The sequence below is a fragment of the Kocuria sp. WN036 genome (assembly GCF_002287015.1).
Lineage (GTDB): Bacteria > Actinomycetota > Actinomycetes > Actinomycetales > Micrococcaceae > Kocuria > Kocuria rosea.
Genome location: NZ_NSKF01000028.1, coordinates 1 through 43,142, shown reverse-complemented (window position 1 = coordinate 43,142; position 43,142 = coordinate 1). Strand labels below are relative to the sequence as shown.

Sequence of the window (43,142 nt, the reverse complement as noted above, 5' to 3'; positions counted from 1 at the left end):
GAGCACGAGCCGGGTGCCGTCCGCCGGCCAGGCGCGGCGCACCCGCAGCGGCCGCCCGTCGGCGTCCGGCACGGTCTCCGGCACGCGCACGGGGCGGGTCCGCGGGACGTGCCCACTGCCGGAGTCCACGACGTGCACCGGATCCCCGCCGGCGGGCACAGGGTCGGCAGGCACGGGGCCGGCGGGCACACGGTCGGCGGGCACGGCGCCGCGCGGCACGGACGGCGGGGCGCCCGGCGCGGACGGCACGGGCTCCGGCGCGAGTGTGGGGGTCACCGGCGCCCGCTGCGCCTGATCCACCAGCCGCTGCGCGAGCTCGATCCGCCGGTCCGTGCGCTCCCGCCAGTCGGCGGCGGCCGAGCGGAAGGGCTCCATGCTCCGGGCGAGGACGTGGAACGCGGCCCAGGCCAGGATCTCGGACCATGGCGGCAGCGCCGCCCCGGACCCGTACCCGCGCAGCAGGGCGCCCGTCAGGGACAGCTCCTCGGCTGCGGCGGGGGGCTGTTCGGCGCCCGGGCCGAGGAGCTCCACGGCGAGGAAGCTGCCGAGGTCGTCGGCCGCCGTGCCGGTGCGGACCCGGTCGAGGTCGGCGAGCCGGAGCTCCGGCGCCCCCGGGCCCCCGTCGCCGCGCACGAGCACCTGGTCCGCGGAGAAGTCCCCGTGCAGCATCCGCACGGGGGCCCCGGTGCGGTCCGCCAGGGCCTCGGCCACGACCCGGCCGGTCCGGGCGCAGCGGACGCCCGACCGCCGGTCGAGGGCGGACAGGTCGGCGGCCAGCGAGCGCAGCTTCCGGCCCGCGTCCAGGGGGGCGCCGACCCGTGCGGGGCCGAGGAGCGCCGGTCCGCGCTCGTGCAGCTGCGCCAGTGCCGTGCCCGCGGCGGCGGCGGCCTGGAGCACGGGCCCTCCGGGTCCGGTGCCGGGGCCTGGGCCGTCCGGGGCCGCGGCGCGGGCTGCGAGGTCGCCGTCCCCGAACCAGGGGTAGTGCAGCACGTGCGGTGACACGGAGAGGCCGGGGACGGGCACCGGGGCGAGCACCGGGATCCCGGCGGCGGCGAGCCGGGTCAGCAGCACCGGGTCCGCGGGGGCGGGGCCGGCGGTGAGCTTCGTGACCCGGCCGGCCCCGCCGCTGTCGGCGCCCGTGAGGACCGCGCGGCGGCGGGGGTTGTAGCGCAGCAGCCGGGCGGGGTCCCCCGGCTGCCCGAGCCGCCGGGCCCGGTCCGGCCCGAGCACGGCGAGCGCGCGCCGCAGCTCGGGGTCCGTGCTGATCGTCCCCACGGCCAGACGGTGACCGGGGCGTCCCGGCACGTCCGCGACCAGCACGGGCGCCGGCCGGCCGTCCCGCGCGGCGCGGGCCAGGACCTTCTCGAGCTTGTCCCCCCCGTCCCCGGCGGGGGCGTAGGCGGCGACCCAGTGCACCGCGCCCGTGGTCCCGGCGTCCACGCGGGCCACGACCGAGACGCCGGGCTTGTAGCGCAGGTGGCTGGTGCGCAGCGGGCCGCCGAGCTGGTGGCCGAAGAGCTCGGTGAGCCGGCCGGGGTCGAGGACCGCGGCGAGCGCGGGCAGGCTCTCCCAGGAGTCGGGCAGGTGCAGCGTCACGAGCGGACCTCCCGGCGGTCCTGCGCCCGCTGCTGCTCGACCCACGCGGCGAACACGCCGTCCGGCCGGGCGAGCAGCTCCTCGGGGGCGCCGTCGAGCAGGATGCGCCCGTCCTGGACCCACAGCACGCGGTCGGCGGCGAGCGCGAGGGCGGCGTCGTGGGTCACCGCCAGGGACGTGCGGCCGCGGACCAGGCGCCCGAGGGCGTCCAGCACGTCCCGGGCGGACCGGGGGTCGAGTCCGGTGGTGGCCTCGTCGAGCAGCACGACGGGTGCGTCGCGCAGCAGGGCGCGCGCGATGGCCAGCCGCTGGCGCTGCCCGCCCGAGACGGTCGAGCCGCGCTCCCCCACCGGGGTGTCGTAGCCCTGCGGGAACGCCGTCACGAACTCGTGGGCCTGGGCGGCGGACGCGGCGGCCTCGACCTCGGCGTCGGTGGCCCCCGGGCGGCCGAGCCGGATGTTCTCCCGCACGGTGCCGTGGAAGAGGACGGAGTCCTGCAGCAGCAGGGCGGTGCTGCCGCGCACCGTGCCGAGGCTCAGGGCGCGCAGGTCGTGGCCGTCGAGGGTCACGGACCCGGCGACCGGGTCCATCATCCGCACCAGCAGGGAGACGAGGGTCGACTTCCCGGAGCCGGACGGGCCGACGACGGCGACGTGCTGGCCCGCCGGGATCACGAGGTCGACGTCGCGCAGCACGGTGCGCCCGCCGTGCTCCGGGTCCCCGTACGCGGCGTCCACGTGGTGGAGGGCGATCTCCCCGCGCACCCCGGGCAGGACCAGGGCGCCCGAGGCCTCCCGCACGTCCACGGGCTCCGCCACGAGGTCGGCCACCCGCTCCCCGGAGGCCGCGGCGCGGGCGATGCGCCCGGTGTACTTGGCCATGTCCCGCAGGGGCTTCATGCACGTCTTGAGATAGGTCGTGAACAGGACCAGGTCGCCCAGGCTCATGGCGCCCTCGAGCACCCGCAGGCCGCCGCCGAAGATCACGGCCGCGGTGGCCACGCCCACGATCACGTCCGTGGCCCGCTCGAGCGCGGCGGCCAGACGGCGGGACTGCACGCCCTGGGTGAGAGCCTGCCGGTTGGCGCGGCCGAAGGAGCCGGCCATGTGCTCCTCCAGCCCGTAGGCCTGGACGGTGCGGATCGCGCCGAGGGACTCGTGGGCGGTGTTCGCCAGCGCGCCCTCCCCCTGCCGGGTCCGGCGCGAGGCCTCGGTGATCCGCCCGGAGGACCCTCGGCCCACCAGCAGGAAGGCCAGGATCGCCACGACCACCACGAGGGCCAGGAGCCAGTCGAGGAAGAGCATCACCGTGCACATGACCACGAGGGTGATGACGTTGGCCAGCAGCGGCAGGCCCGCGGTGACGGCCACCTCCTGGAGCTTGCCGATGTCCGAGACGAGGCGCTGGACCGTGTCCCCGGCCCGGGAGACCGAGTGGTAGCGGTCCGAGAGCGCCTGGACGTGCGCGAACACCCGTTCGCGCAGGGCGGTGGAGACCCGGGAGCCGACGAGGGCGAACGCGACCGTGGCGAGGTAGTTGGCGAGCGCGCGGAACCCCACCACCGCGACCGTGGCCAGCCCGGCGGCCGCGAGCAGCTGCCACGAGGCCTCCGGGATCCACGGGTCGACGTTGTCGGCGCCGAGGGAGAGGGACACGGCGTCGACGACGATCTTCAGCGGCCACGGCTCGAGCACGCGGAAGGCCACCTCGGCCAGGAGCACCACGACGCCGCCCGCGGCGAGCAGCCGGTGCTCGCGCAGGTGCGGGGTGAGCAGCCCGAGGGTGCGCCGGAGGGCCCTGCGGTCGAGCCGCCTGCCCCCGCTCACCGCGGCGCTCCCTGCAGTGCTCCCGGTGCGGCCGGGCGCGGTGCGGCGCCGCTGCGGGGTCGCGTGCCGGTGGGATCCGGAGGGGCGAGGTCCGTGCCGGCGAGGATGCCGTCGAGCACCGCGGTCCAGGAGCGCCGGGCGACCGCGTCGCGGCGGCCGGCGCGTCCCAGGGCACGCCGCCGGCCGGGATCGGCCACCAGCGCGTCGACGGCGCCGGCCAGCGCGGTGGGGTCCGAGGGCGCCACGAGCAGCCCGGTCACCCCGTCCTCGACCGCGGCCGGCACCTGGCCCACGCGGGACGCGACGACCGGCAGGGCCGCGGCGGCGTACTCGTAGATCTTCAGCGGCGAGAAGTACTGGTCCGCGGCGTCCTCCGTGGCGGGATAGGGCGCGACGGCCACGGCGCAGTCGGCCAGCAGCCCGGGCACCGCGGCGGGGGGCACCGCGCCGGTGAACTCGGCGTCGACGCCCAGCTCGGCGGCCAGCTCCTCGAGGGACGCCCGCTGGGGGCCGTCCCCCACCACGCGCAGGCGCCAGTCGGCGGCGGCCTCCGCGCGGGCCCGGATCAGGTGCTCCACGCCGTGCCAGGGCTTGAGCGTGCCGACGAACACGACGACCGGCGACACGGGGTCCGGTCCCCGGGCGGCGGAGTCGCGGCACGGACGGATGCGCTCCACGTTCACCCCGTTGGGGGCGACCAGGACCCGGCCGGCCGGCCCGCCGGTGTCGGCCACGGTCCGCTCCACCCAGCGGGCGACCGGCTCGGAGACGCAGGCCGTGCGCTCGGCGGCGGCGACCTGCGCGGCGAGCGCGGCGCGGGCGGCCGCCCCGTCCACGAGGTCGCGGTGGGTCCGCTGCTCGTCGATCAGCGGCGAGTTCACCTCGAGGACGCCCGGGACGCCGAGCGCGCCGGTGATCCCGGCCAGGGCGGTCGAGAACAGGGAGTGCCGCTCGTGCACCGCGTCGGCGCCGTCGGCGACGACCCGCTCCGTGATCCGGCGGGCGGCGTCCGCCTGGGCCCGCTCCCGGGCCGCGACGCGCGCGGCGCGGCCGGGAGCGGCGGACGCGGGGGCCGCCGGAACCGGGACGTGGACGACCGGGACGTCGGCGAGGTCGGCGGGGACGTCGTCGCCGACCCGGGTGGCGTAGAGGCGGACCTCGGCGCCGCGGGCGCGCCAGGCGCGCAGGATCTCCTGGACGTGGACGGAGGCGCCCTTGGTGCCGAACACGGGGACGCCGGGGTCGGCGCAGACGTAGGCGAGACGCATCAGCGGTCGGCTCCTTCGCGGAGGGGGACGGGTCCTGGGACGGGGTCGGCGGCTCGGGCAGGAGCCGGGGCGGGCTCTCGGGTCCGGCCCCGGGGCGGCAGCAGGCTCGGGGCCTCCGGGGGGCGTGCGGCGTGCCGGACAGGGCCCCGGGCCGGGTCGGGCTCCGCCCGGTCCGGGACCGGCGGGGGCAGCAGCGCCTGCAGGGCGGCGGCCTGGCCGGTCGAGTCGTAGTCCCGGGTCACGAGGGCGCGGGCGGCCCGGGCGGCGCCCACCCGGTCGAATCCGGGGTCGGCGACCGCGGCGAGCGCGCCGAGCAGGGCGTCGTCGTCGTCGGCGGGGACGAGGACCCCGGTGCGCGGGGCCGCGTTGCGGACCACCTCGGGGATGCCGGTGACGTCGCTCGCGATCACGGGCACGCCCATGGCCATCGCCTCGAGCAGCACGGTGGGCAGGCCGTCGGCGTTGCCGTCGGCGCCCACCGTGCACGGGGCCGCGAAGACGTCCGCGGCGCGCAGCAGCCGGCCGACCTCGGCCTGGGTGCGGGGCCCGACGAGGTCGACGACGTCCCCGGCGCCGAGCTCCGCGACCAGGGCGCGCAGCGGCCCCTCCAGCTCGCCGCCGCCGGCGACGGTGACGGACAGCCGCCCGCCCTGCTCCCGGTACCGGGCGGCCGCCCGCACGAGGCGGTCGAAGCCCTTCTTCTCCACGAGCCGCCCCACGGCCACGACCCGCAGGGTCTCCCCCACGGGCGCGGGGTCCCGGTAGGGGAAGCGGGCGAGCTCCAGGCCGTTGCGCACGAGCCGCAGCCGGTGCGCGTGCGCGGGGAACGCGGAGGCCAGGTGCCGCCGGTTGTACTCGGAGATCGCCACCACGTGCTCCGCCCGCTCGAGGGTGCGGCGCAGCCGGGCGGGGTCCACGGACTCGTGGAAGATGTCCTTCGCGTGGGTCGTCACGGAGAACGGCACCCCCGTGAGCCGGGAGGCGATCTCGGCGACGTGCGCGGCGAGGGTCGCGAAGTGCGCGTGCAGGTGCGTGATGCCCTGCTCCACGACCCGGGTGGCCAGCGCCACCCCCTGGTGGACCTCGGAGGCCTCCGTGCCGGCCAGCTCCGGGAGCAGGGCGGCGAAGCGGGGGCCGAAGCCGGGGACCACCTCCGCCGCGCGGGCCAGGACGGCCCAGCCGGCGGAGGCCCGCTCGGGGCGCTCCACGTGGTGGACCGGTGCCTGGACGCGGGCCGGCTCGGGGTGGAAGCGCGGGTCGGTGCTGTGCCGGAGGGCGAAGATCGTGAGGTCCTCGCCCTGGGCCTCCCGGGCCAGGACCTCGGTGACCACGAAGGTCTCCGAGAAGCGGGGGTAGACCTTCAGCACGTAGCCGATGCGGTGGCCGCTCACCGGAGGCCTCCGGCACGGGCCGGCACGGCCTGCGCGGGCACCGGCGGCGGGCCCGCGGGCAGGAGCCGCGCCGCGAGGACGGGCACGGCGTGCAGCCCGTCGAGCGCCAGGTGCCGGCGCAGCCGCACGGTGCCGACCACGCGGTGCAGCCAGCCGCTGAGCGCGGCGCCGGTGAGGGCGTCGGCGGTCAGCACGTCCACCGCGCCGTGGGCCTGGAGGGCGCGGGCCCGGATCAGCTGCTCCTGCCGGGGCCGGTCGCGCGGGACCAGGAGCGCGGGGGTGTTCGTGGTGAGGATCTCGGCGACCGAGTTGTAGCCGCCCATCGACACCACCGCGCTCGCGTCCACCACCTCCGCGAGCGCGTCGGGCACGGACGGCAGGACGAGGGCGCCCGGCACGGCGGCGGCGCGCACCTGCTCGGCGTGCTCCTCCGGCATCTGCGGACCCGTGATCACCACGTGCCGGTGGCCGTGGGGCACCCGGGCGCGCGCCGCCGCGAGGGTGAGGCGGTGGCCGTCGGAGCCCCCGCCGGCCATGGTGAGGACGTAGGGGCGGTCCACGCCGCTCGTGCGCCGTCCGGCGGCCCGGCCGGTGGCGAGGTAGCCGGTGTGGCGGACCAGGTCGGCGAGCTCGGCGGGGATCTCGCCGGAGGCCACCGGGTCGTGCACCGCGCGGTCGCCGTACACCCAGATCTGGTCGTAAACCTCCCGCACGGGGTCCAGGTCCCCGAGCGCGGCCCACTCGCGGGCCGCGGCCGCGGGCTCGTCGAGGACCTCGCGCAGGCCGAGGACCACCGCCGTGCCGGGGCTCCGGTCCCGGAGCCTGCGCAGCGGCTCCAGCAGCTCCCGGTCCACCCCCCAGGCGTGGCGGTCGACGACGACGAGGTGCGGGCGGAAGGCAGTGAGCGCGGCGTCCACCATCCCGGAGCGCAGGGCGGTCAGGTGGCGCATGTCCACGGAGAGGTTGCGGGGCGCGTAGCCGCCCGCGCCCTTGCGGATCCCGGGCAGCACCACCCAGTCGAAGCCGTCGGGGCGCCCGTAGGACGTGGCGGCGTCGATGCCGGTCAGCAGCATGCCCGTCACCGGGCGCCCCGTCAGCGCCGGCAGGTGCTGGGCGAGGGACCGGGCGAGGGCCAGGTTCCGGCGGGTGTGGCCCAGGCCCTGGGAGTCGTGGGAGTACAGCACCACCCGCAGCTCGTCGTCGCTCATCGTGTCCTCCTCGGGGGATCAGCGCCGGTGGGTCCGGCGCCGGTGCGGCTGCCGCCCACTGTGGCCGAGGGACATGATGAGAACATGAGCCGTCGATGAAAAGGTTCTCATCTGCGGACGCCCGGCCCGCCGGGACCGGCCCGGAGGCCCCGGCGGGCCGGTCCGCCCGGGTGGACCGGCCGCGGGCCGGCTCAGCCGCCGAAGACCGGCGCGACCGCCTTGACCAGCTGCTGGCCGCCCAGGACGGCGAAGAGCAGGGCCGTGATGCCCAGGGCGATGTTGGTGTGGAGCTTGTTGGCCCACTCCTTCGGGATCCGGCTGCCGTTGAGCAGGCCCAGCAGCGTGAGGGCGAGGAACGGCATGAACAGCGAGCCGAGGACGCCGTAGGCCAGGATCAGGCCGATCGGCTGCCCCAGGGCGAAGAGGACCATGGGCGGGAACGTCAGCCACAGCACGTAGAAGCGGAAGTACTTGCCGCCCACCCGGGTGTCGGGGTGGCCGGACTCCTTGCCGCGGATGTTGCCCCAGAAGTCCGCGAACATGAGGGAGACGCCGTTCCAGACGCCGATGATCGAGGAGAAGGACGCGGCCCAGAAGCCGATGAGGAAGCCGGTGCCGACCACGTCGCCGTACTCCGCGCGCAGCACGGCGTAGAGGTCGAGCAGGCCCTCGTCACCGGAGCTGAGCGCCACCCCGGCGGAGCGGACCACCTCGGCGCCCACCACGAGCATGGCGATGACGAAGACCCCGGTCACGACGTAGGCCATGGAGTTGTCGATCCGCATGACACGCATCCACTTGGGCGTGTACCACCCCTTCTCGCGCAGCCAGTAGCCGTAGGCCGCGAGCGTGATGGTGCCGCCCACGCCCCCGGCGAGCGCCAGCGTGTAGAGCACGCCGCCCTCCGGGATGACGGGCACCAGGCCCGTCAGCATCTCGGGGATGTTGGGGGCGGCGATGACCGCCAGCCCCACCACGGTGACGAACATCAGGCCGACCAGGGCGGCGGTGACCTTCTCGAAGAAGGAGTACTTCCCGAACCACACCATGACGAAGCCGAGCAGCCCCATGATGATCGCCCAGGCCCACAGGGGCAGGACGGGGAACACCGCCGCGAGGGGCAGCGCCGCCGAGGACATCGCGGTGGCGCCGTAGACGAAGCCCCAGATCATGATGTACGGGCCGAAGTACCAGGTGGTCCAGCGGCCCAGTGACCGCCAGCCCTCGAAGATCGTCCTGCCGGTGGCCAGGGTGAAGCGCCCGGCGCCCTCCACGAGGATGATCTTGAGGATCACGCCGAGGATCACCGCCCACAGCAGTCCGTACCCGTACCGGGACCCGGCGACCAGGGTGGCGACCATGTCGGCGGCGCCGACGCCCGTGGCGGCGACCACCAGGCCGGGGCCGACGATCTTCCACTTGGCGGGCGCCCCGCCGTCGTCGTCCGTGCGGGCGCGGTGGGCCGCGAAAGACTTCTCGTTCGCTTCGCTCATGTTGGTTCCTCGTCAGATCGGTCCGTCGGGTGGCCGGGGCCGTGCCCCGGATCACCCTACCGGGCCGGTGCCGATCAGAGCTTGGCGAGGCGGTAGCCGGCTCCGCGCACGGTGACGATGCGCTCCGCGCCGAGCTTGTTGCGCAGGTAGCGGACGTAGACGTCCACCACGTTGGACGAGCCGTCGAAGTCGTAGCCCCAGACCTTGTTCAGCAGCTGCTCGCGCGTGAGCACCTGACCGGGGCTCTCGAGGAACGCCCTGGCCATGGCGAACTCCCGGGCGGAGAGCTCGACCTGCCGGTCCTCGAGCACCGCGCACCGGGTCCCGACGTCGAGGGCGAGCCCGCCGTAGCGCAGCCCGTCGTCGGTCTGCTCGGCCACCGCGCGGTCCCGGAGCCGGGCCCGGACGCGCGCCAGCAGCTCCTGGAACCGGAACGGCTTCGCGAGGTAGTCGTCGGCCCCCTGCTCCAGCCCCGCGACGGTGTCCTCGACCGAGTCGCGGGCGGTGCACATGATCACGGGGATCGAGAAGCCCAGGGACCGCAGCACCGAGAGCACCTGGAAGCCGTCCATGCCCGGCAGACCCACGTCGAGGACGAGCAGGTCGAACTCCCCGGTGCTCGCGTAGTCGAGGGCGCTCGTGCCGTCCTCGACCACGGTGGTCGTGTAGCCCGCGGCGCGCAGGCCCTTCTGGATGAAGCGCGCGATGCGCTCCTCGTCCTCGGCGATGAGGATGCTGGCCATGAGGTGCCTCTACTTCCTGGAGGGTGCGGGGCTGAGGTCGGGACCGGGCACGGGGGCCGGAGGCACCGCTGCACCGGACCCGGCGGCACCGGACGGGGGGACCGGGGCCGCGGCGGGCGGGGACTCGGGCAGACGGAGCGTGAACGTGGCGCCGCGGCCGGGGCTCGACCGCAGCCCCACGGTCCCGCCGTGCCCGTGGGCGATGGCGGCCACGATCGCGAGGCCGAGCCCGGAGCCCTCCACGGTGCGCCCGGTCTCGGCCCGGCCGAAGCGCTCGAAGATCCGCTGCTGGTCCTCCGGGGCCACGCCCACGCCGGTGTCCCGGACCCACACCTCGAGGCTGCGCGCGGGGGTGTCCTCGCCGGGCGCGGCGGGCCCGGTGGCCCAGGCGGCGCCGAGGGCCACGAGGTCCCCGGGGGCGGAGAACTTCACCGCGTTGGCGGCGAGCTGCACGACCGCCTGGGTGAGCCGCTGCGCGTCGGCCACGACCTGCCCCTCGGCCCGCGCCTCGAGCTCCCAGCGCCGGTCCCCCAGCGCGCGCAGCCGGTCCATCGTGTCGTCGAGCCAGGCGGGGACGTCCACGGGGCCGGGGCGGATGAAGTCGGCGCGCTGGGCCTTGGCGAGCAGCAGCAGGTCCTCCACGAGGCGGTTCATCCGCTCGATCTCGTCGAGGAGCATCGCCCGGGTCTCCTCGACGTCGGCGGGGTCGTGCTCGTCCATCAGCTCGAGGTTGCCGTGCAGGATGGTCAGGGGGGTGCGCAGCTCGTGCGCGGCGTCGTCGAGGAACTGGCGCTGCTGGACGAAGGCCGCCTCGATCCGGCTGAGCATGCCGTTGAAGTTCACGGCGAGCTGGCCCACGTCCGAGTCGTCCTGCGTGACGGGAACGCGTCGCCCCAGGTCGTCCGGGCTGATCTGCTCCGTGGCCCGGCGCAGGCGGGTGATCGGGGCAGTGACCCGGCCCACCAGGACGTAGGCCACCAGCCCCGCCACGACCGTCGTGAGGGCGGCGATGCCGAGGTAGCGCCACAGCGAGTCCAGCACGATCCGGCGCTGGGCGCTCATGTCGAAGCCGACCACGAGGTAGCCCTGGCGCGGGTCCTCGTCCAGGACCACCGAGATGACGCCGAGACGGAGCGTCCGGCCGTCCTGCTCGAGGTCGAAGACGACGGTCTGCCCGGGCCGGGCCCGCTCCACGGCCGCGGCGAGCGTGGCGGGGGCGTCGAGCTGGAACCGTGACCGGTCGGCGTGCTCGAACGCCGGCTCGCCGCCGACGAGCGCGAGGATGCTCTCGTGCTCCCCGGGCACCGTGGTGGTCATGAAGGTGTAGAAGAGCTGCGGCAGGTCCGTGAACGGCTCCTCGGCCGTGGCGTCCAGGTCCTCCGAGAGGGAGGCGTCCGGGCCGAGCGGTCCGCGCTGCGCGAGCCGCTGCAGCTCCCCCGCCTCCTGGACGATGTCCTGGCGCACGGACTCGTCGAGGTCCACCAGGCGCAGGTAGTGGGTGATCCCGCCCACGGCGAGGAGGGCGACCGCCAGGAAGGCGATGGTCGTGGCGAGCACCCGGCTGCGCACGGACCGCAGCTCCGTCCGCACCCTCTCCCACCGCGCGCCCGACATGCGCCCCAGCCTATCGACGGCACGTGAGAGGCAGATGAAGGAGGGACGGGCCGTGCGGCCCGTCCCTCCTCCCGGTCCGGGGTCCTGCCCCCGGGCTCAGTACTTCTTGCTGCGCGGCTTGCGGAACGGCTTCTCGCCGTCCCGGTCGCCCGCGGAGTACCCGGAGCGCTTGCCCTGGTAGCCGCCGCGGGAGTCGTCGCCCCGGGCGCCGCCGCCGCGGCGGGGGCGGTCCTGGTAGGAGGACGACGTGCTGCGGGGCCGGGTCCGGCCGCCGGCACCCGGGCCGCGGTCGGCCTCGAGCTGGATGAGCTCACCGTTGATGCGCGTGCGGGAGAGCCGGTCCAGGGTGGAGGCGGGCAGGTTCTCGGGCAGGCCCACGAGGGTGTGGGTCGAGCGGATGTCGATCGCCCCGATCTGCTCGCCGCTCAGCCCGCCCTCGTTGGTGAGGGCCCCCACCACGGAGCCCGGCGAGACGCGGTGCCGGTGGCCGACGGACATCCGGTAGGTGGCCATGCCCTTCTCGGTGCGCGGCTCGCGGCGCGGACGGTCGTCGCCGTCCCGCCCCGGACGGTCCCGGTCGCGGGTGCGCTGCACCGGCTCGGGCAGCTCCTCCACGAAGAAGGGCCGCCCGTCCTGGGCCATCACGGCGATCGCGGCGGCGATCTCCACGGCGTCGACGTCGTGCTCCGCCTGGTACTGCTCGACGAGCTCGCGGAACTGGCCGAGGTCCTCGGACTCCATGGTGTCCGTGATCTGCTGGGCGAACTTGTCCTTGCGGGTCTGGTTCACGTCCTCCGTGGAGGGCATGCGCATGAGCTCCACCGGCTGGCGGGTGGCCTTCTCGATCGCCCGCAGCAGGTACTTCTCCCGCGGGGTCATGAACAGGATCGCCTCGCCGGAGCGCCCGGCGCGGCCGGTGCGCCCGATCCGGTGCACGTAGGACTCGGTGTCGTGCGGGATGTCGTAGTTGACCACGAGCGAGATGCGCTCGACGTCGAGCCCGCGGGCCGCGACGTCCGTGGCCACGAGGACGTCGATCTTGCCCTCGCGCAGGGCCTCGACCGTGCGCTCGCGCATGTTCTGCGGGATGTCGCCGTTGATCGCGGCGGCCGCGTAGCCGCGGGCCTTGAGCCGGTCGGCGACCTCCTCGGTGGCGGCCTTGGTGCGCACGAAGACGATGACGCCGTCGTAGTCCCCGACCTCGAGGATGCGGGTCATGGCCTCCATCTTGTGGGAGCCCATGACCTGCAGGTACCGCTGGCGGGTGTTGGTGCCCGTGGTGGTCTTGCCCTTGACGGCGATCTCCTGCGGGTCCCGCAGGTACTGCTTGGCGATCTTGCGGATCGCGGGGGGCATGGTCGCGGAGAACAGGGCGACCTGCTTCTCGACGGGCGTCTGCGAGAGGATCTGCTCGACGTCCTCGGCGAAGCCCATGCGCAGCATCTCGTCGGCCTCGTCGAGGACCACGTACTGCAGGTGGGACAGGTCCAGGGACCCCTTCTTGAGGTGGTCGATCACGCGGCCGGGCGTGCCGACGACCACCTGGGCGCCGCGGCGCAGCCCGGCCAGCTGCGGACCGTAGGGGGAGCCGCCGTAGACCGGCAGGACGGTGAAGTCCTCGAGGTGGGTGGCGTAGGAGGAGAACGCCTCGCCGACCTGGAGGGCGAGCTCGCGGGTCGGGGCGAGCACCAGGACCTGGGTATCGCGGGAGACGCCGTTGACGTCGGAGAGCTCGGCGAGCCGGGACAGCGCGGGCACGGCGAAGGCCGCGGTCTTGCCGGTGCCGGTCTGGGCCAGGCCCACCACGTCCTTGCCCTGCAGCAGCACCGGGATGGTGGCGGCCTGGATGGGCGTGGGGTTCTCGTAGCCGACCTCGTCCAGGGTGGCGAGCACCCGGGAGTCGATGCCGAGCTCGGCGAAGGTGATGGTGCGCTCCTCGGCGGTGCCGGGGGTGCTGGGGGTGTCGACGGTCATGGAGAAGTGCCTCGTTATCTGTGCGGGTGGCGGCCCGGGAGCATGCCCAGGGGCGTCGGCCACGGTCGTGGTGTCCGGACGTCCCTGCCAACCACTTGGAGCCCCGCACGGGGCGGGAGCGTCGGACTCGGCGCGGCACGGGCCGCGGCCGAACACGATGCACGGACGGCATCGCGTTGCACGAGAAAGTGAGGGAGTGACCGGATTCGGTCCGTCCAGTCTAGCGCACGCGACGGCGCGGTCAGCCCCGGCGGCGCACCAGCACGAGGTGCTTCTCGTCACGCACCTCGGTGTAGCCGGCGCCGTAGCGCTGCCGGGCCCAGCCGGCCACGTCCCCCGGCGGGTTCCCGCCCCACGCGGCCCCGAGCCGGTCGACCACCACGTAGTCGGGGGCGGGATCGCCCTCCGACCCCAGCCAGTGCACCTGCGCGCCGGGCACGAGGTGGTGCAGGAGGGTCAGGTCCGTGGCCACGCTCGCCCCCTCGGGGACGGCCGCGACGACCGCGGCCTTGGCGCCCGCCCGGGGGTCCGGACGGTAGGCGGCGGGGTCCACGAGGTCGGCCAGCGGGCGCCCCGGGACCAGCAGGAGCGCGACGACGAGCGCCAGTGCCGGCGCGGCCCGGGCGAGCCGCCGGAGGCGTCCGCCGCGCAGCCGCAGCACGGCGTCGAGCAGGGCGACGAAGACAATGGGCATGAGGACGGCGCTGTAGTGCCAGCCCGTGCCCCAGTAGCCGTGGTTCGGCGAGAGCATCCGCCAGAGCAGCGTGGGCAGCGCCACGAGCGCCAGCGGCGAGCGCACGGCGACCACCACGCCCACCGCCAGCACGGCCAGCCAGGTGAGCGCCTTCTGGCCCGGCAGCACCAGGGAGACCAGGGCCCCGGCGGGGTCGGCCGCCACCGCCGCGAGGTCCAGCCGGTCCGCGTACGCGAACCGGCCGTCCGGGCTCAGGGCGGGCAGCACCACGGTCACCGCGAGCGCCGACCAGGCCGCGCCCCACGCGGCGAGGGCGAGCCCGAGCGCCACCGGGCGCCGGTCCCCGTCCGCCTCGCGGTGCGCCCGCCAGGCGAGCACCAGGCCGAGCACCGCGACCGTGACGCCCAGGTCCTCCTTGACGAACGCGACGGGGGCGGCCCACAGCGCGGCCGCCGTCCACCGCCGCTCCACCAGGCAGCCGAGGGCGAGGACCAGCAGCGGCAGGGCGAAGGCCACCTCGTGGAACTGCACCGCGACGGCGGCCTGCAGCCCGAAGCTGATCCCGTAGGCGAGCCCCAGGGCCGCGCCCGGGCCCGGGCCCAGCGCCCGGACCGCGAAGCCCGTCAGTGCCCCCGCGGAGACGGCCACGAGGACGTCCTGGACCACGAGGAGGGTCAGCGCGGACGGGAACAGCGCGTAGACCGGCCCCAGCAGCACCAGGATCGGGTGGAAGTGGTCGCCCAGCAGGTTCGCGCCGTGGCCCTTGATGTGCACGACCGGGCCGTCCCCGGCGGCGTAGGACTTGGCGAGCTGGGTGAAGATCCCCAGGTCCCAGGACGGGACCTCCCAGCGGTGCCACTGGAGCAGGGACCACCACACGTACAGGACGAGCACGAGGAGCCCCACGCCCAGCGGCACCAGCCGCGCCCGCCCGGTCAGCGGCGCGGGACGGGCCGGCGGGGCGGCGCGGCGGAGCGCGGTGGCGGGCATGGCCTCCTCGGTGGCGGGGGGGGCGCCGTCGGACAGGACTGCCATCATGGTCTCATGGCCGTCACCGCTCCCCCGCCCGCCCGCCGGCTCCCGGTGGCCCCGGACGCCGAGCTCGTGTGGGACCCCGAGGGCGCGCTGCACCTGGGCCAGACGCTCGGCGTGCTGGGCCGCGGCAGCGCCGATCCCCTGGTCCGGGTCGCGGCGCCCGACGCCGTGTGGGTCACCGCCCGGACGCCGGCGGGCCCGGTCACGGCGCTGTTCTCCCGCACCGGCGCCGGCCGGCCCCTGCAGCGGCCCGTGCGCGTGCGCGCGTGGGGACCGGGCGCCGAGCAGTTCCTGCTGGAGGCCCCGCGCTGGGCGGGCGCGGAGGACGCGTGGGAGCGGTTCGAGGCCTCGGACGCCTTCGGCGCGCTCCCCCACCGACTGCGCGTCGCCCGGCACCACCACCCGGGGCTGCGGCTGCCCTCGACCGGCCGGGTGCTGGACCGCGCCGTGCTCTCGGTGCTCGAGCAGCGAGTCACCGTCCGCGAGGCCGTGGCGGCCCACCGGCAGCTCGTCCGGCGCCACGGCGAACCCGCCCCCGGTCCGGCGCCGGAGGGGATGCGGATCGCCCCGACCGCCGAGGCGTGGTGCCGGGTGCCCGTGTGGGAGTGGCACCGGGCGGGGGTCGACGGCGCCCGGGCCGCCACCGTCCGCCGCGTGGCCGGACGGGCCGCCGCCCTGGAGCGCCTGGGCCGGGCCCCGCTGGACGCCGAGCTGCACCGGGGGCTGCGCTCGATCCCCGGCCTGGGGCCCTGGACGGTCGCGGAGATCGTCCAGTGCACGCACGGGGACCCGGACTCGGTCAGCGTCTTCGACTTCCACCTCGCGGACACCGTGTGCTGGTTCTTCGACCGGCGTCCCGGCGACGACCGCCGGATGCTGGAGCTGCTGGAGCCGTGGCGGGGCGACCGGCAGCGGGTCGTGCGCCTGCTGCGGGCCTCCGGCTTCCGCAAGCCCTCGTTCGCTCCGCGGCTGCACCCGGAGGACCACCGGCGCCGGTGAGCGCCGGTGGCCCTCCGACGCGTGCCGGTGAGGACATCCTGTCCTTGCTGGCACGGCTGCACCGGCGGGCGTTCAATGGAGCCATGACCACCGAACACGTGATCCAGGAGCCCCACGGCGTGGGCTACACCGAGCGGATGAACAAGCTGCGGGCCGGGGTGCTGGGCGCCAACGACGGCATCGTCTCGGTCGCCGCGACGGTCGTCGGCGTCGCGGGCGCCACCGCCAGCTCGAGCGCGATCCTCACCGCGGGCGCCGCCGCGCTCGTGGGCGGGGCCCTGTCCATGGCCCTGGGCGAGTACGTCTCCGTCTCCAGCCAGTCGGACTCGCACCGGGCCCTGATCGAGAAGGAGGAGCGGGAGCTCGCCGAGATGCCCGAGGCGGAGCTGCAGGAGCTCGCCGAGATCTACCAGGCCAAGGGACTCTCCGAGGACACCGCACGGCGGGTCGCGGAGGAGCTGACCGAGCACGACGCCCTGGCCGCGCACCTCGACGCCGAGCTCAACATCGACGCGGAGGACATCGTCAGCCCCTGGAACGCGGCGGTCGCCTCCGCGCTGTCCTTCCTGCTCGGCGCCCTGCTGCCGCTCCTGGCGATCCTGCTGCCGCCGGAGGAGTGGCGGCTCCCCGTGACGTTCATCGCCGTGCTCGCGGCGCTCGCCCTGACCGGCTGGCTCGGGGCCCGTCTCGGGGGCACGCCGCAGACAGGTCGCGCGGCCCTGCGCGTCGTCGTCGGCGGCGCCCTCGCCCTCGTCGCCACCTTCGCCGTGGGCTCCCTGCTCGGCGTCACGGGCCTCGTCTGAGCTGCCCCGGCACCCCCGGTGCCCCCGCGCCCGGGGGCACCGGGCGGTCCGGGCACGACGACGCCGGGCCCCGCCTCACGGAGAGGCGGGGCCCGGCGCGGTGGTGCGGGAGGGGTCAGGCGTTGGGCGCGTCCTGGGACTGCTTGGCGACCTCGGCGCGGACCTCTTCCATGTCGAGGCCCTTGACGGCGTCGATGACCTGGTCGAGGGCGGAGGCGGGCAGGGCGCCCGGCTGGGAGAAGACCAGGATGCCCTCGCGGAAGGCCATGAGCGTGGGGATCGACGAGATCTGGGCCGACGCGGCGAGCATCTGCTGCTCCTCGGTGTCGACCTTCCCGAAGACGATGTCCTCGTGCTTCTCCGAGGCGGCCTCGTAGGTCGGTGCGAACTGCTTGCAGGGTCCGCACCACTCGGCCCACCAGTCGAGCAGGACGATGTCGTTCTCGGCGATGGTCTGGCCCAGGGTGTCCTGGGTGATGTCAACAGTAGCCATGCCATCCAGCGTAGAGGCAGAGCCGGCCGGGGGCACAGGATTTCACTGCCGGCTCAAGACCGGACCGCGGGCGCGCACTAGACTGGGCGTCCGGGCCGGGCCTCCGGCGCGGGCTCCGGGACCGGGACGCCGGTCCGGGGACAGACCCCGTGCACGCCGAGGTGCGCCATGAACTTCGAGATCGGCATCTTCTCGCTGGGCGAGGTGGTCCCGGACCCCGTCACGGGCACCCGGCCCGACAGCCGCCAGCGCCTGCGGGACATCATCGAGCAGGCCGAGGCCGCGGAGCGTGCCGGGCTCACCGTGATCGGCGTCGGGGAGAACCACGGGACGGACGTGGTGGCGGCCTTCCCCGTGGTGCTGCTCTCCGCCATCGCCGGCCGCACCCACCTCCTGCGGCTCACCACGGCCGTCTCCGTGCTCACGGCCGGGGACCCGGTGCGGCTCTACGAGCAGATCGCCATGCTGGACAACATCTCCGGCGGCCGGGCCGAGCTGATCGTGGGCCGCGGCGCCTCGCAGCGCGTGCTGCGCGCCCTCGGGCTGGAGCAGCAGGACCACGACGCCCTGTTCGAGGAGAAGCTGCGCCGGCTCCTCACGCTGCGGGAGACCAGTCCCCCGACCTTCGCCGGTCCGCTCGCCCGGGACGGCGTCGAGCTCGAGCTCGAGCCGCGCCCGCTGCAGCCGTGCCTGCCGATCTGGCTGGGCAGCTCCGGCACGCCGGCCTCCGTGGCCCGCGCCGGCGCCCTCGGGCTGCCCCTCGCCCTGCTGCGCACCCACGGCCCCTTCACCGGGGCAGTGCCCGTCGTCTCGGCCTACCGGCGGGCCCTCGAGGCGTCCGGCCGGGACGTCGGCACCCCGGTGGGCCTGAACGTGCCGGGCTTCGTCGCGCGCACCCCGGCGCAGGCCCGGGAGCTCAGCCACCCCTACTTCGCGGCGGGGGCCCGCAGCCACGGGCCTGTCGGGCCGGCGGATCCCCGCTGGTCCCGGGAGGAGTACGACCGGGAGTGCGGCCCGGACGGGACCCTCGTGGTGGGGGACGTGGACGAGGTGGTCGCCAAGATCGTGGCGCAGCAGCGCGCGCTCGGCCACCAGCGCCTCCTGCTCCGGATGGACGCGGGAGGCGTCCCGCACCACCTGGTGCTCGAGTCGATCACGCTGCTGGGCGCCGAGGTGGTGCCGCGGGTCCGCGCCGCCCTGGGCTGACGCCCGGTGCCGGGACCCGGCGCTCGGGGCCGGGGACTCCGGCTCAGGCCTGCGCGGGGGACGCCGTGAGCACCACGTTCTTCCCCCAGAGGTCCTCGGTGTAGCAGCTGACGATGACCAGCCGGTCCGGGACGATGCGCCAGATGTCGCTGTCCTTCAGGGTGTTCTTGTCGTGGGTGACCACCGAGTCCACCACGTACTCCAGCGTCCCGGACCCGGTCTCCAGCTCGATCTCGCTGCCCACGAGCCCGGGATCGCTCAGCCGGTTGAACGGGGCGTCCCGGTCCTCCCAGCTGTGGCCGGTGATGTACGTGGTGTTCTCCGAGCCCTCGCCCGGCATGCCGTACGGGGTGAGCCAGTAGCCGTCCAGGGTGTCCGGCGGGACCAGCAGCTCCGTGGCCAGCTCCTGCTCGCTCGGCGTCAGCGGCAGGACGGTCACGTCGAACCGGGCGTCCTCGACCGTCAGCCGCACGGGGGCCGCCGCCGCCGGCCGGCCGGAGGTGGCCGCGGCCGAGGGGGTGCCCGTGGGCGCCGCGGTGGGGGGCGCCGCCGAGACGGCCTCCACCGGGGCGGTCGCCGTCGGGGCCGGGGAGCCGGTGTCCTCCGCGCCCCAGGGGCCGGTCAGCAGGACCGCGGACAGGGCGGCCACGGCGCCGAGACCGCCGACGGCGGCCCAGCGCGTGCCCGCACGACGGCGCGGCGCGGTCTGCTGCTCGGGTGCGTCCATGCTGGCGTCCTCCGGGGGTCGGCTCGGGAAATGGCTGCGCCCTGGTGCCGCGCGAGCGCGGCACCAGGGCGGTCAGCGGTTCGGGATCAGGCGCGGGCGCGGCGCACCCGGAAGGCCACGGCCCCGGACACGGCCGCACCGGCGGCCAGCAGGCCGGCCAGCACGCCGGTGCTGAGCCAGCCCTCCTCGGCGGTCTGCATGTTGATGCCCTGGTTCACGCCGGAGTCAGTGCCGGTGCCGGCCCCGTCGTCCGAGTCGCTCCAGTCGTCGGAGCCGCCCCCGGCGCCCAGGACGTCGCAGTTGCCCTGGAAGAGCGCCACGAGATCGGCGCCGTCCTCCATGAAGACCTCGCCCTGCGCGCGGGCCTCCAGAGCGGCGGTCTGGAAGTTGGCCGCGGCGGCGGAGCTCGCCGCGTAGGCCTCGTCCACGGCAGGATCGCTGCTCGAGGCCGCGTAGGACTCCTGCAGGCGCAGGATCTCGGTCCAGGCGCCCTGCGCACGGTCGACGGTGGCGTCGTTCACGATGGCGTCCTCCAGCACGGCCTGCTGGGTCTGGAGCTGGCCCAGGACCGCCTGGTCGGTGACGAGGGAGTTGAAGTGCGTGCCCGCGTCGTAGAGGTGGTCGGCGGCGGTGACCAGGTTGGTCACCGCGGTGCTGGCGGCGGGGGCCACACAGGTGTCGGCGTGGGCGGCGGGGGCGCCCAGGAACAGGCCTCCGGCCAGGACGGCAGCCGACGAACCCGCGGCCACCCACTTCTTCACAGCAGTCATATCGGTCTGTCTCCTCAATCATTCAGAACCCCGGGCCTGCCCCTGGGGTACCAGCGCGCGGCACAGTCCTTCCCAGCGTCCTCGGCGTGGCACGCCGGCGGGAGCGCTGCGGGGTCGGTCGTGCTGCTGGTCATCCGGAGTAGGGGGTCCCGACGTGCCGGCTCGGGGAGTGCTGGCACGTGGCCGGATGATGCTGTCGCCTCAAGCTACAAGGATATTCATGTTCTTAGCAATTGTTAAGGGTGGAACGGCGCGGCGGCGCCGTCGGCGTGTCCCCGGATCAGGGGACTCGGCGCGGAATTCCGCGCGGGCCGGGGCACCTCCGGCACCCGCCCGGGCACCGCCCCGGCGCTCTCCTGGCGGCCGGGGGCGGCGGGTGCGTCCCGGCGGCGGGGGACGTGGTGACCCCGCCGTGACCGGGGACGACGAAGGCCCCGGTCCGCGGACCGGGGCCTTCGTGGTGGAACTCGTGGCAGATGAGGGATTCGAACCCCCGTAGGCATTGCCAGCTGATTTACAGTCAGCCCCCTTTGGCCGCTCGGGTAATCTGCCGGGGTGCTCCCGCCGGCCCTTCCGGACCGGTGGTGGCCGCCCCCGCGTGCGGGAGCAGTTCAACAGTACAGAAGATCCGGCGCGATGCGAAATTGCCGGGGACGGCTCAGGCGGCGAGCCGCTCGCACACCTGCTGGAGGAACTTCTCCGCCTGCTCCGCGGTGATCTCGCCGTGGGTCACGGCGTCCGCGAGGTCCTCGGCGACGCCGATCAGCCGCTGCGCCGCCTGGGGGTCGAGCCGTTCGGTGGCCGAGGCCCCCGTGCCCGGTCGGGCCGGCGGCGCCGTCCCGTCGGCGGTCGCGGCCGCCGGTCCCAGCCCGATGCCCATCAGCAGGACCGCCGCCAGCGCGGTGGCCGCCACGGCGCTTCCGCGCCGGGTCCGCCCCGGGCCGGGCGTCACGTCGTCGTGACCCTCGGATGTGCTCATGCCGCCATCCTGGGAGACCGACCTGGACGGATCCTTGGGCGCAGGTCACGAAACGGTGACGGGGCCCTCCCCGGTAGGCTGGGACACAGTCCTGCGGGCCGCACGCCGCCCGTCCACCGTCCCAGCCCAGGAGGCAGCATGGCCAGCGATTCCTCGTTCGACGTCGTCAGCAAGGTCGACAAGCAGGAGGTGTCCAACGCCCTGAACCAGGCCCAGAAGGAGATCGCGCAGCGCTACGACTTCAAGGGCGTGGGCGCCGAGATCGACTTCTCCGGCGAGAAGATCCTCATGAAGGCGAACTCCGAGGAGCGCGTCAACGCCGTCCTCGACGTCTTCCAGTCGAAGCTGGTCAAGCGCGGCATCTCCCTGAAGTCCCTCGACGCCGGGGAGCCCTTCGCCTCCGGCAAGGAGTACCGGATCGAGGCCTCCGTGAAGGAGGGCATCGCCCAGGACCAGGCGAAGAAGATCACCAAGCTCATCCGCGACGAGGGCCCCAAGGGCGTGAAGGCCACCATCCAGGGCGACGAGCTGCGGGTGTCGTCGAAGTCCCGCGACGACCTCCAGGACGTCATCACGCTGCTCAAGGGCTCGGATCTCGAGGTGGACCTGCAGTTCATCAACTACCGCTGAGCTCGTCCCGCGGCGCGGCTCGCGCCGCTCCCCCCGTGCGACGACGGAGCCGCCCACCTCGCGAGGTGGGCGGCTCCGTCGTCGTCGGCGGGCGGGCTCAGCGGCGGCCGATCCCCGCCATGCCCTCGAGCCGGGCCACGCGGTCCGCGGTCGGCGGATGGGTCCGGAACAGGCTGGAGGCGCCGCCGCCGCGGAACGGGTTGGCGATCATCAGGTGCGAGGTGTTGACCAGCTTCTGGTCGGCGGGGTTCAGCGGCCGGGCGTTCGTGCCCATCTCGATCTTGCGCAGGGCGGAGGCCAGCGCGAGCGGATCGCCCGTGAGCTGCGCGCCGTCCTCGTCGGCGTCGTACTCGCGGGTGCGGGAGACCGCGAGCTGGATGACGGTCGCGGCGAGCGGCGCCAGGAAGGCCAGGAGCAGCCCCACGAGAGGGTTGCCGCGGTCACCGCCCCGCCCCCCGCCGAAGATGGCCGAGAACTGGAGGAACTGCGCGGCCGAGGTGATGATGCCGGCCACGGCCGCGGCGATCGAGGACGTGAGGATGTCCCGGTTGTAGACGTGCATCAGCTCGTGGCCCAGCACGCCCCGCAGCTCGCGCTCGTCGAGCAGCTGGAGGATGCCCTCGGTCACGCACACCGCCGAGTTCTCCGGGTTCCGCCCGGTGGCGAAGGCGTTGGGGCTCATCGTCGGGGCGATGAACAGACGGGGCATCGGCTGGTTCGCCCGCTGCGACAGCTCCCGCACGATCCGGTAGTAGCCCGGCGCCTGCTGCTCGGTGATCGGGATGGCGCGCATGGAGCGCAGGGCGAGCTTGTCGCTGTTCCAGTAGCTGTACGCCGTGGACGCCAGGCCGATCAGCGCGAAGACCCAGATGAAGACGCTGCTGCCCGTCCCGCTCGCCACGACCCACCCGATGGCCAGCAGGACCGCCCACAGGCCGCCGAGCAGCAGGACGGTCTTGAGCCCGTTGTTGTGGCTGTGCATCGCGGGTGCGGCTCCTTCATCGGGAACGGGGGTCTTCCGTTGGGCACAACGGCGCCGGCGGTGCCGGTCTTCCCGGGCCGGGCGACGCCCAGGGATCTCCCAGCCGGCGCCGGGCGTGCTCGTCGCCCGGTGCCGGAGGGATCGCCGCGGTCACCCGCCGGGGGTGGGAGGAGTGGCACCGCCGGCACCGGGCTCCGGGGACGGGTTCCCCGGCTCGGTTGCTCCGGTCGACGGGAGCTCCTCGGCCGGAGGCACCGTTGCCGCGGGCGCCGTTGCCGGGGGCTCTGACGCCGGGGCCTCGGGGGCCTCCGGAGCCGGGGACTCTGCCGGGGGCTGTTCCGCGCCCGGGGTCTCCGGGGCAGGGGTCTCCGGGGCCGGGACCTCCTCCGCGGGTGGCTCGGTGCCCGGGCTCTCAGTCACCGGCGTCCTGGGCTCGGTCGGCCCGGCGGCCGGGGGCTGCTCGACAGGGGCCTCCCCGGCCGGGCTGCCGTCGTCGGCGGCCGCGGGCGGCGGCGCAGGAGTGCCGCCGCCGGCCGCCGAGGAGCCGCCGGGGGTGCCGCTGTCCGAGGGCCGTCCACCCGCCGCCGCGGGCCGGGGCGCTCGGCCGTCGTCCTGGACGCTCCCCCGGGTGGAGGGGGCCGCCTCGGTGCGACGCCCGGTCGACGCGCCGGCATCGGCGGCGGCCTCCCGTGAGTCGGCGGCCGGTCCGTCCGTCGTGGCCGCGGTGGTGATGGTTCCGCCGCCCGCCCCGGCGGTCCGTGCCTCGGCCGCGGCCTCGGTCAGGGGGCCGGGGGACGGCTCGGAGGTCGGCAGCGACAGCACCCCGCCGGCACCACCGGGCACCGCTGCACCGGCGCCGCGGGCCATGGTGGCCGCGCCGTCGTCCCCGGCGGAGGTCGCGGGTGCGGAGGCCGCCGGCGCGGAGGGGTCCGTCGCGCCGGAGCCGCCGAGGCGCACCGTGGCCTGTGTCGTCCCGTCGCCGGGGCCGCCGGAGCCGGTCACGACGATCCCGGCCAGCGCCGCCGCGGCCGCCAGGGCCCCGGCGCCGAGCAGCACCTTCCGGCCCCGCCGGGTGACGTGGACGGCGGCGAGGGCCCCGCCGGCCACGTCGGTGCCCGGGGCCGCGCCGAGTCGTCCGGCGCTCATCCGTCCCGCGGCCCGGACCAGCTCCACGAGCTCGTCGGTCCGGACGTCCCACAGCGGCACCCCGGCGAGCACGGGCAGCAGCCAGCCGCGCAGGCCTGCTTCGGTGTCCTGCAGGTACAGGTGGTCGGCGGTGCAGCGCGGGCACTCGTCGAGGTGGTCCTGCACGGCCTGCGTCCGCTCGGCGGACAGGCCGCCGTCGGCGAAGGCGCCGAGGTCGGCCGCGCAGTCCGCGCACCCGGCGAGGGTCGGCAGGTCCTGCCTGGCCCGGCGGTAGGCGGCCCGCAGCCCGGCGCGCGCCTCGAGGTGCAGCGCGGTGGTGGCGGCGGGGCTCAGCCCGAGCACCGCGGCCGTCCGCTCGAGCCCGAGGGCCTCGACCTCCAGGTGCCACAGCACGGCCTGCCACGACGCGGGGAGACCGAGGTAGATGCCGGTGACCGTCCCGGCCGCGCTCGCCCGCTCCACGCCGGCCCGGCCCACGACGGCGACCAGCCGTGCCCGCAGGAAGACCCCCGGCCCGTCCTCGTCCTGCGTCTCCTCGCCGAGCTCCGCGAGGACCTGGTCGAAGGCCGTGCCCGCCAGCTGCTCCGCGTCCTGGCGGCTCGGCGTGTGGAGCCGGGCCACGACCACGGCGGTGTGCCAGTGCCGGTCCCGCAGGTCCGGGAAGGCGTCGGGCTGCTGCGCCCGCACCGCGGCGAGCAGCTCCTCGTCGGTGCGCGGGGTGCGCCCCTGGGCGAGCGGCTCGGTCGTGCGCGTCATGGGGTCTCCGTCGGTCTCGGGAACGCTCGGTCACCTTGCGGTGCGGGCGACCCGGGAGCGGTGCCGCAGGGCCGTGCCCCCGGCGAAGACGATGACGGCGCACGCCGACGGCGCGCGGTTCCAGCACTGTGGACCCCCCGGTCCCCCGAGCCCATGGTAGAGCGCCCCGGTGGAGGGCGGCACGCCGCTCCTGTCACGAGCCGTTCCCGTTCGTAACACAGTGCCGCCGGGAGCCGCGGGGTCGCCGGGTGACGCCAGGCCTCCGGGAGAGGCGGGCGGGGCTGGGCCCTCAGCGGTGGGGGCGGCCCTCCCCCTGGTCGGCGTGACCGCCGGAGCGGCCGGGCGCCCCGTCCGACCCCCGCTGGTGCTCGCGGCCGTGGCGCCCCGAGTGCTTCCGCTCGCGGGACCCGTCCTCGTCCCAGCTCGTCCCGCGGTGCCGGGGCCCGCGCTCGGCGTACCGCACCCCGGGGGCGCCGGCCCCCTGCTGCCCGTGCCGGCGTCCGGGAGCGGCGTCCGAGCCCGTGCGGTCGCTCGGCGGTCCGGCCGTCCGGGCCGGGGGCGCCGGCGCCTTGAACGGCGCGGGGCTCGCGTCCACGACCGGCTGCGGGGTCAGCACCGACGGGACGGGCGAGGGGGTGCCCGCCTCCCGTGCCGGTGTGGGAGCGGTCGCGGGGTCGTCGGCCCTGCGGGCCGGCGGCGCGCTCGTCGGCGCGTCCCCGGACGACGCGTCCCGGGCAGCTCCGGCTCCATCGCCCGACGCCGCGCCGGGCGTCCCGGTCTCCGGGGCACGGTCCCCGCCCGGCACGGACGCCGGCCGCTCCGCACCGGACCGCGGCGGGGTGGCACCCCCGTCCCCGGACGGTCCCGGCACGCCGCCGGCGGCCGCCGCAGCGCCCGCGTCGTCACCGCTGCGGCCGGCACCGGCCACAGCGTCACCGGCCAGGTCGTCATCGCTGCGGTCGGCGTCGGCCACGAGGGCCGCGGCCTCCGGCCCAGCACCGTCCTGGGTCGCGCCGGCCGGGGCGTCGCCCGGCGTCTGCCCGGCCGCGGCCTCGGCCGACCCGGACGGGCTCCCGTCGCGCTCCGCCGCGGAGGCCCCGGCACCGGACTCGTCGTCGTCCTGCTCCGCTCCGGCCGCAGGACCGTCCGCGCGCGGCTTCTCCAGGTCCTCGGCGGTGCGCGGCGCCCGCTCGGCGGCGAGGCTGTCGGCGGCCGGGACCGGGTCGCCCCCGCCGGACACGCCCACCGCGGCGACCGCCACGGCGGTCGCCAGGGCCCCTGCGCCCAGGAGGACCTTCGTCCTGCGGCTCGACCACGGCGAGGTTCCCGGCGCGTCCTCCGGACGGGCACGGGAGGCCCCCGCGCCGACGGCGGCGACCCCTGCGGGCGCACCGGCCGCGGCGGCGCCCGTTGCGGCCCCTGCTCCGGCGGCCGCGCCGGTCCCCGCACCGGCGGCGGCGATGAGGTTGGTGAGCTCGAGGGACTCGGTGCCCCACAGCGGCAGGCCGGCCAGGACGGGCAGCGTCCACGTGCGCAGGCCCGTCCCGATGTCCTGTCGGCCCAGGTACTCGGCGGTGCAGCGGGCACACCCGTCCAGGTGCGCCTTGACGTCCCGTCGGCTCCGCTGCCCGCGGGTGCCCCGGACGAAGTGGGGCAGCTCGGCGGAGAACTCCGCGCAGTCCGGTCCCGCTGCCCGGTCCGCCGCGGCCTGGCCGTAGAGCCCGCGGAGACCCCGGACCATGTCACGGTGCAGACCGGCGGCCGCGACCGCGCCGAGCCCCAGCGCCGCCGAGGCACGGCGGGCGCTCTGGCCCAGCACCTCGGTGCGCCAGAGGAAGCCCTGCCACTCGGCGGGCAGGCCGCTGAAGACCCGGACCAGGGACGCGGGGTCGGCGGGATCGTCCGGCAGCGCGACCGGCCGCGTGCCGCCGTCGGCCTCCCGCCCGACCATCCACACGACGAAGGCGCCGAGGAAGGCGCGGGGGCCGCCGCCCTCGCCGACGATCTGCTCGATCCGTCCGAGAGCCGCCGCGGCGACGCCCTCCGCCTCCTCCGTGCTGCCGGTCCGCGACCGCGCCACGGCGAGGGCCGTGCCGTGGTACCGCTCCCGCAGCACCCCGAAGGCGTCGGCGTCCCCGGAGTGGGCGGCGCCGAGGAGGACGTCGTCACGGAGCGCCTCCGGATCGCCGGCGTGGCCGTTCGGACGGGCGTGGGCAGGACGCGTCATGTCTGTCTCCGTGGTGGTCGCGGTCGTTCGGGAAGAAAGAGCTCCGGGAACGTCCCGTCCGACCCGCGGGCGCGCACGCCACGACGACGGTGCCGGACCCCCATCCCCCGCGCACATCGTAAGCGCAGGTCAGAGACGGGTGAAAGCCCGTGCCCGCCGGTGCGACCAGAACTGTCACGAGGGATCGACCATGGCGCACACGGGCGGAGCGGATGCGTCCCGCTATTGTGAGTCCATCGTGATAACGCTACGGTAGAAGGATGCAGACAACGGAACGCCCCGCACCGGACACCGCCCGGGCCGCCGCGTGGTCGGACCTGTTGCGCTCCCACGGCCGCCGGGTCACCAAGCAGCGGCTGGCCGTCCTCGACGCGGTGGACCGCCGCCCGCACTCCACCGCCGACGAGGTCCTCGCGGACGTCCGCACGGTGCTGCCGGCGATCACCCTGCAGTCCGTCTACGTGGTCCTCTCCGACCTCACGGCCGTCGGCATGCTCCGCAAGTTCGAGCCGCCCGCGTCCCCGGCCCGGTACGAGACCCGCACCGGTGACAACCACCACCACGCGTACTGCGTGCGCTGCGGAACGGTGGCCGACGTCGACTGCGCCGTCGGCCACGCCCCGTGCCTCACGCCCTCCGAGCACCACGGCATGCAACTGCTCACCGCCGACGTCGTCTACCAGGGCATCTGCGCCGACTGCCTCGCGGCCGGGGCCTCCCCCGAGCAGGCCGCCCCGGAGCAGCCCTCCGCAGAGCAGCCCCTTCCCGCCGCGGGCTGACGCCCGCCGGGACTCAGCTCCGCCCGGTGCCGTCCCCGGCCGGACCCGGCCCGGCCTCGGCGCCCCCTGCCTGCCCCGGCTCCTTCTCCACGAGGGCCAGGAGCTCCCGGAGCTGATCGGCGGTCAGCGTGGCCACCGGGGGGTGCGCGTTGATGCTGACCTTCCGCGCCCCGGCGTCGAGGGCGAAGCGCAGCGCCTGCCGGGCCGGCGCGGAGCGGACCTCCAGGGTGGTGTCCAGCACGGCGACCTCGGGCGCGGACGTGAACAGCAGGAGGGTGTCCGGCGCGGCACCCTCCTCCTGCGGCTTCGCGTAGACCGGCACGGCGCGCCCGTCCTGCACGCGCGCGCCGAGCAGCAGCACCGCGTCCGGGGCCAGGAGCCCGGCGAGCAGCTGCGACATGTTGTTCTCGAGCATCGCGGCCTTCACGGCGTCGTTGCGCGGCGCCCGCATCGCCCACTCCACCTGGGGGCGGCTGATCCGGCAGCCGCGGTGGGCCGGGTCGATGACCAGGTGATCGTGCTGCGGGTCGTCGGCGAGCATCTTCAGGACCTTCACGGCGGACTCGCGCAGCAGCACGGGCTTGCCGCCGTCCGGGTGGTGGCGGTCGAACATGGCCTGGGCCTCCGCCGCCGAGGTGTAGGCGGCGAGGGACCGCGTGCCGTCGGGCTCCCCCAGGGTCTGGACGCGCAGGGTGGACTCCGGGCCCACGGCCTCCCCGCCCGGGCCCGCCACGAGGTCGCTGGCCGTGACGTCCAGCAGCAGGGAGCCCGCCATGCACTGCCGGACGACCTCGATCATCGCCTTGTTGTCGGGGGCGCTCACGAACCGGTCGACGGCCGCCCGCACGAGGGGGTTGACGACTCCCTCGGGGTCGGCCTGCTGCTCGGCGCCCGGGGCGAGGACGGGCAGCTCGACGCCGTCCCGCCGGGCGAGCTCGAGGGCCCACGCGGGGATCCGGGCGCGGGTGCGGGGGAAGCGCTCGAGGTGCGCCAGGACGTCCTGGGCCGTGAACGGCCCCTCCGTCCCCCACTGGCGGGGCTCGCCGTCGAGGTCGTAGGTCCCTCCGATCCGGTGGGTCGGCTCGGGCCAGCCCTCGGCGAGGATCACGACCGTGGCCGTGAACCACGTCCCGCGCCCCGGGACGTGGACGTTCTCCCGCAGCTGCTCGACGGCGGGGATGACGGCGCTGTCCTCCTTGATGGGCCCGGCGGTGCCGGGCACCACCTCGTCGCCCCGCTGCTCGCGCACGCGCAGGTGCACGCGCCCGCCCTGGACCTTGAGGTCCACGACCATCCGGTCCCATCCCGGCTCCGTGCGCAGCACGGAGAGCACCCACGAGCCGATCGTGTTCAGCAGCTCCTGCCGGGCCGGTCCGGGGGTCGGGGTGGCGGGGGTCTCGCTCATGCGGTGGCTCGTTCCCGGCCCGCGAGGGGGCCTGCTCGGATCGTGGTGGTCACGGGACGGGCGCGGGGCCGGGCGCGGCACCCGCGGGGCCCCGGAGGTCTCGCCCCACCCTACCCAAGCGGTCCCCGGCCGCCGCGGGCGGAGCGGCCGTCCGGCGCCCCCGCCGACGCACCGGGCGGCGCCCGCCGTGACGCTCCCGCACCCGCGAGGGTTGCTAGCCTGGACGCATGACGAAAACGCTGCAGGAACTGATCGACGAGTCGATCTTCATCTCCACCGAGTACCAGGCCAGGCTGGCCGAGCTGACCCAGGGCGCCGGGTGGGACGTCGACTTCTCCGCGCCGGCGTTCACCCTGCAGACCGAGCCCCCCGTGACCCTGACGCCCTATCTGCTGGGCACCGAGTCCGCCTCCCGCGGCTCCTGGATCTGGTCCTGGCAGGAGCTGGGCCACTTCCCGGCCGCGGTGGTCTCCGCCGCGGTCCAGGCCCGCGAGGCCGGGGAGCGGCTGGGCGTGGACGAGCTGTCCACCGACGAGCTGCCCGTGGCGGAGGGCCTCGCCCGCCGGCTGACGCTGGCGGCCAAGGCCGTGACGGGCGTGTACGCGCACTACCCCGCGGGAGCGGGCGGCGGCGTCACCGCGTGGCTGCTGCTGGACGGACCCGAGTTCGAGCTCCCCGAGCTCACCGTGGAGCGGATGATGCGGGTCATCGCCGAGGCGCTGACCACGGACACCGCGGTGGACCACAACCTCGCCGTGGACTCCTACGCCAAGCTGCGCGGCGCCCACATCGAGTGGGACACCGAGGCCACGTGCGTGGTGACCGTGCGGGACGGCGCGCAGCGGTTCTGGTTCGACGACCACCAGATCTCCGGTGTCGAGCCCGCCGAGCCGTCCGTGGGCCCCGAGATCCTGGTGGACCTGGCCGCCGACGCCCGGGAGCGCGCCGCCATCCTGCGCGAGGACCGTGCCGCCGCCGAGGCCACGGCCGCCCGGCAGGAGGCCGAGCCGCACCGCGCCGCGGCCCCGGCGGCTCCCGCGGAGACCCCGGTGCCCGAGGAGGCCCCCCGGGAGCAGCCCGAGCCGATCGAGGTGCCCGACTTCGTCGAGACGGAGCACGTCCGGCCCGAGCCGGCCGAGGAGTCCCGGCCGGCCGAGGAGCCGGCCGCCGCGCACGCCGGTGCCGCCGAGACCGACCTCCCGTTCGACCAGGAGCCCTCGGACCGGGAGGTGCGCCCGGGCCGCGTGAGCACCACGGTGGTGCCCGGCCCCGAGCCCGTCCGCCCGGCCCGCGAGGAGGTGCCCGAGCCCGCCGCCGCGCAGCACCGGGAGCCCGTCGCGGAGCCGCAGGTGGAGCGCGAGGTCGAGCGCGAGGTCGTGGCCGGCCCCGGCGTCCCGGGCAGCGCCGGGACGGAGCCCGTGGTGGAGGGCGAGGAGATCGCCGAGGAGGAGCAGGGCGAGCGGAAGAAGGGCTTCTTCAGCCGATTCTTCGGCCTCTGACCCCCGGCGGTACCCTCGAGCGTGACCGCCTACAACACCGCACCCGGCCCGGATCCCGACGAGCAGTCGAGGACCCGGGCCGGTGTGCTCTCCGGATTCGCCGCCTACGGGATCTGGGGCCTGCTCCCGCTGTACTTCGTGGCCCTGGAGCCGGCCACGCCGGTGGAGATCGTGGCGATGCGCGTGCTCTTCTCCCTGGTCTTCTGCCTGGCGTTGCTGGCGCTCACCGGGCAGCTGCACCCCCTGGGCCGGGCGCTGCGCGCTCCGCGCACTCTCGGGACCCTGGCCGTGGCCGGCCTGCTGATCGGGGTCAACTGGTGGCTCTACACGGTCGCCACGACCACGGGGAACACCCTGGAGGCCTCCCTCGGGTACTTCATCAACCCCCTCGTGGCCATCCTGCTCGGCGTGCTGGTGCTGCGGGAGCGGATGCGGGCCCTGCAGTGGACGGCCGTGGGGATCGGGTTCGTGGCGGTCGTGGTCATGGCCGTCTTCTACGGGCGGGTGCCGTGGCTCTCGCTGGGCCTGGCCTTCTCCTTCGGCTTCTACGGCCTCGTGAAGAACCGGATGGGCGGGTCCTACCCGGCGATCGTGACGCTGACCGTGGAGACGATGGCGCTGACCCCGGTGGCCGCGATCGTCGTGGCGCTGCTCGGGGCGGACGGCCGGCTGACCCTGGGCAGCGAGGGCACCGGCCACCTCCTGCTGATGCTGTCCTCGGGCGTGATCACGGCCGTGCCGCTGATCCTGTTCGGGGTCGCCGCGACCCGCCTGCCGCTGAGCACCGTGGGCATGATCCAGTACGTGGCGCCCATCGGGCAGTTCCTGCTGGCCGTGCTCGTGTTCGGCGAGCAGATGCCCCTGGAGCGCTGGGTCAGCTTCTGCTTCGTGTGGCTCGCGGTGCTGCTGCTCGTGCTGGACGCGGTGCGCGCCCCGCGGGCGCGCCGCGCCTGAGCACCACGTGCAGGAGGGCCCCCGGCGCCGCGCGGCGCCGGGGGCCCTCCTGCTGGTCCCGAGGGTCCGGGACGGGGTCAGGTGGTGCGGACATAGTCGTCGCTGCCGAAGCCCTGGTCGTTCTCGTCCACCTCCGGGGTGCGCCGCAGGTGCAGGACGGCGGCGATGAAGCCGCCCCAGACCGTGCACACGGCCACGATGAGCATGATGATGGCGGGAGTGGTCATCGGGGGTCCTCCTGGGATCCGGTGGTGCTGGACGGGGTGCCGGAGCTCCAGGGCGCCGCGCCGGTCCCCTCGGCGGGGGCCTCCGCGTGCCGGCCCGTGGACCCGGCCGTGCCCTCGGCGAGGGTGCGGTAGGAGAAGTCCTGGTCGAGGGCCGGGGTGCGCAGGGCGGTGTCCGACCAGCGCGAGAGCGGCTGGCCGCCCTGCAGCCGGCGCCGGTCCACGGAGGCGTCGACGATCGCCGGGGACGGGCTGAGGTCCGAGGCCGCCGAGCCGGCCGGCCACGGCAGCCGGGAGAGCAGCAGCGCGACGACGACGATCGCGAGCGCCGTGCCCCAGCCGAACGTGTTGACGAACCACGCGGGCATCTCGCCGTAGCCCTCCGCCAGGGTGGTGGTGAGCGTGTTGATGAGGATGTAGCCCAGCATGATCGGGGTGATCCCGCCGACCACGACCATCCAGGTGCGGCCCAGCTTGAAGGAGGACACCGAGTTCAGGTGGTCCCGCAGGGTGGGCAGCGCGGAGAAGCCGGCCGTGAGCAGCATGATGGACACCAGCGCCGCGGCGACGATGCCGAACTGGTTGACGAAGTTGTCCGTGACGTCGAGCAGGTTCAGCCCCGTGGTGGTGGTGAACAGGGCCAGGGAGATCAGCGCCATGGGCACCACGACGGCCACCACGGCGGTGCGCCGGCGCAGGCCGAGCTTGTCCTGGGCGGCCGCCACGACGACCTCGACGATCGACACGAGCGACGTGAAGCCCGCGAAGGTGAGGGTCGCGAAGAAGAGGACGCCGATGAGCGTGCCGAGCGGCGCCTGGGAGATGATCGTCGGGAACGCGATGAACGCGAGGCCGATGCCCGAGGTGGCGACCTCGTCCACGCCCACGCCGGAGACCCCGGCCATGAAGCCCAGCGCCGCGAAGACGCCGATGCCGGCGAGGATCTCGAAGCTGGAGTTGCCGAAGCCGACCACGAGCCCCGAGCCGGTGAGGTCCGTCTTGGGCTTGAGGTAGGAGGAGTAGGTGATCATGATGCCGAAGCCGACCGAGAGCGAGAAGAAGATCTGACCGTAGGCGGCGACCCACACGGCGCTGTCGGTGAGCGCCGCCCAGTCCGGGGTGAAGAAGGCGTTGAGGCCGTCGGTGGCGCCCGGCAGCGTCAGGGCGATGACCACGATGGTGAGGAACATCAGCACGAGCAGCGGGATGAGCACGAGGTTGACCCGGCCGATGCCCTTCTGCACGCCCAGCAGCAGCACCACGAGCAGCGCGATCCACGCGACGGCCGTGACGGCCAGCACGTTGGGGACGAAGTCGAGGCCCACGCCGACCTCCTCGGAGGTCTGCAGGACGTCCGAGAGGAAGAACGCGGCGGGGTCGTCCCCCCAGGCCTTGCCGAACGAGAAGTAGGTGTACAGCATCGCCCAGCCGAGGATGACGGCGTAGTACACGGCGATCACGAAGCTGATGCCCATCTGCCACCAGCCGATCCACTCGGTCTTGGGGTGCAGGCGGCGGTAGGCCAGCGGCGCCGAGGCGCGGAAGCGGTGGCCGATGCCGTACTCGAGCATCAGCAGCGGCAGACCGGCCGTCAGCAGCGCGACGAGGTAGGGGATCAGGAACGCCCCGCCGCCGTTCTCGTAGGCGATGTAGGGGAAGCGCCAGATGTTGCCGAGGCCGACGGCGGAGCCGATCGCGGCCAGGATGAAGACGGTGCGGCTGGAGAACGCCTCGCGTGGCGCGGCGGCACGGCCGGGTGGGGACTGAGGGGTCATGGTCGTCCTCGGGTGCGGGAAGTGGTCTGCGGACGGCTACAGGCTAGCCCGTGGGACCGCGGGCTAGCCTGGCGCCACGGCCCGTGACGTACGGTGCGGAGCTCGCTCAGGCCTCGCGGTGGACGACGGCGTGCGCGAACGCCACGAGCGCGCGCTTGGCCACCGTGTCCGGCAGCGGCTCCAGGGACGCGATGGCCTCGTCGGCCCACTGCCGGGCGATCCGCCACGCCTCCTCGGTGGCCCGGTGCTCCGAGACCGCGGTCACCGCCCGGGCCAGGGCCTCGTCCGAGGTGAGGTCGGAGTCGAGGTGCTCGAGGGCGCGCACCGCGTCGGCGTCGCCCTCTCCCGCCATCCGGCGCAGGATGAGCACCGGCAGGGTGGGCACCCCCTCGCGCAGGTCGGTGCCGGGGGACTTCCCGGAGACCTCGTCCTCGCCGGTCACGTCGATCACGTCGTCGGCGAGCTGGAAGGCGATGCCGACCTTCTCCCCGTACTCGACCATGACGTCCACGACGTCCTGGTCGGCCCCGGCCAGGACCGCGCCGAAGTGTCCGCACGCCGCGATGAGGGAGCCGGTCTTGCCCGAGAGGACGTCGAGGTAGTGCTCCAGCGGGTCCTGCCCCTCGCGGGGGCCGACCGTCTCGTGCAGCTGGCCGAGCACGAGCCGCTCGAACGTGTCCGCCTGGATCTTGAGGGCCCGCTGGCCGAGCTCGGAGACCATCGAGGAGGCGCGGGCGAAGATGAGGTCGCCGGTGAGGATGGCCACCGAGTTGCCCCACACGGTCTGCGCGGTCGCGACGCCGCGGCGCAGCGGCGCGGAGTCCATGACGTCGTCGTGGTAGAGGGTCGCCAGGTGCGTGAGCTCCACGACGGCCGCGGACTCGAGGACGGCGTCGTTGATGCCGCCGCCGATCTCCCCGGCCAGCACGGTCAGCAGGGGCCGCACGCGCTTGCCCCCGGCCTGGAGCAGGTGGCGGGAGGTGACGTCGGCCAGGTGGTCGGCGCTGCGCACCGCCTCGTCGAGCCGCTCCTCGATCCGGGCCAGCGACCCGAGCACGACCGGGCCCAGCCGGTCGTCGGACGCGATGAGGTCGAAGCCGGCGGGCAGCCTCACCTGATCGGTGCCGGGACCTGCGGCGGGGCCGTCGGCGCTCGGGGAGGAGGATTCAGTCACGGTCCACCACTCTAGCGAGTTTTCGGGGGGCGGGTGTTGCCGGTCGCGGGCGTCAGGGCGTCCAGGAGGGAGACCACCCGGTCCTCCCACGTGGCGGCGGGGCGGTCGGAGAGCTCCGTCATGACCCGGACCACGAAGCGCATCAGCGCGGGCACGGCCATGCCGGTGCGCACGGCCGCCTTCATCACGGCGGGGCTGCCGATGAGCTGGGCCAGGACCCGGCCCTGGGTGAAGTGCGCGCCCCACTCCTGCCGGACCCGGTCGGGGTAGCCGGCGAGCACGAGCTCCCGCTGGGCGGGGCCGTTGGCGGCCGCGGCCGCCACGACGTGCTCGGCGGCGTAGCGGGCGGACTCCATCGCGTTGGAGATGCCCTCCCCGTTGAACGGGGAGACGAGGCCCGCGGCGTCGCCCAGCAGCAGCATCCCCGGGACGTGGTGCGGCGTGCGGTTGAAGGCCATCGGCAGGGCCGCGCCGAGCACGCGGCCGCGGCGGTGCTCCTCGTCGAACGTCCACTCGGCGGGCATGGACGCGGTCCAGTCCGCGAGCACCTTCCGGTAGTCCAGGGCCCCGAACGCCGGGGAGGTGTCCAGGATCCCGAGTCCCACGTTGGCGGTGCCGTCCCCGACGCCGAAGACCCAGCCGTAGCCCGGCAGCAGCGCCCGCTGCGGGTCGGTGCCGTCGGTGAGCTCGAGCCAGCCCTCCATCCAGTCCAGGTCCGAGCGCGGGGACTCGAAGTAGGCGCGCACCGCCACCCCCATCGGGCGGTCGTCCCGCTTGTGCAGCCCGGCGGACACCGCGGTGCGGGAGGAGTTGCCGTCGGCCGCGAGCACGACGTCCGCCCGGTGCTCCTCGGTCTCGCCGGTGCGCCGCCCGGCGGCGTCGAGGACGTTGGCGCGGGCGCCGACGACCCGGCCGGAGCCGTCGCGGAGCACCCCGGTCACGGCCCGGCGCTCGAGCACCCGGGCCCCGGCGGCGCGGGCGTGCCCGGCCAGGTGCTCGTCGAAGCCCAGCCGGGTGCGCACGAGCCCGTAGGGCGGGAAGTCGCTCAGCTCGGGCCACGGCACCTCGACGCTGCGCTCGCGGGCCACGAGCCGCAGCCCCCGGTTGCGGGCGTAGCCGAGCTCGGGCCCGTGCGGGAGGCCCATGAGCCGCATCTCGCGCACGGCGCGCGGGGTCAGCCCGTCGCCGCAGACCTTCTCCCGCGGGAACGCGGTCTTCTCCAGGACGGTGACCTCGATCCCGTGCGCCGCGAGCCAGTACCCGGCCGTGGCGCCGGCAGGGCCGCCGCCGAGGACGAGGGCCCTCATCGGGCGGGGGCGTCCGCGGCGGGCTTGACGGCCCGGTGCACGGCCACGATGCCGCCGGTGAGGTTGCGGTACTGCACGCCGGTCCAGCCGGCCGCGAGGATCTCGGCGGCGAGGTCCTCCTGGTCCGGCCACGCCGCGATGGACTCCGCGAGGTACCGGTAGGCCTCCGGGTTGGACGCCGCGCGCGCGGCGATCCCCGGCAGCGCCTTCATGAGGTACTCCGTGTAGACGGTGCGCAGCGGGGCGGCCGTGGGGGTCGAGAACTCGCAGATCACGAGCCGCCCGCCCGGCCGGGCGACCCGCAGCATCTCGGCGAGCGCGCGGCGGTAGTCCTGGATGTTGCGCAGCCCGAAGGAGATGGTCACGGCGTCGAAGGACGCGTCCGCGAACGGCAGCCGGGTGGCGTCGGCCTGCACGAACTCGATGTCCGGGCGGCGGGCGCGGCCCACCTCGAGCATCCCGAGCGAGAGGTCCGCGGCCACGACGTCGACGCCTGCGTCCGCGTACGGCTCGGACGAGGTCCCGGTCCCGGCGGCGAGGTCGAGGACCTTCTCCCCCGGGACGGCGCCGACGGCCTCCGCGACGACCCTGCGCCAGCCGCGGGTCCGCCCCAGCGAGAGGATGTCGTTGACGAGGTCGTAGCGGGGCGCCACGTCGTCGAACATGGCGGAGACTTCGTGCGGCTGCTTGGACAGGTCTGCTCGGTTCACCCGGTCATTGTCGCACCTCGCTCCGACGCCCCCGCCCGGGCCCCTCCCCCGGCGCCCGCCCCGGACGCCCTCCCGGCGGCCCCGCCCGCGGGAGCGGGACCGGGGGCTGTCCGGCGGTCGGCCTAGACTGGGGGGCGATGTCTCCCACCGCCCCCGCCGCCGACCCCGCAGCCGCCCCGCCGGTCCCCGTGCTGCACGCCCTGACGGTGCCGCTGTCCGCGCTGGGCGCGGACCCCGCGGCCGCCCCGGACCTGCGGGACCTGCTCGCCGGACCGGAGCTGCTCACCTGGACGGTGGACGGGCGCGGACTCGTGGCCTGGGGCCGGGCCGCCGAGCACACGGTGCGCGGCGCGGACCGGTTCACGGCGGCCCGCGTGTGGTGGGACGACCTGGTCGGCGCGGCCGTGATCGAGGACCGCGTGGGAGTGCCCGGGACCGGGCTGGCCGCCTTCGGCGCGTTCACGTTCGCGACCGCCTCCGCCGTGGACTCCGGGCTCGTGGTCCCGGAGCTGCTCGTGGGCCGCCGGGGCGACGTCGCGTGGGCGACCCTCGTGGTGGCCGTGGTCCCCGGGACCCCCTTCGCGCTTGGCGCCGACGACGTCGCGGCCGCCTGGCTGCGCCGGATCGGCTCCGCCCCCGGGCGCCCGCCCGCCGCGAGCGGGCCGCCCGCGGCGCCGGCCGTGGTCCGGCTGTCCTCCGGGGCCCTGGGCGAGCACGAGTGGACGGAGGCGGTGCGCGAGGGCGTCGAGCGCATCCGCTCCGGCCGGATGGAGAAGCTGGTCCTGGCCCGGGACGTCGTGGCGCGCACGGACGCCCCGCTCGATGCCGTGGCCGTGGTGCGGGACCTCGCCCGGCGCTACGAGCAGTGCTGGACGTACTGCGTAGGCCTCGGCGGGGACCCCGCGGGCGCGGGCCGGCTCATGGGGGCCACCCCCGAGATGCTGGTGCGGGTCCTCGACGGCGTGGCCCACGCCCGGGTCCTCGCCGGCACCCTGGACCGGGACGCCGCGCCCCCGGACGAGGACCCGCACGAGTACGCCGCGCGGGTGCTCGGCGAGTCCGAGAAGCAGCAGCACGAGCACGGGTTCGCGATCGACTCCCTCGAGGCGTCGCTGGCCCCCTACACCGACGCCGTCACGACCTCCCCGGAGCCGTTCATCCTCGAGCTGCCCAACGTGTGGCACCTCGCCTCGGACGTCACCGCCGCGCTGCGCCCGGGCCCGGCCGGGGACCCGCCGTCCTCCCTCGAGCTCGCCGAGGCCCTGCACCCCACCGCCGCGGTGTGCGGGACGCCCACGGCGGTGGCCGCCGCCGCCATCCCGGAGCTCGAGCAGATGGACCGGGGACTCTACGCGGGCCCCGTCGGCTGGCTCGACGCGGCCGGCAACGGGGACTGGGGCATCGCCCTGCGCGGGGCGGTGCAGGAGGACGAGCGCACGGTGCGGCTCTACGCCGGGTGCGGCATCGTGGCCGCCTCCGACCCCGAGTCCGAGCTGGCCGAGACCTGGGCGAAGCTGCGGCCGATGCTCCAGGCCCTGGGGCAGCGGGCCGGCGGGGCCCCGGAGCGCCTCGTGCCCGCCCCGGGCCTGTCCGCCGGCTGAGCCGGAGCCGGGCTCGCACCGTATCCTGGTGCCCGAACACGCGCGGGGCCACCGCCCCGCAGGGCCGGCCCCGCGCCCGGCCCGTCCGCGCCGACGACCACTGCTCCCACCGGAGGAACCCCGCATGCCCCGTCCGACGACCCGCCCGTCCCGCGCGCACGCGCTGGCGGCGCTGTCCGCGATCGCCGCCCTCGCCCTGACCGCCTGCACGTCCGAGAGCCCCTCCGGGGAGGCCGCGGACGGCGGCGGGGAGACCGCGGGGGCCACCGCGTCCTCGGCCGTGGCCCTGGTGGAGCCCGGGTTCCTCACCGTGTGCTCGGAGTCCAACTACCCGCCGTTCGAGATGGAGGAGGGCGGCGAGATGGTCGGCCTCGACATGGACCTCGGCCGGGAGATCGCCGAGGACCTCGGCGTGGAGATGAAGAACGTCACGCTCGCCTTCGAGTCGATCCAGTCCGGCGCGGCCCTCGAGACCGACCAGTGCGACGTCGCGATCTCCGCCCTGTCCATCACCGAGGAGCGGCGGACGGTAATGGACTTCTCCGACCCCTACTACGACAACGAGGTCGGCCTCGTGACCGACGGGGAGGACGGGGTCGACTCCATCGACGCCGCCCGCGAGGAGCAGGTGCGGGTCGGGGTCATGCAGGGCACGGTCGGCGAGACCCAGGCCCGGGAGCTCGGCCTCAACGCCGTCCAGTTCGAGGACGCCACCACGCTGTTCACCGGGCTCAGCACCGGGAGCGTGGACGCGGTGCTCGACGACGTCACGGCGATCGCCCAGCACGCCCAGGACGACCCGGACTTCGTGGTGCAGGAGACCGCCGACCTCGACGACCAGCTCGGCGTGGCCGTGGCGAAGGGCGACGAGGCGATGCTCGGCGCGGTCGACGCCACCCTGGACCGCATCGAGGAGGACGGCACGCTCGAGAAGATCGTCGAGACGTGGATCCCCGTCCAGGAGAACTGACCCGGGGCCGGCGACCCGCACCCGGGACGCCGGCCCCGTCACCGTCCCACCCGTACCACCCAGAACGGACCAACCCATGGCCATGACCATGCACCAGAGAGCACGGCTCTCCCGCGGCGTCCAGTACGCCGTCCTGATCCTCGTCGTCCTCGCCCTCATTGCGGTCGCCGACTGGCCGCTGCTGGTCGAGAAGGTGTTCAACCCGGCCATCGCGGCCCAGCAGTTCCCCGGCATCATCGTGGTCGCGCTGAAGAACACGCTCATCTACACGCTCCTCGGCTTCGTGGTCGGCCTCACCGGCGGTGTGGTGCTCGCGCTCATGAAGCTCTCGTCCGTGGCGCCCTACCGGTGGCTGGCCACGATCTACATCGAGTTCTTCCGCGGCGTGCCCGCCCTGCTGGTCTTCCTCGCCTTCGGCTACGGCATCCCGCTGGCCTTCGGCTTCCGCTTCAACCACTACGTCACGGTGATGATCGCCCTGGGCCTCGTGGCCGCCGCCTACATCGCGGAGTCCCTGCGGGCGGGTCTGCAGGCCGTGCCGAAGGGCCAGTACGAGGCCGCGCGCTCCCTGGGCATGTCCCACGCCCGGGCCATGGTCACGATCGTCATCCCGCAGGCGCTGCGGATCGTGCTGCCCCCGCTGACCAACGAGGTGATCCTGCTGACCAAGGACTCGTCGCTGGTCTACCTGCTGGGCATGGGCGTGGGCCAGTACGAGCTCACCAAGTACGGCCGCGAGGCCATCTCCGGTGCCGGGGCGGGGCTCACGCCGCTGGTGGTGGCGGGTGTCTGCTACCTCATCATCACGGTGCCCCTGGGCATCCTGACCCGCCGCTTCGAGTCCAAGACCGACCGCATGAAGAAGTCCTAGGAGCCTGACTGTGAGCACTGCATCCTCCCCCACTCCCCGGTCCGGGCCCGGCGGCGCCGACGGCCTCGCGGACGCGGCCTCCGTCGTCGTCGAGGGCCTGCACAAGTCCTACGGCTCCCTCGAGGTCCTCAAGGGCATCTCCCTCAGCGTCGGCGCCGGCCAGGTGGTCTGCCTCATCGGCCCCTCCGGCTCCGGCAAGTCCACGCTGCTGCGCTGCGTCAACCTGCTCGAGACCCCCCAGCAGGGGCGGATCACGATCGGCGACTTCGAGGTCACCGACTCCGAGGCCGACGTCGACCGGATGCGCCGGCACGTGGGCATGGTCTTCCAGCAGTTCAACCTGTTCCCGCACCTGAACGTGCTCGAGAACTGCACCGTGGCCCAGCTCAAGGTGCTCAAGCGGGACCGCGCCGAGGCCGAGCGGATCGCCCGCGGCAACCTGGAGCGCGTGGGCCTGGCCGAGAAGGCGGACAACTACCCCGACCAGCTCTCCGGCGGGCAGCAGCAGCGCGTGGCGATCGCCCGGGCCCTGTCGATGGACCCGTCCCTCATGCTCTTCGACGAGCCGACCTCCGCCCTCGACCCCGAGACGGTGGGCGACGTCCTGGCCATCATGCGCAACCTCGCCGCCGAGGGCATGACCATGCTCGTGGTCACCCACGAGATGGAGTTCGCCCGCGACGTCGCCGACAAGGTGGTGTTCATGGACGGCGGGGTGGTCGTCGAGGAGGGCCCCGCCGCCGAGGTGATCCGCCACCCCCGCGAGCCCCGCACCCAGGCGTTCCTCTCCCGCGTGCTCAACCCCACGCAGGTGCAGGCCCCGGAGCAGTGACCCGGCGCGGTCCGGGCCCGTCGTCTGCGGACGACGGGCCCGGACTCATATCCGCAACAGACCCGATCGAGGACATCAATACCTCAGACATGTGAATCACCCCCTGGTGGATCCCTGGGTCTTTGCCTCATATGACCCGGATCACAGCTCTGCCAGGCTGGACGCAGCCAGGGGACGCACCGCCGGTCTCCCCCGCTTCCTGCCTTGTCCACGCGCTGCCCAGAGAGGTCCCGGGGAACATGACCCAACCACACACCATCATCGCGGAGAACCCGCTGCTCGAGCAGAGGACCGCCCGCTTCGTGGCGTTCATCATCTGCCTCGCCCTGCTCTTCGACGGCTACGACCTCGTCATCTACGGCGTGGTCCTGCCGGGCCTGCTCGCCGACCCCACCCAGATCGGGACCCTGGAGCCGGCCGTCGCCGGCCTGGTGGGCTCCTACGCCCTCATCGGCGTGCTCATCGGCTCGCTCGTCTGCGGGGCCATCGGCGACTTCTTCGGCCGCCGCCGGCTGCTGATCACCGGTGTCGCCTGGTTCTCCGTGGGCATGTTCGTCACCGCGCTCACCACCAGCGTGCTGGCCTTCGGCGCGATGCGCTTCCTCACCGGCATCGGCCTCGGCCTCGTGATCGCCACCGCCGGCGCCACCATGGCCGAGTTCGCCCCCGCCGGCCGCCGCCAGTTCTACAACGGCATCGTCTACTCCGGCATCCCCGCCGGCGGCGTCTTCGCCGCCCTCGTGGGCATCGCCTTCCTCGCCGACCTGAGCTGGCGCGGGCTCTTCATGATCGGGGCCCTCCCCCTCCTCCTGCTCGTCCCGCTCATGCTGTGGAAGCTCCCCGAGTCCCCGCGCTGGCTGCTCACCCGCGGCGAGACCGAGCGGGCCGAGGCCGTCGCCCTCCGGACCGGCGTCCCGCTGATCGAGGAGCAGGTCATCCAGACGGTGGGGGCCGCACCGCGCAGGACCGGCTACGCGGCCGTGTTCTCCAGGCAGTTCGCCCTGGCCTCGATCCTGCTGGGCTTCATGTCCTTCTGCGGCCTGCTGCTCACCTACGGACTGAACACCTGGCTCGCCGTCATCATGAACGGCTACGGCCACAGCATCAGCCCGCTCTACTTCGTCCTCGTGCTCAACGGCTCCGCCCTGGTCGGCGGTCTGCTGGCCTCCCGCCTCGCGGACCGCACCGGCCCGCAGCGGATGATCGCCACGACCTTCGCGCTGGCCGCGATCGCCCTGGTCCTGATGACCTTCAGCTTCCCGCTGCCGCTGCTGTTCCTCTTCATCGCCGTGGCCGGCGTGGGCACCATCGGCACCCAGGTCCTGGTCTACGGGTTCCAGTCGAACTACTACACCACCAACGCCCGGGCCGCCGGCGTGGCGTTCTGCGCGAGCATGGGCCGGTTCGGCGGCATCTTCGGCCCGATCATCGGCGGCTGGCTCGCCGCGGCCGGCTTCGGCGGCCCCCAGGCGTTCTACGTCTTCGCCGGCGTGGCCCTGCTCGGTGCGCTGGTCACCCTCGTGGTGCCCCACCAGCGCGGGCTGGAGGAGGTCGAGCACCGGGTGGAGGAGCTCGCCGGGCACCCGCAGGCGCCCGCCGAGCAGGAGGCGCCCACCGTGCGCGGCTGATCCCCGCGGCACCGCCTCCGGGCCCCGTCCCCCCTCGCCGGGGGTCGGGGCCCGTCCGCGTCCCCGGCCCCGGGGCGCCGGCCGGCGCAGGGCACCCGGCGCACCTCGAGACCCCTCAGCGGCCGGTGCGGCCTCCCGCACCGTTGTCCGGAGCCGTGTCCTGCGCGGTGTCCTGAGCCATGTCCTGCGCGGCGGCCTCCGCGGCGGCCCGGGCGACTGCGGCCCGGATCCGCGCGTGGAGGTCCCGCAGCCCGCGCCGGTCCACCACGACCTCCAGGACCGAGCGCCCCCGCACGGGCGCGGCGAGCGCCTGCTCGAGCTCGGCGACGCCGGCCGCACGCCGGTGGGCCACGCCGTAGCCGGCGCACAGCGCGTCGAGCCGGGCCTCGTGCGGGGTGCCGAAGAACCGCTCCACGACCGCCCGGTACTCCTCCTGCTCCCCCAGCACGCCGTGCTCCAGGGTCGTGAAGATCCCCCCGCCGCCGTCGTTGAGGACCACGAGCTGGAGGTCGGGCTCGCGCTCGCCCGGGCCCAGCAGCAGGGACGAGACGTCGTGCAGGAACGTCAGGTCGCCCAGGAGGGCGCGGACCGGCCGGTCCCCGCCGAGCGCCGCGCCGGCGGCCGTGGCCACCGTCCCGTCGATCCCGGCGAGCCCCCGGTTGGCGAGCACGAGCGGGGAGGCCGGGCCGGGCCGGGCGGCCAGGTCGAGGTCGCGCACGGGGTTGGAGGAGCCCGCCAGCAGCACGGCCCCGTCCCGCCGGCAGGCCTCCCACACCGCGGCGGCCACGGCCGGGCCCGTGGCCTGCCCCGGCGGCTCGGCGGCGAGCAGCCCGGCGACGGCGCCGTCCGCGGC

General features: G+C 75.2%; 36 protein-coding genes and 1 tRNA gene. 12 read left to right on the top strand and 25 right to left on the bottom strand.

The window, feature by feature from the left end:
* The 10 genes from CK505_RS15100 to CK505_RS15055 form a co-directional block, all read right to left on the bottom strand.
* A partial coding sequence (locus CK505_RS15100; protein WP_095651598.1) for a phosphotransferase occupies positions 1 to 1,596 on the bottom strand: 1,596 nt, incomplete at its 3' end.
* The gene (locus CK505_RS15095) at positions 1,593 to 3,422 is read right to left on the bottom strand and encodes an ABC transporter ATP-binding protein (RefSeq protein ID WP_095651597.1); all 1,830 of its coding nucleotides are present in this window, start codon (positions 3,420 to 3,422) and stop codon (positions 1,593 to 1,595) included. The genes CK505_RS15095 and CK505_RS15100, both read right to left, overlap by 4 nt.
* Complete coding sequence (locus CK505_RS15090; RefSeq protein WP_095651596.1) at positions 3,419 to 4,690, bottom strand: glycosyltransferase family 4 protein; 1,272 nt, start codon at positions 4,688 to 4,690, stop codon at positions 3,419 to 3,421. Before CK505_RS15090 ends, CK505_RS15095 begins: the two co-directional genes overlap by 4 nt.
* Positions 4,690 to 6,081: a glycosyltransferase gene (locus CK505_RS15085; RefSeq protein WP_095651595.1), complete on the bottom strand. Its 1,392-nt coding sequence runs from the start codon at positions 6,079 to 6,081 to the stop codon at positions 4,690 to 4,692. Before CK505_RS15085 ends, CK505_RS15090 begins: the two co-directional genes overlap by 1 nt.
* Positions 6,078 to 7,289, bottom strand: coding sequence for a glycosyltransferase family protein (locus CK505_RS15080; RefSeq protein ID WP_095651594.1), 1,212 nt, complete (start codon positions 7,287 to 7,289; stop codon positions 6,078 to 6,080). The genes CK505_RS15085 and CK505_RS15080 overlap by 4 nt, the downstream gene beginning before the upstream one ends.
* Before the next feature lie 191 nt (positions 7,290 to 7,480).
* On the bottom strand, positions 7,481 to 8,782 hold the full coding sequence (locus tag CK505_RS15075; protein ID WP_017834256.1) for an Nramp family divalent metal transporter: 1,302 nt from the start codon (positions 8,780 to 8,782) through the stop codon (positions 7,481 to 7,483).
* A gap of 74 nt (positions 8,783 to 8,856) precedes the next feature.
* The gene (locus tag CK505_RS15070) at positions 8,857 to 9,525 is read right to left on the bottom strand and encodes a response regulator transcription factor (RefSeq protein WP_017834257.1); all 669 of its coding nucleotides are present in this window, start codon (positions 9,523 to 9,525) and stop codon (positions 8,857 to 8,859) included.
* Between the two features lie 9 nt (positions 9,526 to 9,534).
* Complete coding sequence (locus CK505_RS15065) at positions 9,535 to 11,139, bottom strand: cell wall metabolism sensor histidine kinase WalK (protein WP_081994267.1); 1,605 nt, start codon at positions 11,137 to 11,139, stop codon at positions 9,535 to 9,537.
* A gap of 96 nt (positions 11,140 to 11,235) precedes the next feature.
* Positions 11,236 to 13,113, bottom strand: coding sequence for a DEAD/DEAH box helicase (locus CK505_RS15060; protein WP_095651593.1), 1,878 nt, complete (start codon positions 13,111 to 13,113; stop codon positions 11,236 to 11,238).
* Between the two features lie 241 nt (positions 13,114 to 13,354).
* Positions 13,355 to 14,845 (bottom strand): DUF2079 domain-containing protein, encoded by a 1,491-nt coding sequence (locus CK505_RS15055; RefSeq protein ID WP_255250972.1) that lies wholly within the window; start codon positions 14,843 to 14,845, stop codon positions 13,355 to 13,357.
* Between the two features lie 6 nt (positions 14,846 to 14,851).
* Between CK505_RS15055 and CK505_RS15050 the strand changes: the two genes are divergently transcribed.
* A complete protein-coding gene (locus CK505_RS15050) occupies positions 14,852 to 15,841 on the top strand; it encodes a DNA-3-methyladenine glycosylase (RefSeq protein WP_017834261.1) in 990 nt (329 codons plus the stop codon).
* A gap of 83 nt (positions 15,842 to 15,924) precedes the next feature.
* Positions 15,925 to 16,644 (top strand): VIT family protein, encoded by a 720-nt coding sequence (locus CK505_RS15045; RefSeq protein ID WP_052132805.1) that lies wholly within the window; start codon positions 15,925 to 15,927, stop codon positions 16,642 to 16,644.
* Between the two features lie 115 nt (positions 16,645 to 16,759).
* Here the strand turns inward: CK505_RS15045 and trxA are convergent, their stop codons facing one another.
* A complete protein-coding gene (gene trxA, locus CK505_RS15040) occupies positions 16,760 to 17,137 on the bottom strand; it encodes a thioredoxin (protein WP_035924949.1) in 378 nt (125 codons plus the stop codon).
* Between the two features lie 168 nt (positions 17,138 to 17,305).
* On the opposite strand from trxA, the gene CK505_RS15035 reads away from it, so the two are divergent.
* A complete protein-coding gene (locus tag CK505_RS15035; RefSeq protein ID WP_035924951.1) occupies positions 17,306 to 18,343 on the top strand; it encodes an LLM class flavin-dependent oxidoreductase in 1,038 nt (345 codons plus the stop codon).
* Positions 18,344 to 18,386: 43 nt separating this feature from the next.
* Here CK505_RS15035 and CK505_RS18560 read toward each other — a convergent pair whose 3' ends face one another.
* From CK505_RS18560 to CK505_RS15015, 4 genes are all read right to left on the bottom strand, one after another.
* Entirely contained in the window at positions 18,387 to 19,070 is a 684-nt protein-coding gene (locus CK505_RS18560) for a class F sortase (RefSeq protein WP_035924953.1), read from the bottom strand.
* A gap of 86 nt (positions 19,071 to 19,156) precedes the next feature.
* The gene (locus tag CK505_RS15025; protein ID WP_141246841.1) at positions 19,157 to 19,840 is read right to left on the bottom strand and encodes a hypothetical protein; all 684 of its coding nucleotides are present in this window, start codon (positions 19,838 to 19,840) and stop codon (positions 19,157 to 19,159) included.
* Between the two features lie 470 nt (positions 19,841 to 20,310).
* A tRNA-Tyr gene (locus tag CK505_RS15020) sits at positions 20,311 to 20,392 on the bottom strand.
* A gap of 106 nt (positions 20,393 to 20,498) precedes the next feature.
* Positions 20,499 to 20,819 carry a hypothetical protein gene (locus CK505_RS15015; protein ID WP_017832434.1) on the bottom strand — a complete coding sequence of 107 codons (321 nt, stop codon included), beginning with the start codon at positions 20,817 to 20,819 and terminating at the stop codon, positions 20,499 to 20,501.
* A gap of 138 nt (positions 20,820 to 20,957) precedes the next feature.
* Between CK505_RS15015 and CK505_RS15010 the strand changes: the two genes are divergently transcribed.
* The gene (locus CK505_RS15010) at positions 20,958 to 21,449 is read left to right on the top strand and encodes a YajQ family cyclic di-GMP-binding protein (RefSeq protein ID WP_017832435.1); all 492 of its coding nucleotides are present in this window, start codon (positions 20,958 to 20,960) and stop codon (positions 21,447 to 21,449) included.
* A gap of 97 nt (positions 21,450 to 21,546) precedes the next feature.
* Here CK505_RS15010 and htpX read toward each other — a convergent pair whose 3' ends face one another.
* The 3 genes from htpX to CK505_RS14995 form a co-directional block, all read right to left on the bottom strand.
* Positions 21,547 to 22,431: a zinc metalloprotease HtpX gene (htpX, locus tag CK505_RS15005; RefSeq protein WP_017832436.1), complete on the bottom strand. Its 885-nt coding sequence runs from the start codon at positions 22,429 to 22,431 to the stop codon at positions 21,547 to 21,549.
* Between the two features lie 150 nt (positions 22,432 to 22,581).
* Positions 22,582 to 24,333: a zf-HC2 domain-containing protein gene (locus tag CK505_RS19035; RefSeq protein ID WP_095651591.1), complete on the bottom strand. Its 1,752-nt coding sequence runs from the start codon at positions 24,331 to 24,333 to the stop codon at positions 22,582 to 22,584.
* 289 nt (positions 24,334 to 24,622) lie between these two features.
* Entirely contained in the window at positions 24,623 to 26,560 is a 1,938-nt protein-coding gene (locus CK505_RS14995) for a zf-HC2 domain-containing protein (protein ID WP_017832438.1), read from the bottom strand.
* A 260-nt stretch (positions 26,561 to 26,820) separates the two neighbouring features.
* Between CK505_RS14995 and CK505_RS14990 the strand changes: the two genes are divergently transcribed.
* Positions 26,821 to 27,339, top strand: coding sequence for a Fur family transcriptional regulator (locus CK505_RS14990; RefSeq protein WP_095651590.1), 519 nt, complete (start codon positions 26,821 to 26,823; stop codon positions 27,337 to 27,339).
* A 13-nt stretch (positions 27,340 to 27,352) separates the two neighbouring features.
* Here the strand turns inward: CK505_RS14990 and CK505_RS14985 are convergent, their stop codons facing one another.
* Positions 27,353 to 28,744 (bottom strand): SseB family protein, encoded by a 1,392-nt coding sequence (locus tag CK505_RS14985; RefSeq protein WP_095651589.1) that lies wholly within the window; start codon positions 28,742 to 28,744, stop codon positions 27,353 to 27,355.
* A 227-nt stretch (positions 28,745 to 28,971) separates the two neighbouring features.
* On the opposite strand from CK505_RS14985, the gene CK505_RS14980 reads away from it, so the two are divergent.
* Complete coding sequence (locus CK505_RS14980) at positions 28,972 to 30,243, top strand: DUF6882 domain-containing protein (RefSeq protein WP_095651588.1); 1,272 nt, start codon at positions 28,972 to 28,974, stop codon at positions 30,241 to 30,243.
* A 21-nt stretch (positions 30,244 to 30,264) separates the two neighbouring features.
* Entirely contained in the window at positions 30,265 to 31,197 is a 933-nt protein-coding gene (rarD, locus tag CK505_RS14975; RefSeq protein ID WP_241975596.1) for an EamA family transporter RarD, read from the top strand.
* 77 nt (positions 31,198 to 31,274) lie between these two features.
* Here the strand turns inward: rarD and CK505_RS14970 are convergent, their stop codons facing one another.
* The 5 genes from CK505_RS14970 to CK505_RS14950 all read right to left on the bottom strand — a co-directional run bounded on the left by CK505_RS14970 (position 31,275) and on the right by CK505_RS14950 (position 36,387).
* Complete coding sequence (locus tag CK505_RS14970; RefSeq protein WP_095651587.1) at positions 31,275 to 31,424, bottom strand: methionine/alanine import family NSS transporter small subunit; 150 nt, start codon at positions 31,422 to 31,424, stop codon at positions 31,275 to 31,277.
* Entirely contained in the window at positions 31,421 to 33,196 is a 1,776-nt protein-coding gene (locus tag CK505_RS14965; RefSeq protein ID WP_095651586.1) for a sodium-dependent transporter, read from the bottom strand. Before CK505_RS14965 ends, CK505_RS14970 begins: the two co-directional genes overlap by 4 nt.
* Before the next feature lie 106 nt (positions 33,197 to 33,302).
* The gene (locus CK505_RS14960) at positions 33,303 to 34,310 is read right to left on the bottom strand and encodes a polyprenyl synthetase family protein (RefSeq protein WP_095651585.1); all 1,008 of its coding nucleotides are present in this window, start codon (positions 34,308 to 34,310) and stop codon (positions 33,303 to 33,305) included.
* A gap of 71 nt (positions 34,311 to 34,381) precedes the next feature.
* Positions 34,382 to 35,677 (bottom strand): geranylgeranyl reductase family protein, encoded by a 1,296-nt coding sequence (locus CK505_RS14955; RefSeq protein ID WP_017832446.1) that lies wholly within the window; start codon positions 35,675 to 35,677, stop codon positions 34,382 to 34,384.
* The gene (locus tag CK505_RS14950; RefSeq protein WP_081615708.1) at positions 35,674 to 36,387 is read right to left on the bottom strand and encodes a demethylmenaquinone methyltransferase; all 714 of its coding nucleotides are present in this window, start codon (positions 36,385 to 36,387) and stop codon (positions 35,674 to 35,676) included. Before CK505_RS14950 ends, CK505_RS14955 begins: the two co-directional genes overlap by 4 nt.
* Positions 36,388 to 36,524: 137 nt before the next feature.
* On the opposite strand from CK505_RS14950, the gene CK505_RS14945 reads away from it, so the two are divergent.
* The 5 genes from CK505_RS14945 to CK505_RS14925 all read left to right on the top strand — a co-directional run bounded on the left by CK505_RS14945 (position 36,525) and on the right by CK505_RS14925 (position 42,289).
* Positions 36,525 to 37,988 carry an isochorismate synthase MenF gene (locus tag CK505_RS14945; RefSeq protein WP_095651584.1) on the top strand — a complete coding sequence of 488 codons (1,464 nt, stop codon included), beginning with the start codon at positions 36,525 to 36,527 and terminating at the stop codon, positions 37,986 to 37,988.
* 124 nt (positions 37,989 to 38,112) lie between these two features.
* Positions 38,113 to 38,958: an ABC transporter substrate-binding protein gene (locus tag CK505_RS14940; protein WP_017832449.1), complete on the top strand. Its 846-nt coding sequence runs from the start codon at positions 38,113 to 38,115 to the stop codon at positions 38,956 to 38,958.
* A gap of 76 nt (positions 38,959 to 39,034) precedes the next feature.
* On the top strand, positions 39,035 to 39,829 hold the full coding sequence (locus tag CK505_RS14935; RefSeq protein WP_035924981.1) for an amino acid ABC transporter permease: 795 nt from the start codon (positions 39,035 to 39,037) through the stop codon (positions 39,827 to 39,829).
* Positions 39,830 to 39,839: 10 nt separating this feature from the next.
* Positions 39,840 to 40,661, top strand: coding sequence for an amino acid ABC transporter ATP-binding protein (locus tag CK505_RS14930; protein ID WP_095651583.1), 822 nt, complete (start codon positions 39,840 to 39,842; stop codon positions 40,659 to 40,661).
* 239 nt (positions 40,662 to 40,900) lie between these two features.
* Positions 40,901 to 42,289, top strand: coding sequence for an aromatic acid/H+ symport family MFS transporter (locus CK505_RS14925; protein WP_095651582.1), 1,389 nt, complete (start codon positions 40,901 to 40,903; stop codon positions 42,287 to 42,289).
* A 115-nt stretch (positions 42,290 to 42,404) separates the two neighbouring features.
* On the opposite strand, the gene CK505_RS14920 is transcribed toward CK505_RS14925, so the two are convergent.
* Positions 42,405 to 43,142 (bottom strand): thiamine pyrophosphate-binding protein (locus CK505_RS14920; RefSeq protein WP_255250971.1); only part of this gene is annotated, 738 nt, incomplete at its 5' end.

Coding starts and splice junctions, on each gene's coding strand:
- CK505_RS15090 (WP_095651596.1), bottom strand. CDS start 4,690: ATGCGTCTCGCCTACGTCTGCGCCGACCCCGGCGTCCCCGTGTTCGGC.
- CK505_RS15080 (WP_095651594.1), bottom strand. CDS start 7,289: ATGAGCGACGACGAGCTGCGGGTGGTGCTGTACTCCCACGACTCCCAG.
- CK505_RS15075 (WP_017834256.1), bottom strand. CDS start 8,782: ATGAGCGAAGCGAACGAGAAGTCTTTCGCGGCCCACCGCGCCCGCACG.
- CK505_RS15070 (WP_017834257.1), bottom strand. CDS start 9,525: ATGGCCAGCATCCTCATCGCCGAGGACGAGGAGCGCATCGCGCGCTTC.
- CK505_RS15065 (WP_081994267.1), bottom strand. CDS start 11,139: ATGTCGGGCGCGCGGTGGGAGAGGGTGCGGACGGAGCTGCGGTCCGTG.
- CK505_RS15060 (WP_095651593.1), bottom strand. CDS start 13,113: ATGACCGTCGACACCCCCAGCACCCCCGGCACCGCCGAGGAGCGCACC.
- CK505_RS15055 (WP_255250972.1), bottom strand. CDS start 14,845: ATGATGGCAGTCCTGTCCGACGGCGCCCCCCCCGCCACCGAGGAGGCC.
- CK505_RS15050 (WP_017834261.1), top strand. CDS start 14,852: ATGGCCGTCACCGCTCCCCCGCCCGCCCGCCGGCTCCCGGTGGCCCCG.
- CK505_RS15045 (WP_052132805.1), top strand. CDS start 15,925: ATGACCACCGAACACGTGATCCAGGAGCCCCACGGCGTGGGCTACACC.
- trxA (WP_035924949.1), bottom strand. CDS start 17,137: ATGGCTACTGTTGACATCACCCAGGACACCCTGGGCCAGACCATCGCC.
- CK505_RS15035 (WP_035924951.1), top strand. CDS start 17,306: ATGAACTTCGAGATCGGCATCTTCTCGCTGGGCGAGGTGGTCCCGGAC.
- CK505_RS18560 (WP_035924953.1), bottom strand. CDS start 19,070: ATGGACGCACCCGAGCAGCAGACCGCGCCGCGCCGTCGTGCGGGCACG.
- CK505_RS15025 (WP_141246841.1), bottom strand. CDS start 19,840: ATGACTGCTGTGAAGAAGTGGGTGGCCGCGGGTTCGTCGGCTGCCGTC.
- CK505_RS15015 (WP_017832434.1), bottom strand. CDS start 20,819: ATGAGCACATCCGAGGGTCACGACGACGTGACGCCCGGCCCGGGGCGG.
- CK505_RS15010 (WP_017832435.1), top strand. CDS start 20,958: ATGGCCAGCGATTCCTCGTTCGACGTCGTCAGCAAGGTCGACAAGCAG.
- htpX (WP_017832436.1), bottom strand. CDS start 22,431: ATGCACAGCCACAACAACGGGCTCAAGACCGTCCTGCTGCTCGGCGGC.
- CK505_RS19035 (WP_095651591.1), bottom strand. CDS start 24,333: ATGACGCGCACGACCGAGCCGCTCGCCCAGGGGCGCACCCCGCGCACC.
- CK505_RS14995 (WP_017832438.1), bottom strand. CDS start 26,560: ATGACGCGTCCTGCCCACGCCCGTCCGAACGGCCACGCCGGCGATCCG.
- CK505_RS14990 (WP_095651590.1), top strand. CDS start 26,821: ATGCAGACAACGGAACGCCCCGCACCGGACACCGCCCGGGCCGCCGCG.
- CK505_RS14985 (WP_095651589.1), bottom strand. CDS start 28,744: ATGAGCGAGACCCCCGCCACCCCGACCCCCGGACCGGCCCGGCAGGAG.
- CK505_RS14980 (WP_095651588.1), top strand. CDS start 28,972: ATGACGAAAACGCTGCAGGAACTGATCGACGAGTCGATCTTCATCTCC.
- CK505_RS14970 (WP_095651587.1), bottom strand. CDS start 31,424: ATGACCACTCCCGCCATCATCATGCTCATCGTGGCCGTGTGCACGGTC.
- CK505_RS14965 (WP_095651586.1), bottom strand. CDS start 33,196: ATGACCCCTCAGTCCCCACCCGGCCGTGCCGCCGCGCCACGCGAGGCG.
- CK505_RS14955 (WP_017832446.1), bottom strand. CDS start 35,677: ATGAGGGCCCTCGTCCTCGGCGGCGGCCCTGCCGGCGCCACGGCCGGG.
- CK505_RS14945 (WP_095651584.1), top strand. CDS start 36,525: ATGTCTCCCACCGCCCCCGCCGCCGACCCCGCAGCCGCCCCGCCGGTC.
- CK505_RS14940 (WP_017832449.1), top strand. CDS start 38,113: ATGCCCCGTCCGACGACCCGCCCGTCCCGCGCGCACGCGCTGGCGGCG.
- CK505_RS14935 (WP_035924981.1), top strand. CDS start 39,035: ATGGCCATGACCATGCACCAGAGAGCACGGCTCTCCCGCGGCGTCCAG.
- CK505_RS14925 (WP_095651582.1), top strand. CDS start 40,901: ATGACCCAACCACACACCATCATCGCGGAGAACCCGCTGCTCGAGCAG.